This window comes from Ruegeria sp. C11, from assembly GCF_056537725.1.
Genome location: NZ_JBQFSB010000008.1, coordinates 112,132 through 167,649, shown reverse-complemented (window position 1 = coordinate 167,649; position 55,518 = coordinate 112,132). Strand labels below are relative to the sequence as shown.

The 55,518-nt window shown below is 59.6% G+C and carries 59 protein-coding genes (2 of these 59 cut by a window edge); 38 read left to right on the top strand and 21 right to left on the bottom strand.

The features are described 5' to 3' along the window. A protein-coding gene (locus ACR0NA_RS15655) for a hemin-degrading factor (protein ID WP_480730407.1) crosses the window boundary here: on the bottom strand, window positions 1-923 show its 5' portion. Its footprint begins 133 nt before the window's first position; 923 of the gene's 1,056 nt are visible here — the first part of the coding sequence; the start codon lies at window positions 921-923; the stop codon falls past the left edge of the window. Between the two features lie 229 nt (window positions 924-1,152). Between ACR0NA_RS15655 and ACR0NA_RS15650 the strand changes: the two genes are divergently transcribed. From ACR0NA_RS15650 to rarD, 16 genes are all read left to right on the top strand, one after another. Continuing rightward, on the top strand, window positions 1,153-3,165 hold the full coding sequence (locus ACR0NA_RS15650) for a TonB-dependent receptor domain-containing protein (protein ID WP_480730405.1): 2,013 nt from the start codon (window positions 1,153-1,155) through the stop codon (window positions 3,163-3,165). Between the two features lie 20 nt (window positions 3,166-3,185). Further along, the gene (locus ACR0NA_RS15645; protein ID WP_480730403.1) at window positions 3,186-3,632 is read left to right on the top strand and encodes a hypothetical protein; all 447 of its coding nucleotides are present in this window, start codon (window positions 3,186-3,188) and stop codon (window positions 3,630-3,632) included. Between the two features lie 4 nt (window positions 3,633-3,636). Beyond that, window positions 3,637-4,305 carry a MotA/TolQ/ExbB proton channel family protein gene (locus ACR0NA_RS15640; RefSeq protein ID WP_480730401.1) on the top strand — a complete coding sequence of 223 codons (669 nt, stop codon included), beginning with the start codon at window positions 3,637-3,639 and terminating at the stop codon, window positions 4,303-4,305. Then, entirely contained in the window at window positions 4,295-4,666 is a 372-nt protein-coding gene (locus ACR0NA_RS15635) for an ExbD/TolR family protein (protein WP_480730398.1), read from the top strand. The genes ACR0NA_RS15640 and ACR0NA_RS15635 overlap by 11 nt, the downstream gene beginning before the upstream one ends. Beyond that, a complete protein-coding gene (locus tag ACR0NA_RS15630; RefSeq protein ID WP_480730395.1) occupies window positions 4,663-5,058 on the top strand; it encodes an ExbD/TolR family protein in 396 nt (131 codons plus the stop codon). The genes ACR0NA_RS15635 and ACR0NA_RS15630 overlap by 4 nt, the downstream gene beginning before the upstream one ends. After that, complete coding sequence (locus ACR0NA_RS15625; RefSeq protein WP_480730393.1) at window positions 5,055-5,879, top strand: TonB family protein; 825 nt, start codon at window positions 5,055-5,057, stop codon at window positions 5,877-5,879. Before ACR0NA_RS15630 ends, ACR0NA_RS15625 begins: the two co-directional genes overlap by 4 nt. Before the next feature lie 149 nt (window positions 5,880-6,028). Continuing rightward, a complete protein-coding gene (locus ACR0NA_RS15620; RefSeq protein ID WP_480730391.1) occupies window positions 6,029-6,598 on the top strand; it encodes a helix-turn-helix domain-containing protein in 570 nt (189 codons plus the stop codon). Beyond that, complete coding sequence (locus ACR0NA_RS15615) at window positions 6,598-7,221, top strand: LysE family translocator (RefSeq protein WP_480730388.1); 624 nt, start codon at window positions 6,598-6,600, stop codon at window positions 7,219-7,221. Before ACR0NA_RS15620 ends, ACR0NA_RS15615 begins: the two co-directional genes overlap by 1 nt. Before the next feature lie 4 nt (window positions 7,222-7,225). After that, window positions 7,226-7,606 (top strand): GFA family protein, encoded by a 381-nt coding sequence (locus ACR0NA_RS15610; RefSeq protein WP_480730386.1) that lies wholly within the window; start codon window positions 7,226-7,228, stop codon window positions 7,604-7,606. 15 nt (window positions 7,607-7,621) lie between these two features. Then, entirely contained in the window at window positions 7,622-10,069 is a 2,448-nt protein-coding gene (locus ACR0NA_RS15605) for a GcvT family protein (protein WP_480730383.1), read from the top strand. A gap of 19 nt (window positions 10,070-10,088) precedes the next feature. Then, on the top strand, window positions 10,089-10,565 hold the full coding sequence (locus ACR0NA_RS15600) for a cupin domain-containing protein (protein ID WP_480730381.1): 477 nt from the start codon (window positions 10,089-10,091) through the stop codon (window positions 10,563-10,565). A 3-nt stretch (window positions 10,566-10,568) separates the two neighbouring features. Further along, window positions 10,569-11,621: an alcohol dehydrogenase family protein gene (locus ACR0NA_RS15595; RefSeq protein WP_480730379.1), complete on the top strand. Its 1,053-nt coding sequence runs from the start codon at window positions 10,569-10,571 to the stop codon at window positions 11,619-11,621. Between the two features lie 13 nt (window positions 11,622-11,634). Next, window positions 11,635-12,528: a homocysteine S-methyltransferase family protein gene (locus ACR0NA_RS15590; RefSeq protein ID WP_480730377.1), complete on the top strand. Its 894-nt coding sequence runs from the start codon at window positions 11,635-11,637 to the stop codon at window positions 12,526-12,528. Between the two features lie 13 nt (window positions 12,529-12,541). Further along, window positions 12,542-13,498, top strand: a complete 957-nt coding sequence (locus ACR0NA_RS15585) for a helix-turn-helix domain-containing protein (RefSeq protein ID WP_170655963.1) — start codon at window positions 12,542-12,544, stop codon at window positions 13,496-13,498. Window positions 13,499-13,587: 89 nt separating this feature from the next. Then, entirely contained in the window at window positions 13,588-16,041 is a 2,454-nt protein-coding gene (locus tag ACR0NA_RS15580; RefSeq protein WP_480730374.1) for a GcvT family protein, read from the top strand. 257 nt (window positions 16,042-16,298) lie between these two features. Then, entirely contained in the window at window positions 16,299-17,204 is a 906-nt protein-coding gene (rarD, locus tag ACR0NA_RS15575; protein ID WP_480730371.1) for an EamA family transporter RarD, read from the top strand. Here rarD and ACR0NA_RS15570 read toward each other — a convergent pair. Beyond that, window positions 17,195-17,908, bottom strand: a complete 714-nt coding sequence (locus ACR0NA_RS15570; RefSeq protein WP_480730369.1) for an SGNH/GDSL hydrolase family protein — start codon at window positions 17,906-17,908, stop codon at window positions 17,195-17,197. The two genes, rarD and ACR0NA_RS15570, sit on opposite strands and share 10 nt — an antisense overlap. 2 nt (window positions 17,909-17,910) lie before the next feature. Continuing rightward, window positions 17,911-18,321: a nuclear transport factor 2 family protein gene (locus ACR0NA_RS15565; protein WP_480730367.1), complete on the bottom strand. Its 411-nt coding sequence runs from the start codon at window positions 18,319-18,321 to the stop codon at window positions 17,911-17,913. Window positions 18,322-18,417: 96 nt separating this feature from the next. Here ACR0NA_RS15565 and ACR0NA_RS15560 point away from each other — a divergent pair, with 96 nt between their 5' ends. From ACR0NA_RS15560 to ACR0NA_RS15550, 3 genes are all read left to right on the top strand, one after another. Further along, window positions 18,418-19,065, top strand: coding sequence for an RluA family pseudouridine synthase (locus ACR0NA_RS15560; protein ID WP_480730365.1), 648 nt, complete (start codon window positions 18,418-18,420; stop codon window positions 19,063-19,065). Between the two features lie 184 nt (window positions 19,066-19,249). Then, window positions 19,250-19,684, top strand: coding sequence for a glyoxalase superfamily protein (locus ACR0NA_RS15555; protein ID WP_480730363.1), 435 nt, complete (start codon window positions 19,250-19,252; stop codon window positions 19,682-19,684). 227 nt (window positions 19,685-19,911) lie between these two features. Next, window positions 19,912-20,328: a VOC family protein gene (locus ACR0NA_RS15550; protein WP_480730360.1), complete on the top strand. Its 417-nt coding sequence runs from the start codon at window positions 19,912-19,914 to the stop codon at window positions 20,326-20,328. Window positions 20,329-20,367: 39 nt separating this feature from the next. Here ACR0NA_RS15550 and ACR0NA_RS15545 read toward each other — a convergent pair whose 3' ends face one another. Next, a complete protein-coding gene (locus ACR0NA_RS15545; protein ID WP_480730358.1) occupies window positions 20,368-20,823 on the bottom strand; it encodes a GAF domain-containing protein in 456 nt (151 codons plus the stop codon). 97 nt (window positions 20,824-20,920) lie between these two features. After that, complete coding sequence (locus ACR0NA_RS15540) at window positions 20,921-22,093, bottom strand: thiolase family protein (RefSeq protein ID WP_480730355.1); 1,173 nt, start codon at window positions 22,091-22,093, stop codon at window positions 20,921-20,923. A gap of 102 nt (window positions 22,094-22,195) precedes the next feature. Between ACR0NA_RS15540 and ACR0NA_RS15535 the strand changes: the two genes are divergently transcribed. From ACR0NA_RS15535 to ggt, 3 genes are all read left to right on the top strand, one after another. Next, window positions 22,196-22,534, top strand: a complete 339-nt coding sequence (locus ACR0NA_RS15535; RefSeq protein WP_480730351.1) for an STAS domain-containing protein — start codon at window positions 22,196-22,198, stop codon at window positions 22,532-22,534. Window positions 22,535-22,556: 22 nt separating this feature from the next. Next, window positions 22,557-23,018, top strand: coding sequence for an ATP-binding protein (locus ACR0NA_RS15530; RefSeq protein ID WP_480730541.1), 462 nt, complete (start codon window positions 22,557-22,559; stop codon window positions 23,016-23,018). 198 nt (window positions 23,019-23,216) lie between these two features. Then, the gene (gene ggt / locus ACR0NA_RS15525) at window positions 23,217-24,794 is read left to right on the top strand and encodes a gamma-glutamyltransferase (protein WP_480730348.1); all 1,578 of its coding nucleotides are present in this window, start codon (window positions 23,217-23,219) and stop codon (window positions 24,792-24,794) included. Between the two features lie 35 nt (window positions 24,795-24,829). Here the strand turns inward: ggt and hspQ are convergent, their stop codons facing one another. Continuing rightward, window positions 24,830-25,156: a heat shock protein HspQ gene (gene hspQ, locus ACR0NA_RS15520; protein ID WP_170655988.1), complete on the bottom strand. Its 327-nt coding sequence runs from the start codon at window positions 25,154-25,156 to the stop codon at window positions 24,830-24,832. Between the two features lie 80 nt (window positions 25,157-25,236). Between hspQ and ACR0NA_RS15515 the strand changes: the two genes are divergently transcribed. Both ACR0NA_RS15515 and ACR0NA_RS15510 read left to right on the top strand, forming a co-directional pair. Next, window positions 25,237-26,118 (top strand): AEC family transporter, encoded by an 882-nt coding sequence (locus ACR0NA_RS15515; RefSeq protein WP_480730344.1) that lies wholly within the window; start codon window positions 25,237-25,239, stop codon window positions 26,116-26,118. A 63-nt stretch (window positions 26,119-26,181) separates the two neighbouring features. After that, a complete protein-coding gene (locus ACR0NA_RS15510; RefSeq protein WP_170655992.1) occupies window positions 26,182-26,763 on the top strand; it encodes a transglycosylase SLT domain-containing protein in 582 nt (193 codons plus the stop codon). A 15-nt stretch (window positions 26,764-26,778) separates the two neighbouring features. Here ACR0NA_RS15510 and ACR0NA_RS15505 read toward each other — a convergent pair whose 3' ends face one another. From ACR0NA_RS15505 to ACR0NA_RS15490, 4 genes are all read right to left on the bottom strand, one after another. Beyond that, window positions 26,779-27,375, bottom strand: coding sequence for a LolA family protein (locus ACR0NA_RS15505; protein WP_480730339.1), 597 nt, complete (start codon window positions 27,373-27,375; stop codon window positions 26,779-26,781). A gap of 40 nt (window positions 27,376-27,415) precedes the next feature. Further along, complete coding sequence (locus tag ACR0NA_RS15500; protein ID WP_480730336.1) at window positions 27,416-30,346, bottom strand: DNA translocase FtsK; 2,931 nt, start codon at window positions 30,344-30,346, stop codon at window positions 27,416-27,418. 14 nt (window positions 30,347-30,360) lie between these two features. Then, window positions 30,361-31,542, bottom strand: a complete 1,182-nt coding sequence (locus tag ACR0NA_RS15495; RefSeq protein WP_480730334.1) for an aminotransferase class I/II-fold pyridoxal phosphate-dependent enzyme — start codon at window positions 31,540-31,542, stop codon at window positions 30,361-30,363. Window positions 31,543-31,650: 108 nt separating this feature from the next. After that, window positions 31,651-32,979: an amidase gene (locus ACR0NA_RS15490; RefSeq protein WP_480730331.1), complete on the bottom strand. Its 1,329-nt coding sequence runs from the start codon at window positions 32,977-32,979 to the stop codon at window positions 31,651-31,653. Between the two features lie 88 nt (window positions 32,980-33,067). Here ACR0NA_RS15490 and ACR0NA_RS15485 point away from each other — a divergent pair, with 88 nt between their 5' ends. Then, a complete protein-coding gene (locus tag ACR0NA_RS15485; protein ID WP_480730329.1) occupies window positions 33,068-34,294 on the top strand; it encodes an FAD-dependent monooxygenase in 1,227 nt (408 codons plus the stop codon). Here the strand turns inward: ACR0NA_RS15485 and ACR0NA_RS15480 are convergent. The 4 genes from ACR0NA_RS15480 to ACR0NA_RS15465 form a co-directional block, all read right to left on the bottom strand. After that, the gene (locus tag ACR0NA_RS15480; protein WP_480730326.1) at window positions 34,291-34,476 is read right to left on the bottom strand and encodes a Trm112 family protein; all 186 of its coding nucleotides are present in this window, start codon (window positions 34,474-34,476) and stop codon (window positions 34,291-34,293) included. The two genes, ACR0NA_RS15485 and ACR0NA_RS15480, sit on opposite strands and share 4 nt — an antisense overlap. Further along, window positions 34,473-35,114: an LON peptidase substrate-binding domain-containing protein gene (locus tag ACR0NA_RS15475; protein ID WP_480730324.1), complete on the bottom strand. Its 642-nt coding sequence runs from the start codon at window positions 35,112-35,114 to the stop codon at window positions 34,473-34,475. The genes ACR0NA_RS15480 and ACR0NA_RS15475 overlap by 4 nt, the downstream gene beginning before the upstream one ends. A gap of 27 nt (window positions 35,115-35,141) precedes the next feature. Continuing rightward, a complete protein-coding gene (gene trxA / locus ACR0NA_RS15470; RefSeq protein ID WP_480730322.1) occupies window positions 35,142-36,059 on the bottom strand; it encodes a thioredoxin in 918 nt (305 codons plus the stop codon). 86 nt (window positions 36,060-36,145) lie between these two features. Continuing rightward, window positions 36,146-36,934 carry an exodeoxyribonuclease III gene (locus ACR0NA_RS15465; RefSeq protein WP_480730319.1) on the bottom strand — a complete coding sequence of 263 codons (789 nt, stop codon included), beginning with the start codon at window positions 36,932-36,934 and terminating at the stop codon, window positions 36,146-36,148. Between the two features lie 274 nt (window positions 36,935-37,208). Between ACR0NA_RS15465 and ACR0NA_RS15460 the strand changes: the two genes are divergently transcribed. Continuing rightward, window positions 37,209-37,451, top strand: coding sequence for a hypothetical protein (locus ACR0NA_RS15460; protein ID WP_480730315.1), 243 nt, complete (start codon window positions 37,209-37,211; stop codon window positions 37,449-37,451). Between the two features lie 155 nt (window positions 37,452-37,606). Here ACR0NA_RS15460 and ACR0NA_RS15455 read toward each other — a convergent pair whose 3' ends face one another. Beyond that, the gene (locus ACR0NA_RS15455) at window positions 37,607-38,293 is read right to left on the bottom strand and encodes a response regulator transcription factor (RefSeq protein ID WP_170656011.1); all 687 of its coding nucleotides are present in this window, start codon (window positions 38,291-38,293) and stop codon (window positions 37,607-37,609) included. Between the two features lie 161 nt (window positions 38,294-38,454). Here ACR0NA_RS15455 and ribA point away from each other — a divergent pair, with 161 nt between their 5' ends. Together ribA and ACR0NA_RS15445 are read left to right on the top strand one after the other, a co-directional pair. Next, the gene (gene ribA, locus ACR0NA_RS15450) at window positions 38,455-39,549 is read left to right on the top strand and encodes a GTP cyclohydrolase II (RefSeq protein WP_480730312.1); all 1,095 of its coding nucleotides are present in this window, start codon (window positions 38,455-38,457) and stop codon (window positions 39,547-39,549) included. Next, window positions 39,546-40,046: a L,D-transpeptidase family protein gene (locus ACR0NA_RS15445; protein ID WP_480730309.1), complete on the top strand. Its 501-nt coding sequence runs from the start codon at window positions 39,546-39,548 to the stop codon at window positions 40,044-40,046. Before ribA ends, ACR0NA_RS15445 begins: the two co-directional genes overlap by 4 nt. Here ACR0NA_RS15445 and ACR0NA_RS15440 read toward each other — a convergent pair. Continuing rightward, window positions 40,030-40,689 carry a YggS family pyridoxal phosphate-dependent enzyme gene (locus tag ACR0NA_RS15440; protein WP_480730307.1) on the bottom strand — a complete coding sequence of 220 codons (660 nt, stop codon included), beginning with the start codon at window positions 40,687-40,689 and terminating at the stop codon, window positions 40,030-40,032. The genes ACR0NA_RS15445 and ACR0NA_RS15440 overlap by 17 nt on opposite strands. Before the next feature lie 109 nt (window positions 40,690-40,798). Continuing rightward, complete coding sequence (locus ACR0NA_RS15435; RefSeq protein WP_480730305.1) at window positions 40,799-41,824, bottom strand: porin; 1,026 nt, start codon at window positions 41,822-41,824, stop codon at window positions 40,799-40,801. 269 nt (window positions 41,825-42,093) lie between these two features. On the opposite strand from ACR0NA_RS15435, the gene ACR0NA_RS15430 reads away from it, so the two are divergent. The 5 genes from ACR0NA_RS15430 to ACR0NA_RS15410 all read left to right on the top strand — a co-directional run bounded on the left by ACR0NA_RS15430 (window position 42,094) and on the right by ACR0NA_RS15410 (window position 47,394). Further along, window positions 42,094-42,600 carry a DUF3576 domain-containing protein gene (locus tag ACR0NA_RS15430; RefSeq protein WP_170656019.1) on the top strand — a complete coding sequence of 169 codons (507 nt, stop codon included), beginning with the start codon at window positions 42,094-42,096 and terminating at the stop codon, window positions 42,598-42,600. A gap of 72 nt (window positions 42,601-42,672) precedes the next feature. Further along, on the top strand, window positions 42,673-45,213 hold the full coding sequence (leuS, locus tag ACR0NA_RS15425; RefSeq protein ID WP_480730303.1) for a leucine--tRNA ligase: 2,541 nt from the start codon (window positions 42,673-42,675) through the stop codon (window positions 45,211-45,213). After that, window positions 45,200-45,691, top strand: a complete 492-nt coding sequence (gene lptE / locus ACR0NA_RS15420; protein ID WP_170656023.1) for an LPS assembly lipoprotein LptE — start codon at window positions 45,200-45,202, stop codon at window positions 45,689-45,691. Before leuS ends, lptE begins: the two co-directional genes overlap by 14 nt. Beyond that, window positions 45,688-46,716, top strand: a complete 1,029-nt coding sequence (gene holA, locus ACR0NA_RS15415) for a DNA polymerase III subunit delta (RefSeq protein WP_480730301.1) — start codon at window positions 45,688-45,690, stop codon at window positions 46,714-46,716. The genes lptE and holA overlap by 4 nt, the downstream gene beginning before the upstream one ends. Window positions 46,717-46,797: 81 nt before the next feature. Continuing rightward, on the top strand, window positions 46,798-47,394 hold the full coding sequence (locus ACR0NA_RS15410; RefSeq protein ID WP_480730298.1) for a glutathione S-transferase family protein: 597 nt from the start codon (window positions 46,798-46,800) through the stop codon (window positions 47,392-47,394). Here the strand turns inward: ACR0NA_RS15410 and ACR0NA_RS15405 are convergent. After that, a complete protein-coding gene (locus tag ACR0NA_RS15405; protein ID WP_480730296.1) occupies window positions 47,391-48,581 on the bottom strand; it encodes a TIGR03862 family flavoprotein in 1,191 nt (396 codons plus the stop codon). The two genes, ACR0NA_RS15410 and ACR0NA_RS15405, sit on opposite strands and share 4 nt — an antisense overlap. A gap of 46 nt (window positions 48,582-48,627) precedes the next feature. Between ACR0NA_RS15405 and ACR0NA_RS15400 the strand changes: the two genes are divergently transcribed. Beyond that, window positions 48,628-48,924 carry an HNH endonuclease gene (locus ACR0NA_RS15400; protein WP_480730293.1) on the top strand — a complete coding sequence of 99 codons (297 nt, stop codon included), beginning with the start codon at window positions 48,628-48,630 and terminating at the stop codon, window positions 48,922-48,924. Here ACR0NA_RS15400 and ACR0NA_RS15395 read toward each other — a convergent pair whose 3' ends face one another. Genes ACR0NA_RS15395 through ACR0NA_RS15385 form a run of 3 tightly spaced genes read right to left on the bottom strand, consistent with a single transcriptional unit; the run spans window position 48,925 to window position 51,013 of the window. Beyond that, the gene (locus ACR0NA_RS15395) at window positions 48,925-49,662 is read right to left on the bottom strand and encodes a VOC family protein (protein WP_480730291.1); all 738 of its coding nucleotides are present in this window, start codon (window positions 49,660-49,662) and stop codon (window positions 48,925-48,927) included. It lies immediately after the preceding gene. Further along, the gene (locus tag ACR0NA_RS15390; protein ID WP_480730289.1) at window positions 49,659-50,267 is read right to left on the bottom strand and encodes an enoyl-CoA hydratase/isomerase family protein; all 609 of its coding nucleotides are present in this window, start codon (window positions 50,265-50,267) and stop codon (window positions 49,659-49,661) included. The genes ACR0NA_RS15395 and ACR0NA_RS15390 overlap by 4 nt, the downstream gene beginning before the upstream one ends. Beyond that, window positions 50,264-51,013: an SDR family oxidoreductase gene (locus tag ACR0NA_RS15385; RefSeq protein ID WP_480730540.1), complete on the bottom strand. Its 750-nt coding sequence runs from the start codon at window positions 51,011-51,013 to the stop codon at window positions 50,264-50,266. Before ACR0NA_RS15385 ends, ACR0NA_RS15390 begins: the two co-directional genes overlap by 4 nt. Before the next feature lie 133 nt (window positions 51,014-51,146). On the opposite strand from ACR0NA_RS15385, the gene ACR0NA_RS15380 reads away from it, so the two are divergent. The 4 genes from ACR0NA_RS15380 to ACR0NA_RS15365 all read left to right on the top strand — a co-directional run. Then, window positions 51,147-52,670, top strand: coding sequence for a DUF2125 domain-containing protein (locus tag ACR0NA_RS15380; RefSeq protein WP_480730287.1), 1,524 nt, complete (start codon window positions 51,147-51,149; stop codon window positions 52,668-52,670). Window positions 52,671-52,787: 117 nt separating this feature from the next. Beyond that, the gene (locus ACR0NA_RS15375; RefSeq protein WP_480730286.1) at window positions 52,788-54,134 is read left to right on the top strand and encodes a TldD/PmbA family protein; all 1,347 of its coding nucleotides are present in this window, start codon (window positions 52,788-52,790) and stop codon (window positions 54,132-54,134) included. Further along, window positions 54,121-54,921: a 3'(2'),5'-bisphosphate nucleotidase CysQ gene (locus ACR0NA_RS15370; protein WP_480730283.1), complete on the top strand. Its 801-nt coding sequence runs from the start codon at window positions 54,121-54,123 to the stop codon at window positions 54,919-54,921. The genes ACR0NA_RS15375 and ACR0NA_RS15370 overlap by 14 nt, the downstream gene beginning before the upstream one ends. Next, a protein-coding gene (locus tag ACR0NA_RS15365; protein WP_480730281.1) for a 3-deoxy-D-manno-octulosonic acid transferase crosses the window boundary here: on the top strand, window positions 54,918-55,518 show its 5' end (the start). The gene runs 635 nt beyond the window's last position; 601 of the gene's 1,236 nt are visible here — the first part of the coding sequence; it begins with the start codon at window positions 54,918-54,920; its stop codon lies off the right edge, out of view. Before ACR0NA_RS15370 ends, ACR0NA_RS15365 begins: the two co-directional genes overlap by 4 nt.

The following is a 55,518-nucleotide window of genomic DNA, read 5'->3' as shown; positions in this document are numbered from 1 at the left end:
ACCGACACGGCTGGTCCGCGCTGGGTCGGTTTGGTGACGGCCCAGACTTCGGCAATGTGATCCGATCTTAGATGCAGGTTGAAACGGGGATCGAGAACATTGAACCACGGTCCCATCTGTTTGATCGTCCGGACCGGCCCGCCGTGTATCTCGATGCAACCGCGGTTTCCGACAAAGATCATGACCTCAAGTTGCTGAGCCCGCAACTGCTCAAACATCGTCTCAATTGCACTGACCTCCAGCGCGCGCACTAATGGCTCGCCAGCGATCCGATATGCGCCTAGGCGATTCATTTTGAGCTTTGAAGTCAGGCGCAGGAATTGGTGGGTATCGGTCATCTTTGCCCATTCGGTGCGCAGGGCGTCGGCCTTTTCGACGTTGGCCTTTGGCGCTTCGGCCGGTTGGCGGGGCGCGACATTCAGCACCTGCGCCTGATCTTCTGATTTCAGCGCCGAAACAAGGTCGTGCCAATGCCCATGGTTTGAATCGTCACGCAGATGAATCTTGTGCACCGCATCGCCTGCGGCATCAAAAAACTGCAAAGACCGCTTTGTTCCCTTATCGCCTTCACGTTCAACGGCGAAGGCATGGACCCAGTGTTTCGGGAACATGCGCAGATCAATATCTTCGGTCAGAACCATCGAGGCATGCGCGCCGGAATGATAGCTGTCGTATTGCCCTACTTTTTCAATCACACAGGACGGGTTCCGGGTGAGTGCCAAAACCTCACCCAGCCCGTTGAGGCGCGGGAAAATCTCGTCAAGATCTGCCGACAGCCGAGTCGCTTCATGGCCAACAAAAGCGGCAACCAGCTGTGCCTCGGCAAGTCCGAGCGAGTCAGCAAGATCACGGTCACGACGTTCGGGGTTCTCATTGTATGCGGCACGCACCTGTTCCGGTGCCATAAGCGCCTGTTCCATCATGGTTTTCCCATCTTCAAATTTTGGATTGGATCAGCTGGCGCTGCGAGTGCTGATATCAGCCGCATGCTGGCAGGGGTCGTCAGAACGGCCCCGATTTATTGTTGACTAATTTAGTAAGCTTTATTAACGAACACAAGCCGCCAAATGGTGGATTTAAAAAACAACAAAAAAGACCAGCGCCAGCGCCCTGCCAGCCCTTCCGGTCCTTGTACGTATCGAAGGGACAGATATGCGTGCGCAATTACAGATGATGAGGCTGTGGGGAACAGCCTCAGGCCTCAGCCTTATGGCAGCCGCAGCCTGGGGGCAGGAACAGGATGACGGTTTCCTAGGCACCCTTGAACTGGGCGAAAGCAAGCGGGAAATTCAGACGGATACTGCAGTTCCCGTGACCAACATCGATCAGGAAGAGATCAACGACCGGCAGGCCAACACAGTTGCGGAACTGATCGACAGCGTGCCGGGCGTGACCCTGGTGAACGGTTCGACCCCGCAAGGTTCAGGTATCAACATTCGGGGCTTCGGGGCCAACGGCACCTTTGGCACTGACCAGAAAGTGCTTGTCCTTATCGATGGTGCGACGACTGGCGGCGAGGAGCTGTACCGTATCGGCAACCAGTTGTTTACGGACCCGCAGCTGTACAAAAGTGTTTCGGTGATCCGCGGAACCGTGGGGTCGTTCGAATACGGTTCGGGCGTGGTCGGCGGTGTCGTTCAGCTGGAAACCAAGGACGCGTCCGACTTTACCGGAGGCGAGCCGGGATTCCGGTTCCGTCAAACGCTGGAGGGGTATTCGAACGGCAACGGATTTGCCTCGTCGTCGATCCTGGCCTGGCAGCCGACCGAGCAGGCCGAGTTCCTGTTGAACTATACCTATCGCGATCAGGACATTCAGCAGGACGGCAATGGACAGGACATCGGCAACAGCGCTTTCACGCTGCCGTCCTTTCTGGCCAAGGGTAAATACAGTTTTGGCGACAACCTCGAACATTCGCTGACTGCATCCTGGAACCAGTCCCAGTCAGAAGAGCGCGATGTGCCTTATGACTCGTTCGGCACAACATCCGATGCGTTTGGCAACGTGGACCGCGACATCGATACAAAAATTGCCGTCTTGCGTTATCAGTACCGTCCGGCAGGCAATGACCTGATCGATCTGGACGTCAACCTCAGCTATTCGGACCAGACTATCGACAGTTCTTATGTCGAGGGGTCCTCGAGTTTGGAGGGAACGCCCTTTTTCCCGTCAGTTCGGGCTCTGGCCGATGCGGATCATCAATACGAGACGACAAAGCTGACGGTGAAGAACGCGTCGTATTTCCAGACCGGAAACGTATCGCACGACCTGCGCACAGGTATCGAATTCATCAATCGGGACCGGCTTGATGCGGCATCGGCGCCCGGAGGTACCGACCGCCGGATCGCTGTGTTTGCGGTTGACGACATGCAGATCGGTGATCAGCTGACGATCACACCAGCGCTGCGGTACGAGACACAGGATATCAAGGGCAACAGCGACGCGACCCCTCCTGCAAACGCAAGCTATGACAACAGCGCCTTGATGGGCGGCCTGTCAGCGCGATACGAGTTTGCCAGCGGTTTCGCGATTTTCGGCGGCGGCGCATACACCGAAAGCCTGCCGATCATCGACGATCTGGGTACGCCGATATTCATGACGCAACCCGAAAAATCGACGACCTGGGAAGCCGGGTTCTCGTATAATCAGGGCGATATCTTTGCCTCGGGCGACGTCGTGCGCGCCAAGGTTAACCTCTATGACACGACCCTGCGGGACATAACGTCCTATTCAGGCGCAGATGAGGTCAATGCTCAGGGTGTGGAAATCGAAGCGTCCTATGCGGTTGCCAGCGGATTTTACGCCGATTTCAACGCAAACATTGTCAAAGCCACGGAAACCAGTGCTACCGGTGCCGAAACACGGTGGCGCAATGAACCGGCAGATACCGCACGGCTGACAGTCGGCAAACGGTTTGGCCGGACGCTTGATGTCAGCTGGGAAATCCTGGGGTCCAGAGCGGGCTTTGATTCGTCGGGTAATCCAATCGGCGGCTATGGACTGAACACACTGCGTGCCACGTACCTGCCGCAAGAGGGCGCATTCCAAGGTTTCGAGGTTCGCGTTGGCATCGAGAACATCTTTGACAAAGATTACCAGTCCAGCCTTTCGACCCGCAAATCGCCGGGCCGGAACTTTAAGCTGACACTGGCGAAGACCTTCTGAGGCAAGCGAAAGGGCCGGTCATGTCGACACCCCCAAATCCCATTGTTCTAGCGGCCCTGCTGGCCCTGTCCCCTATCGTGGGGACAGGGCCAGTCGCCGCCGAGGAACCTGTCCCCACCGGTGGCGTTTCCCTTGAACTCAGCGCGGCAGAGCTGCGCGGGCAAAGCTGCCTTCTGAGTTTCGTGGCCGAGAACACGACCAATGACGACCTCGCCGAGGTGGTTTTTGAAACGGTTCTGTTTGGCGCCGAGGGACAGGTCGCGCTTTTGACATTGCTGGATTTCAAACAATTGCCGGTTGGGCGTCCAAGGGTCCGGCAGTTTCAGTTCGACGGCCTGAGTTGCGACCAAATCAGTCGCGTTCTGATCAACGGGGCCGAACAATGCCAGACCAATGGCGGCCCGACGGATGCTTGCATGGATGCACTGCGCGTCAAGAGCCGTCTGAACATCGACATGATCGGATAGAGGGATGACAGACATCAAACAATCTCTTCTCAATATTGTCGAACTGGGCGGCCCGGTTGTGGCCGTCCTGATCGCGACATCCGTCGCGACGCTGTCGCTGGTTCTTTACAAGCTCTGGCAATACAGGGCGGCGGGCGTCTCCAGACATCTGGAACTTTCTCAGGCCATCGACGCATGGGACAGGGGCAACAAAGGCGAAGCCTGGACCCATCTGGACAAAAGCCGCAGCTATCTGGCGCCGGTGGTACGGATGGCGTTTTCCGGTGACGGGCAAAACCTGTCGGATCGCGCAGATGCCGAGGCAGAAACCCGGTTTGCGCAGTTAGAACAAGGCCTGAACGTGCTGGACATGGTGGCGCAGCTTGCTCCGCTGCTGGGGTTGTTCGGCACGGTCATCGGTATGATCGACGCATTCCGGACGTTGCAGGGGGCAGGCAGTTCCGTTGACCCGTCGCTGTTGGCCGGGGGTATCTGGGTGGCACTGCTGACGACTGCAGCCGGTTTGGCGGTTGCCATGCCCGCATCCATGATCCTGACCTGGTTCGAGGCCCGGATGAGACGTGAGCGCATTTTTGCAAACCGGGCATTTCGCACGATATTTGCGCCCGGTCATACCCTGTCAGAGCCGGAAGTCGGTTCGCCGCATACCGCGCTGGCAGCTCATGGCGCTTGATGTGCTGAAGAAGCGGCGCAAGCGCCTTTCGATGACATCGCTTATCGATGTCATCTTTTTGCTGTTGCTGTTCTTCATGCTGAGCTCGACCTTTTCCAAACATGGCGAGATCGAGTTGACGTCTTCGACTGGCGGGGGCGCAGATACGGACCGCACGGTTCGGTTCCTGAAACTGAATGCAGAACAAATTCTGCTTGATGGGCAATCTGTATCGCTGCAGCAGGTCACATCAGTGCTGCAATCCGATAAACCTCAGACCGTTGTGATCAGCCTTGGGCAGGAAACCACCTCGCAGCAATTGATTGACCTGATGGCAGTGCTGCGACCGGTACAGCTTCTGCAAACCCGGGTGTTGGGATGATGCGGCTGGGATCTCGGCCCAAAAATGCCAGGGAACCGACGATTGCGTTGATCAACGTTGTTTTCCTGCTGCTGGTCTTTTTCATGATCGCGGGCACGCTGGCGCCGCCGATGAACAGTGATGTGCAGCTTGTGCAAACGCAGGATCTGGAAGGGCGCGAGCCGCCGGATGCTCTGGTGATACGGGCCGACGGCACCATGGAATACCGGGGCGCCGAGCTGACGTCTGCGGCAGCCTATGCTGACCGGGCCTCGATCGATTTGCCTTTGGACGCGATACGGATCGTGCCGGATCGGTCCCTGCCGGCAATCCAGCTGGTCCGGGTCAGTTCGGATCTGCGGGCGCTTGGCGCAAAACAGATATTCGTGGTGACTGAAAGAGCGTTGCAATGATCCCTTCATCGTACCGTGTGGCTGTAATCGCAGTCTTCCTTGCCATTGCAACGCATGGTTTGGCCTTGCAGGATTATTCGACATCAGAACCCGCACAAACCGAGGGCAGCGGGTCAGTCGAGGTCGCCGCCTTCGGGTCATCTTTCAAGGATCTTGTCGCGGGGGCAGCCGCATCTGCCCCACCTCCGTCGCGTCATCAGGCGCAACCGCCGCAACCAACCCAACCCGCCGAAAAACAAACGCTCAGCCCGAACGCAAAAGCTCCTGCCCTGCAGGGAACCACGAGGGTCAGCAAGGTGACGGCGCCACGTGATTCAAACTCTCATTCGTCGACTGTTCGGCAAAAAGCCCTGGCGCCTGCGCAATCGACCAATGTTGTGAGCGCAAAAACATCGAAGACTGAAATTGAGCCTGAAGCAGACCCCAAACCCAAGGGTCAGGTCGCATCGCAACAGGGAAACGCAGGCAAAACCGCCAAAAAGGGCAGCGACGCAGGCCGCAAACGGGACGGTTCCAGCAAGGCCACACAGAACCGGGTCGCGTCGGCCAAGCAGGGCGATGCGGCTGCGGATAATTACAAAGGTCTGGTGTTGCGGAAAATTTCACGGACACGGCGCAAAAGTGTCACCATTCGGGGAACTGCCGTGGTCCGGTTTCAAATAGCCGATAGCGGATCACTTGCGTCATTGTCGATCAGCCGCAGCTCGGGCTCGAAGCGTCTGGATCAGGTGGCATTGGCGCAGATCAGAACTGCTGCCCCGTTTCCGCCACCGCCCGCCGGTGCCCGACGTAACTATACAATCGAGATCGTCGGTCAGTAACATCCGGGTCCTCTGGCAGTCTGGCCAACCTGTGTCGCTGGCTCGATACAGCCGGATTTGGATGCTCCGTGAAAAAACGCTTGGTTTTTTCATCAGATTGCGTCACGGTGAAAAACGAGGAGAAAATTTCACGAGATTCGGAGCGACAGGTGAACGACCAGGCCCCACACAGCGCGACACTTGGTGCCGATATCCGCGCCCTGCGCAAGGCGCGCGGGCTGACGCTTGCCGAAATTGCCGCAAAGCTTGATCGGTCGGTCGGCTGGTTCAGCCAGGTCGAACGCGACATGTCCGAGCCCTCGATCTCTGATCTGCGCCAGATTGCCCAATGTCTGGGTGTGCCCATGTCGATGCTGTTTGCCCATTCCGCGGCACCCGCCGATGAACAGGGATATGTCGTCCGCGCCGGGTCGCGCCGCCCCATGGGATCGGGCGAGGAAGGGCTGATCGAAGAACTGCTCTCACCCGACCTGACCGATGATTTCGAGATGGTGCATTCGACCTTTCAGCCCCATTCCCGCATGCAGACCCCGGCGAACCGGCCCACGCAGGAAGTTGGTTACATGGTCTCCGGTCAGCTTGATCTCAAGATCGGCGGCCGTGCCTACACCGTGGGACCGGGCGACAGTTTCCGGATCAAGCACGAACCCTATCAATGGTCCAACCCCTATGACGAGCCCGCTGTTGCGGTCTGGGTCATCGCCCCGCCGGTGTACTGATGAGTTTCGAGGCCTGGACCATATTCGCGCTGTTCTGGGTGGTTTTCGTTACCACTCCGGGACCGAATGCGGTCAATTGCATCTCGAACGGGATGAGCCTGCCGTTTCCCAAGGCGATGCTGGGTGTGCTGGCCATCCTGACACAGGCCAGTGCCTTTCTGATCCTGTCGGCGCTGGGTGTCACCGCCCTGATCGCGGCATCATCAACCGGGTTCTTTATCGCCAAGCTGATCGGCGCAGGGTTCCTGATCTGGCTGGGCGTGCGGGGCTGGATGAATGCCACAAGGCCAGTCCCGGCCACCGAACGCCCCGCGCGGCACATCTATCTGCACGCGCTGGCCGTCGCCACGATCAACCCCAAAAGCGTTGCCGGATACCTCGCGGCGTTTTCGCAATTCGTGCAGCCGGACGTGCCGATCTGGCAGCAGATGGCGGTGATTATGCCCACGGCTCTGATCATCACGACGCTCAGCTATACCGGGTTCACCCTGCTTGGCGCGCTGATGGGAAAGGCCGCGCTGGGGGCCGTCTTCAACACATGGGTGCGCCGGGTGATGGCGACCTGCTTCATCATCTACGGCGTGTTGCTGGGGGCCAGCACCACGCCCACAGCAAGGGGATAAAGACATGCATTCCGGTTCCTGCCTCTGTGGCGCCGTCGCATTCAATATTGACGGAGACCTGTCGCCACCATCCGCCTGCCATTGCGGCCAGTGCCGCAAGCAATCGGGCCATGTCTGGGCCTCGACCTCGACCCATCAGGACAACCTGAGCTTTACCGCCAGCGACACGCTGAGCTGGTTTCGCGCATCCGACATTGCAAAGCGCGGATTCTGCCGCGCCTGCGGTTCGTTCCTCTTCTGGCAGCACAATGATGAGGACACGATTTCGATTTCCATGGGGGCGCTGGACGCGCCTACCGGACTGAAACTCGCCCGGCACATCTTTGTGGCCGACAAGGGCGATTACTACGACATCACGGACGACCTGCCCCAACGGGCGCAATAACAGGAACTGAAAGACATGAGTGATTTTCCGACAAAAGCCCGCGTGGTTATTATCGGTGGCGGTGTGGTGGGGACCTCCTCGCTCTACCATCTGGCCAAGAAAGGCTGGACCGACTGCGTCCTGCTGGAAAAGAACGAGCTGACCGCAGGCTCGACCTGGCATGCGGCGGGGAACGTGCCGACCTTCTCGACCTCGTGGGCGATCATGAACATGCAGCGGTATTCGACCGAGCTGTATTCCCGTCTGGGGGATGAGGTCGATTATCCGATGAACTACCACCAGACCGGCTCGGTCCGTCTGGCCCACACGAAAGAGCGTGTTCAGGAGTTTGAGCGCGCCTGCGCCATGGGCCGCTATCAGGGCATCGAGATGGAGATGTGGACGCCTGAACAGGCCAAGGAACAGTACCCGTTCCTGGAAACCCACGACCTTGAGGGCGTGCTGTTCGACCCCAGCGACGGTGACATTGACCCGGCGCAGCTGACACAGGCGCTGGCTAAGGGCGCCCGCGACATGGGTGCAAAAATCCTGCGCTTTACCCCTGCAACCGGCGTGACCCAGCACGACGACGGCACTTGGACCGTCAGCACCGAGAAAGGTGACATTGACTGTGACTATGTGGTGAACGCAGCAGGGTACTATGCCCAGCGCGTGGGTGAGTGGTTCAAGCCCTTTGGCGGGCGCACCGTTCCGATGATGGTGATGAGCCACCAGTACCTGCTGACCGAGGAAATCCCCGAGATCGAGGCATGGTCGAAGCAAAGTGGCCAAAAGCTGCCGCTGCTGCGCGACGTGGATGTGTCGTACTACCTGCGTCAGGAAAAGCACGGCTTCAACATCGGCCCGTACGAGCCCAACTGCCGCGCGCATTGGGAAACCGAAGCCGACCCGATGCCGGACGATTTCAGCTTCCAGCTCTGGTCCGATGATCTGGACCGGATCGAGGACATCGTTGCCGACGCGATGGAGCGTGTGCCGTTGTCCGGTGAGGCCGGTATCTCGCGCATCATCAACGGCCCGATCCCCTATGCGCCGGATGGCCTGCCTCTGATCGGCCCGATGCCCGGCGTGAAAAACGCGTTCGAAGCCTGCGTCTTTACCTTTGGCATCGCGCAGGGTGGCGGCGCTGGCAAGGTGCTGGCGGAATGGATCGTCGACGGGTTCACCGAATGGGATATGTGGGCTGTCGATCCGCGTCGCTACACCGATTACACCGATCACGACTACTGCGTGAAAAAAGGCATGGAAGTTTACGGCAACGAATACGCCATGCACTTCCCGCACCACGAATGGCCCGCTGCGCGCGACAAGAAACTGTCGCCGGTGCACGCCAAGGTCAAGGAACTGGGTGGTGTCATGGGCGCCTATAACGGGTGGGAGCGTGCCAACTGGTTCGCACAACCCGGTGACGATGTGACCGAAGAAAGCACACACACATGGGGCCGGTCCGGCCCGTGGGAGCAGCGGATCAAAGAAGAATGCGAGGCCGTGCGAGACCATTGTGGCGTTTTGGATTTGCCAGGCTTCTCGCGCTTCATGGTCAAGGGAGAGGGTGCCGCCGAGGCACTGCGCGGTCTCGCAACCGGCGGTCTGCCCAAGGTTGGCCGGATGAACCTGATCTACGTCTCCGACGATCGTGGCCGTATCCTGACTGAAATGTCCTGCATTCGTCTGGGCGAGGATGAGTTCGTGATGATCACCGCTGCCACCGCGCAGTGGCATGACCGCGACATCCTGCTGAACGCGATGCCCGCTGGTGTCAGTGTCGAGGACGTGACCACCACACGCGACACGCTGATCGTCACCGGCCCGAAATCGCGCGAGATCCTGTCGGCTCTGACCGATGCGGACCTGTCGACCGGATGGCTGACGCACCAGTCCGCAACCGTTGCAGGCCAGCCCGCCTATCTGATCCGCGTATCCTTCGCCGGTGAACTGGGTTGGGAGGTTCATGCCCTGAACGAGCATATGCCTGCCATCTACGGCGCCATCATCGACGCAGGCGCCAAGCCGTTCGGCATGTATGCTCTGAACTCCTTGCGTATCGAAAAGGGCTACCGTGCATGGAAGGGCGATCTGTCGACCGACTTCTCGCTGCTCGAAGGAGGGCTGGGCCGGTTCGTCAAGCTGGACAAGCCGCAGGACTTCCCCGGCAAGGCCGCGATCCAGAACGAAAAGCAGCAGGGCGCGAAAAAGCAGTTCGTTACCCTGCTGGTCGAGGCAAAGGATTGCGACGCGCCTTACATGTCCTGCATCTGGCATGATGGTCAGATCGTCGGTGAAACCACGTCCGGCGCATGGGGCTATCGCATCGATGCCTCGGTCGCGCTGGGCATGGTGCGTCCGGATCTGGCAACCCCGGGTACCGAGCTTGAGGTCGAAATCTACGGCGAAAAGTGCCGCGCTGTGGTACAGGAAGATCAGCCGCTTTGGGACCCAGCGAACGAGCGGCTCCGCGCCTGATCGCGACAAGGAGGCCTCCATGGGCAAGCGCTATGCCAAACTGGGACCCGGTGAGGGTCCCAACTATGACTGGGAAAACGATCATACCTTTGTCAAAGTGTCCGGTCAGGACACCGGCGGTGCCTATACGCTCATGGAGGACAACCTCAAATCCAGCTTTGCGCTGGGTTTGCATCGGCATGACAGCCATGCCGAGACATTCTATTTCCTCGAAGGTCAGGTCGATTTCTATGTCGATGGTGACTGGCATCGCTGCACTCCGGGCACCACGATGCACGTGCCACCCAGAGTGCCACATGCCTGCCGTGTCGCGGGCAACGCACCTGCGAAAATGCTCATGATTTTTCAGCCATCGGGTTTTGATGGGTTTCTGACGGAACTGGCAACGATGGATGAAGCGGACTTTGCAGATGAGGCGAAGATGGCCGATCTAAACGCCCGCTATGACATCGTGCCGATGGGGCCGGTGCCACCGCATCCGTACGACGGGGGTTGAGCGATGAGCATACCCGCAGTCATGTCCGGCGTTTATCTGACCCGCCACGGCGGGCCGGAGACGCTGGAGTGGCGCGACGACATTCCCGTTCCGAGCCCTGACCCCGGGCAGGTGCTGGTCAGGGTCGCGGCAGCCGGGGTCAACAACACCGACATCAACACCCGGGTCGGATGGTATTCGTCCGATGTGACCGGGGCCACCGATACCGTCGATCAGGATGTCGAGGCTGGTGGCTGGGGCGGAGCGCTGGCCTTTCCCCGCATTCAGGGCGGTGATCTCTGTGGCATTGTCGAGGCTGTCGGGGCAGATGTTCCGTTCAATCCCGATCAGCGCGTGACCTGCCCGATCAACCTGCCGCGTCCGCGCCCCGGCAACCCGCACGGGTTCATCGCGCTGGGCTCGGAGATCGATGGCGCATTTGCCCAATATTGCCTCGTCGACGCCGACGACCTGTATGACGTAACCGCTTCTCCGCTTTCCGACGTGGAGATCGCCGCGATCCCCTGCGCATTTGGTACGGCCGAGAACCTGTTGACCCGCGCGGGAGTGACGGCGGGACACAAGGTGCTGATCACCGGTGCATCCGGTGGCGTCGGATTGGCGGCGGTGCAACTGGCCGCCCTGCGCGGAGCCGCCGTCTGGGGCGTGACCAGCCCGGCCAAGGCCGAAGTGGTCAAAGGACAGGGTGCAACGGACACATTCGGCCGCGATACCACCTTGCCGCAAGACATGTTCGATGTTGTCATCGACGTAGTAGGTGGCCCGGCCTGGCCTGGCCTCATCCTTGCGCTCAAACCCGGCGGGCACTACGCCGTGTCCGGTGCCATCGCCGGGCCGATGGTTCAGGCCGATCTGCGCGACATCTACCTGCGTGACATCACCATCCACGGATGCACCCATCAGGCATTCGAGGTCTTTGGCCGGTTGGTCACGCTGATGAACGAAGGCCGGATCAGACCACTGATCTCAAAAACCTACCCTTTACAGGACATTGCCAAGGCGCAGCAGGATTTCCAGTCCAAGGCGCTGCCAGGAAAACTGGTCCTGATCCCATGATGGAGACTGACCCATGGCTGACATAACTCTTCTGGATGGCTCGATCGGGCAGGAACTGGTCAAACGCAGCGGTGACCGCGCAACGCCGCTTTGGTCGACCCGCGTAATGATTGACCATCCCGATCTGGTGGGCGACGTCCATGCCGATTATTTCCGGCGGGGCGCCACCATTGCCACGACCAACACCTACGCCGTTCATCGCTCGCGCCTTGTCCGGGTGGGGATGGAGGATCAGGTTCCGGACCTGATCGACGTTGCGCTATCGCAGGCCGAACGCGCCCGCAAGGGAACCGCCGGTCGTATCGCGGGATCGCTCGGGCCGCTTCTGGCATCCTACCGCCCGGACCTGAACCCCGACCCCGCTGATGCCGCCGAAAAATTCGCGGAACTTGCCACCATGATGGCCCCGCGCGTCGATCTGCTCCTCATCGAAACCGTGTCGTCAGTGCAGGAGGCCGAAGGCGCCTTGCGCGGCACGCAAGGCTGCGGCAAACCGGTCTGGCTGGCGCTGACGGTGATGGATGATGACGGCACCCGACTGCGTTCAGGCGAACCGTTGGACAACATCGCCCCTCTTGTCGAGCAATTTGATCCGCAGGCCGTACTGATCAATTGCTCCCGCCCCGAGGCGATCCCGGCTGCACTGGGGATCATCGCCACGATGGGCCGCCCCTTTGGCGCTTATGCCAATGGCTTTACCCGCATCTCCGAAGGGTTCCTGAAAGACGCCCCAACCGTGGATGCGTTGGAACAAAGAACGGACCTTGGCCCCGGTGCCTATGCCGATCACGCGATGGGCTGGGTCGAGCAGGGCGCCACTATCGTCGGCGGCTGTTGCGAGGTCGGACCCGACCACATCACGGAATTGGCGCAGCGTTTGCGCGCAGCGGGCCACCGGATCGTCTGAACGGGAGGGCACGATGACGACCGAACGGCAATGGCATTTCGACATTATCGTCGCTGACGGGTTCGTCCTAAGCGAACTGGCCGGGATCGTGGATGTGCTGCGCATCGCCAACCGGGTGTGCCCACAGCCGCCCTTTACTTATCACTATCGGTCCCTGACCGGGGGGGCGGTGTGCAGCAGTGCCAAGGCATCAGTGGAAACCGAACCGGTCTCGTCACAGGCCAGTGCCGACTATGTGTTTGTCATCGGAAATTCCGACCCCGACCATCCTGCCCTGTCCCTGACCCGCGTCGTGTCGGATTATACCTATCGCGGCGCGCAGGTGTTTTTGCTGGCCGAGGCCGCAAGCCGCTATATCAAGGACAAGGGCGCGGACGATCACGCGACACATTGGGAAAACGCCTCGTTCCTGCGCGAGCGTGGGGCCGGGTTCGACGCCAAGTTCTCAATCGCAACCGAGCACGGTCAGGTCGTCACCTGCGCCGGCATGGGGGCGACAGTCGACGTGGCGCTGGCGGTCATCGGGCGCCATATCTCTGGCGCGGGCAAGATGACCGTGGCAGATATCATGCTGCACGAGAACATCCGCGACTTCAGCTCGATGCAGCCCTTCTCGGGCGTCAAATCAACCACCACCGGCGACAACAAGCTGGACCAGTGCATCAAAATCATGCAGGCCAACATTGAAGAACCCGTGCCGATCAACGAAATCGTCTCGGCGCTTGGCCTGTCCAACCGCTCGCTGGAACGCAAGTTCAAATCCTATCTGGGCACAACCCCCAACAACTTCTACCGCGAAATGCGGCTGGCCAAGGCCAACAACCTGCTGCTGAACACAACCATGAGCGTGCGCGAGATCGGCTTTGCCTGCGGTTTCCCGAACGGTTTCTCGGCCGTCTACAAAAGTGTTTATGGCATTACGCCATTCACCCTGCGCCGTCAGAGAAGGCGGGTGGATACCGAAGGGTGAAAACCCCAGCCGTTCTGACGCTTTTGATGGATTTCCTGCCGCCTCTACGTGGCAGTATGCGCCAAATCTGAAGATTCGGAGACTTCACAATGGTTGATCTTCCTACCAAGGCCCGCGTGGTCATCATCGGCGGCGGCGTTATCGGATGCTCGGTCGCGTATCACCTGACCAAAAAGGGCTGGAACGATGTTGTGCTGCTGGAGCGTAAGCAACTGACCAGCGGCACCACATGGCACGCGGCCGGTCTGATCGCGCAGCTGCGGGCGACAGCAAACATGACCAAGCTGGCGAAATACAGTCAGGAGCTTTATGGCTCGCTCGAGGAAGAAACCGGTGTGGCCACCGGCTTCAAACGCGTGGGGTCGATCACCGTTGCGCTGACCGAAGAGCGCAAGGAAGAGATTTACCGCCAAGCCGCCATGGCGCGTGCCTTTGGCGTCGAGGTCGAAGAGATTTCGAATGAACGCGTAGCTGAGCTTTATCCGCACCTCAACCTTGAAGGCGTCAAAGGCGCGGTTCATCTGCCGTTGGACGGACAGGGCGATCCGGCGAATATCGCACTAGCGCTGGCCAAAGGCGCACGCCAGCGAGGCGGCATTGTCAAAGAACGCGTGAAAGTCACCGATATTGTCAAGCAGGGCCGCAAGGTCACTGGCGTGGACTGGGTTGCCGACGATGGCAGCGCTTCGGGCCATATCGAATGCGACATGGTGGTGAACTGCGCCGGTATGTGGGGACACGAGGTGGGCCGCATGGCCGGTGTCAACGTACCGCTGCACGCCTGCGAACACTTCTACATCGTCTCCGAGCCGATTGAGGGCCTGACCCCGCTGCCGGTGCTGCGCGTGCCTGACGAATGTGCCTATTACAAGGAAGATGCGGGCAAGATGATGCTGGGCGCGTTCGAACCCAATGCCAAGCCATGGGCGATGGACGGTATTCCCGACAGCTTTGAATTCGATCAACTGCCCGAGGATTTCGACCATTTCGAACCGATCCTCGAAGATGCCTGCAACCGGATGCCCATGCTGGCCGAAGCCGGGATTCACACGTTTTTCAACGGCCCTGAATCCTTTACTCCGGACGACGCCTATCACCTTGGGCTGGCGCCCGAGATGGACAATGTCTGGGTGGCTGCCGGGTTCAACTCGATTGGCATCCAGTCCGCAGGTGGTGCGGGCATGGCGCTGGCCGAGTGGATGGACAGCGGTGAAAAGCCCTTTGATCTGGGCGATGTGGATATCGGCCGGATGCAGCCGTTCCAGGGCAATAAGAAGTACCTGTTTGAACGCTCGAAAGAGACGCTTGGCCTGCTCTATGCAGATCACTACCCCTATCGTCAAAAAGCCACGGCGCGCGGTGTTCGCCGGACGCCTTTCCACCATCACCTGAAAGAACAAGGCGCCGTATTTGGTGAACTTGCCGGCTGGGAACGCGCCAACTGGTTCGCGAATGAGGGGCAAGAGCGCGAATACCAGTACAGCTGGAAGCGCCAGAACTGGTTCGAAAACTCGGCCGCCGAGCACCGTGCCGTGCGGGAGAATGTCGGCATGTACGACATGTCGTCCTTCGGCAAGATCCGGGTCGAAGGTCCGGATGCCGAGGCGTTTATGAACTATATCGGTGGCGGCGATTACTCGGTGCCGAATGGCAAGATCGTCTATACCCAGTTCCTCAACCGCACTGGCGGGATCGAGGCGGATGTGACCGTCACCCGCCTGACCGAAACCTCCTATCTGGTTGTCACCCCGGCGGCGACGCGACTGGCCGATCAGGCGTGGATGCAGCGCCATGTTGGCGATCATCGCGTTGTCATCACCGACGTCACCGTGGGCGAAGGCGTTCTGGCCGTCATGGGCCCGAATGCGCGTGCGCTGTTGGAAAAGGTTTCACCGGCTGATTTCTCGAACGCCACCAACCCGTTCGGCACCGCGCAGGAAATCGAGATCGGCATGGGACTGGCCCGTGCACATCGCGTGACCTACGTGGGTGAACTTGGCTGGGAGGTCTATGTCTCCTCGGACATGGCGGGGCACGTTTTCGAGACCCTGCATGAGGCAGGTCAGGATATGGGGCTGAAACTGTGTGGCATGCACATGATGGACAGCTGCCGGATCGAAAAAGGTTTCCGCCATTTTGGCCACGACATCACCTGCGAGGATCACGTTGTCGATGCCGGCCTCGGCTTTGCAGTCAAGGTCGACAAGGGCAGTGACTTTATCGGGCGCGAAGCGGTGATTGCACGCAAGGAAAGCGGGCCGAAAAACCGTCTGGTCCAGTTCAAACTGACCGATCCCGAACCGCTGCTGTTCCATAATGAGCCGATCATCCGTGACGGCGAATATGTGGGCTATCTGAGCTCGGGCAACTACGGCCATACGCTGGGCGGTGCCATCGGTTTGGGTTATGTGCCCTGCGAAGGTGAAAAGGCCGCTGACGTGCTGGCGTCGAGTTACGAAATCGACGTCTGCGGCGTGAAAGTGAAGGCTGAGGCGTCACTGAAGCCGATGTATGACCCGAAATCGGAGCGTGTGAAGGTCTGATCCGATCATGCAAGGGGGCTCTGCCCCGCCGCGGCAAGCCGCGACTCTCCCGGAGTATTTTCCGGCCAGATGAACAAGGGTTCCTTCATTCATCTGGCCTCAAATACTCCGGAGCGCGAGGCAGCGCCTCGCTATTTCCTTCCCCCTGCATAAAAGGTGACCCATCAAGGTCTGTGATGGGTTGGCCCACAGTTTACGGAGTTTTCAACGCCCCCCCGATTGCCGTAGATACCATTGGTGTCAAACGGAGACGGTAAATGTCGGCAACCAGCAACCCAGTCGAAAACGTGGATTCGCCAAAGGGGCTGGCGTTGGCGATCACTGCTTATGTTCTGTGGGGGTTTCTGCCGCTTTACATGAAGGCTATGGCGCATATTCCGCCTGTCGAAATTGTTGCTCACAGGATCATCTGGTCCGTCCCGGTCGCCGGGTTGTTGCTGATAGCGCTTGGGCGTACACGTGACCTCCAGTCTGCGCTGCGCAACCCGAGGATGCTGGGAATGGCCTGCCTGACGGCAGGGCTGATTTCGGTGAACTGGGCGATTTATGTCTGGGCGATTGCCAATGGCAAGGCGCTGGATGCGGCGCTTGGTTATTACATCAACCCGCTTTTCAGTATTGCTCTTGGTGCGCTTCTGCTACGCGAACCGCTGAGCCGCACGCAAATTGCGGCGGTGGCTCTGGCGGCGGTGGGTGTTGTGGTTCTTGTGCTTGAGGCCGGAAAACTTCCCTGGGCGGCCTTGGGTATGATGATCACATGGGGTTTCTACGCGTTTTTCAAACGGTCCCTTCCAATCGGGCCAAATCAGGGCTTCCTGTTGGAGGTTTTGATCCTGCTGATCCCCGCCCTGGCCTATGTCACTTGGATGGGCGCGCAAGGGGCCGGGAATTTCGGAGTGGCCGCGACGGACACTCTGCTGCTGGCTGGTGCCGGGATTGTCACGGCGGTTCCCCTGCTGGTTTATGCGAACGGTGCCAAACTGGTTCGCCTCTCGACAATGGGTATCCTTCAATACATCGCACCGACGATGATCTTCATTACCGCCATCACCCTGTTCGGAGAGCACATAGACCGGGGCCGCATGATCGCCTTTCCGATGATCTGGGCGGCGCTGATCGTCTATTCAATTCCGATGGTGCGCCAGATGCGGGCTCAGTCCTGACTGCGAATGGTCAATGCCAGTTGCTCGGCCCACAAGGCATAGGCTCTGGGGCTTGGGTGATACCCGTCCGGGGCGGCTAGGGCCGGGTCTTCGGGCAGGTGCAGTGACAGGTGCCGGACCTGCGGAAACTGTTTTGCGACCTGCTGCAATCCCTGATCCAACCGGCCCGCCTGCCGACCCAACACCCAGGCCAAGGGCTGCGGCAAAGCCGGAAACCGGTGCATCTGCGGCACGCCCGAGACCACGACACGGCGCACCCCAAGTGTGCCAGTCAGCAATTTCAGCAACTCGGCCTGTCGCTGCATGAACTGCGCCTTTGTCACGGCACGCGTCACGTCATTCACGCCCAGAGCGGTCACTGCAACATCGAACTCGCCGCCAATGTCGCGCAGCCTTTCAATCGTGTCCGCGGTGGTGTGCCCTGTCGTTGCCTCGAGCCGCCATTCGACCGTGTGGTGCCTGCCCAGCTGGCGGACCAACTGCCCGGCCAATGCCTGTTGTTGCGTTCCCGCCCCAACCCCGGCGGCCGAACTGTCCCCGGCGATCAGCAACCGCAAACGGGGCCCGCGCCCGTCGCGCCCTTCACGCGGGCCTGTTGGTTCGGGCAGCAACTGTGCCTTGCGCCGGACTGACAATCCCTGAACCGCAAGAACCGGCAGCAGCGGTACCCGCAAAATCTGATCGGCGGCAACCGGACCGGGCATTGTCAGGACAGCGCGTCGCGATATTCAAGGAAACGGGGATCGGTCATAACCCGCGCATTCATTGCTTCGCGCAACGCTCCAATAGTCTTGTAAGGGCGCATGACCACTTCGAATTCCTGAATCAGCCCGTCATCGTTCAGCGTGATCAGATCGACGCCGACCGCATCCAAATCTCCGACCCTGCACTGAAACTCCAAGGCCCAGTCCTTGCCGTCGCCCATCACCCGACGGTAGCGAAAATCGGAAAACACCTGCCCGACATGCCCCAACACGGCAGCCACCGGTGCCCGCCCGGTCCATGTCTTATAGTAGGTTGGCGGCAGAAACCGCACATCCTCGGCCAGAATCTCATGGATCAGGTTTTCATCGCCTTTGGCGACCACTTCCTGCATTTTCTCGATTGTGGGATGCATGTCCTCTCCTCTCCGCTACCACAAGATTTGCCCAAGCCCCGCGCGCGGGCAAGGACGACGTTGCGGGAGGTGGCGCGCTGCGATAGGCAGGCGCGCATGAGCGAGACCTACGATCCCCCGAAAACGCCGCTGGATGTGCTGCACGAAGATGCGCAGCTGATCGTGGTGAACAAACCTTCGGGCCTGTTGTCCGTGCCGGGCCGGGGGGCGCATCTGGCCGATTGCCTGCTGACCCGCGTGCAGGCCGCATTTCCGCAGGCGTTGCTGGTGCATCGGCTGGATCGTGACACGTCGGGCGTGATGGTCTTTGCCCAGACGCCTCATGCGCAGCGTGCGCTGGGGATGCAGTTCGAAAAGCGCCAGACCAGAAAAACCTACATCGCCCGTGTCTGGGGTGAGCTGGAGCCGAAAACCGGCACCGTCGATCTGCCGCTGATCGTTGACTGGCCCAACCGCCCGCTGCAGATGGTCTGCCATGATACAGGCAAGCCCGCCGTCACCGACTGGCGCGTGGTGAAAAGCGAAGGAGAGACGAGCCGCGTTCGCCTGTTTCCCAAAACCGGGCGCTCGCACCAATTGCGGGTGCATATGCAGGCGCTTGGCCATCCGATCCTCGGCGATCCATTCTATGCCAGCGGTGCAGCGCGCGAATTCCCCCGCCTGATGCTGCACTCGGAAGAATTGCGGCTGAAACACCCCGAGGGCGGTGTGTCGATGAAGTTCCGCGCTGCACCGGATTTCTGAGCGTCCGTTGACAAATTTCAGGTGTAGTGCGAAGGATGCCTCAGGTTTGGGTCTCCTGCCGCTCGCGGCCTTCGGGCTTTGGTGAAACCCTGTCAATTTTCATCTGTTGCCCCTTTTCCGGCGCGCGGATGGCAATGCGAGCCCCGTCCATTCCAACGCGCCCGTTTCAGGAAACGAGGCAAGAATGACTGTATCTGGAAACATAGCTCCGGTGGAGGAGCTGAAGTCGCAGGCCAGACGCCTGCGGGAAAAACTGCGCGCCAGTGGGGTGGAGGTGTCCCACGGCAAGGCGCTGGAATTGATCGCCCATCAGCACGGTGCGCGCGACTGGAACACGCTGCACGCCATGGCGGGAAATCGCATGATCCTGCGTGTCGGCGACCGGGTCGAAGGCCAATACCTTGGTCAGCCCTTTACAGCAGAAATCAGGGGATTGTCGGTCATGGGCGACGGTTCATATCGCCGGATCACGCTGCACCTTGACGAGGCGGTCGATGTGGTCACATTCGACAGCTTTTCGTCTTTCCGTCAGCGGGTGAACGGTCAGATCGGGTGGGACGGACGCTCGGCCCGGCATACATCCGACGGTCAGCCGCATCTGGTTGTTCGGCCAATCTGATGGCCAGACAGTTGGTCTGGCGACTGCCCGGAACACTCCGGGCAGTCGCCAGAGCGTTAGGGTTTCTTAGTATAAGCCGGTTTTCTTTTAGCCTGATTGGCGTTTGTTCCGGAAAACCGGGGATGCGTCGTTTCGTGTCGCGATCATTGAGGCGCAGGGTGTGTTGGTCTAGCGTAACCCAATACCCTCGTTGCCATAGTCAAACTAACGGAAAGGTAACACGCAGCATGATTGCCTACGTCACCGTTGGTGCCGATGACATCGCGCAAGCAAAGCGGTTTTATTCTGCGTTCCTGCCAGCCCTTGATTACGAACTTGAGGAAGGGCCTGAGGGCCTGAGTTACACGCTGCCGGTCGAACCGGGCCAGTCTCCGGTTCTGCCGGATTTTTATGTGAAACCTCCGTTCGATGGACGTCCGGCCTCGGTTGGGAATGGTGGTATGGTTGCATTTGAGGCGCGCAGTCAAAAGCAGGTTCGTGACCTTCACGCCGCCGCGCTTGCCGCAGGTGGCTTTGATGAAGGCCAGCCGGGGTTCCGTGACTTGTACGGCCCCCAATTCTATGTTGGCTACCTCCGCGATCCTCAAGGCAACAAGATTGCACTGTTTTCCTGCAATCCGAATGAACCCGGACGAGACGGATAGCGCGGGCTTCACAGACGCTACATATTTGATTCCGGCGAATTAACAGCGCCCAAAGACGCTCGACAGGATTTCGCCAAGACTGCTTGCGTCATATTCCGAAAACGCATCCGGCTGGTTGCTGTCGATGTCGAAGACAGCAATGACCTCGCCCGCTGCATTCCGGACCGGCAGCACCAGTTCCGACCGGGTGGAAGAGGCACAGGCGATGTGTCCGGGGAAGGCGTCTACGTCGGGGACCAGCTGCACCGCACCCGTTCTGGCAGCAGCGCCGCAGACGCCCCGGTCGAACGGAATGACAAGACAGCCGTGGCCACCCTGATAGGGTCCGATTTTCAGCAGGCCAGGTTCGGTCACGCGGTAGAAACCGGTCCAGTCGAAACGGTCATCGGAATGATGCACTTCGCAGGTGACGGTCGCCATCAGGGCGACCTCGTCTGTCTCACCTTCAGTCAAGGCGGCGATGGTTTTGGCGAGTGTGTCGTAGTCGGCGGTCATGTCGGTTTTCTTTTTCGTACGAAGGTAAGGGGGCTGTGTGCCCCCTCTTGACCCGGGGGTCAATTCACCCCCGAGGACATTTCTGGCAAGAGGAAGTTCAGAGGCGTTCGATTGCGATGGCGGTACCTTCGCCCCCGCCGATGCAGATGGCGGCGACACCTCGTTTAAGATCGCGTTTTTCCAGCGCGTTCAGAAGTGTGACCATGATACGTGCGCCGGATGCACCGATGGGATGCCCCAGAGCGCAGGCGCCGCCGTTGACGTTCACCTTGTCGCGCGGCAGGTCCATTTCATGCATGAATGCCATCGGAACCACAGCGAAGGCTTCATTGACTTCCCAGAGGTCCACGTCGTCCTTGCTCCAGCCGATACGGTTCAGAAGGTTTTGCGCGGCCGGCACAGGGGCGGTGGTGAAAAGGCCCGGCGCCTGCGCGTGGCTGGCGTGGCCAACGATCCGGGCGCGGATGGTGAGCCCTTGGGCCTCGGCCGCTTCGGCAGAGGCCAAAACAAGTGCTGCGGCGCCATCGGAGATCGAAGATGCGTTGGCCGCTGTCACGGTCCCGTCCTTGCGGAAGGCGGGTTTCAGGGTCGGAATCTTTTCGGGACGGGCCGAACCGGGTTGTTCATCGGAGTCCTGCGATATCTCGCCTTTTCGGGTTTTAACGGTGATGGGCGTGATTTCGCCTTCAAACGCGCCGTTCTTCTGCGCTGCCAGTGCGTTTGATAGGGATTGCAGGGCGTATTCGTCCTGTGCTTCGCGGGTGAACTGATAGGCCTGAGCGCAGTCTTCGGCGAAGGTGCCCATCAGGCGGCCTTTGTCATAGGCGTCTTCGAGACCGTCGAGGAACATGTGATCCACCACCTGACCGTGCCCGATACGGGCGCCACTGCGCATTTTGGGCAGCAGATAGGGGGCATTGGTCATGCTCTCCATCCCGCCGGCGATCATGGTGTCGGCATGGCCCAGAGCGATCTGGTCAAAGGCCATCATCGCCGCCTTCATGCCCGATCCGCACATCTTGTTGAGGGTCGTGGCGGGCACCTCTTCGCCAAGGCCGGCTGCGAATCCGGCCTGTCGCGCCGGGGCCTGCCCCTGACCCGCAGGCAGAACACAACCCATCAGAACCTCGTCAACCGTTTGCGCACCCGCGCCTTCGAGGGCGGCCCGGATGGCAGCTCCTCCAAGATCCGCAGCAGCGACCCCGTCGAACATGCCCTGAAATCCACCCATCGGCGTGCGGGACGCACCGGCGATCACGACCTCTTTCATCTCAACTCCTCCTCTTTCTGAGATGTTGAATACCGAATGGTAAGAATTGCCGTCTAGCGTATTTCTACCAAGAAAACCCATAATCATCGGAGGGCACCGGAAATGAGCCTGACCAGCAGCACGGCCGGCGCAATACAGGTTATCACGGTTCGGGCCGACCGGATCGACGCGGCGATGGCGATTCAGTTCAAGGAAGACATGCGCGCCGAAACCGAAGGCAGGATGGAACGGGTGGTGCTGGATCTGTCAGATGTTGAATTCATCGACTCCAGCGGATTGGGCGCGATCGTGGCGTCGATGAAACAACTCGGCGCGGATCGCACACTGGACCTGGCCGGGCTACATCCGGTGGTGGAAAAGGTGTTTCGCCTGACTCGGATGGACACGGTGTTCCGGCTGTTTCCGTCCCTTAGTGATGCGCTGTCCGCGCGCGCCGAGTGACTTTGAACGGGACGTGATCGACATGGATTGGACCGATGATCAGGACCGTCTGGATTTGTCCTTTCCCGCAACCAGGGATCAGGCCAGCGCAGGAATCGCGAGCCTGAGTAAAGGCCTTGCGGCACAAGGGCTACCCGCCGAAAAAGCCGGGGATGTAAGGATCGCGCTTGCCGAGGCCATCAACAACGTGGTTGAGCACGCATATACGGGCACGGCACCCGCAAACGTTCAGGTGAACTGCCGGTTGCATCGGGATCGGCTGGACATCCTCGTGTCGGATACTGGCAACCCGATGCCCGATTGCCACCCACCGAGCGGGACGCCTGCACAGATAGGTTCCGTTATTCAGGAGCTGCCGGAAGGGGGTTTTGGCTGGTTTCTGATCCGGCAGTTGACCAGTGAGATTCGGTATGAACGCCGCAACGGGTGTAATCATCTATCTTTGCGGTTTGATCTGCCAAAACCCCGAAAGTACAGCAAATAGCCACAATAACGCCCAGATCGAACCATTGTCCCGCCGCAAACCGGGGCAATAAAAACAGGGTAGCTCAGTTAGCTTCCCTCGGCGCCGAGCGTCACAGCCCCCACCCAGTGATCGGCGTCGAGGACCTTACCCCAACAGATGACTGGACAACCGGAACAAGCGTTCTAGTGTCGGATTGTCAAAGGGGAGATCACCCAAATGCGAGATTTGCACAGGCCGGGCCGGTCACAGGTTCTGGCAACTGAGGGCATGTGTGCGACGTCACATCCACTGGCGGCGCAAGCAGCGCTGGACATTCTCAAATCCGGCGGGAATGCGATGGATGCAGCCATTGCCGGGGCCGTATTGCTTGGCATATGCGAACCTCAGATGACCGGCATCGGCGGGGATTGCTTTGTCCTTTACAATCGCGCCGGAGAAAACACGGTTCGCGCGCTGAACGGATCCGGACGTGCACCGGCTGCGGCCCGGGCGGACGTTCTGCGTGACCAAGGGGTACAGAGCATACCACTGGGCAGCCCGGATGCGGTTACCGTGCCTTGCGCCATTGATGCATTTTGTCATTTGTCCGAACGCGAAGGACGTCTGGGGTTGGATGCCGTGCTGCAACCCGCCATTCACTATGCCGAAACGGGGGTTCCCGTTGCGCCGCGCGTGGCGTTTGACTGGGCGACCGGCGCTGCAACACTGAAGGGGGCGGCACGGGATTTCTATCTGATGGGCGGACAGGCCCCTGAAATCGGGCAAATCTTTCGCGCTCCAAAACAGGCCGAGGTTCTGCGCCGAATTGCCAAAAGTGGTCGGGATGCGTTTTACACCGGCGAAATTGCCGACGACATGGTGGCCACGCTGAACGCGCTTGGTGGTGTTCACAGCGCCGAGGATTTTGCCTCTAACACATGCACTGAAACCGAACCTTTGAGCGGCGATTACAAAACCGTCGAACTGGTCGAACATCCACCCAACGGTCAGGGTGCCACGGCCATTTTGCTGCTGAACATACTAAAACATTTCGATCTGGCCGCCATGGATCCGCTGGGGGCCGAGCGCGTGCATATCGAGGCCGAGGCATCAAAACTGGCCTACGATGCGCGCAACAGGTTCATTGCCGATCCCGACCACACCTCGCGAATCGAGCGGTTTCTGGCACCGGAAACCGCAGCGGAACTGGCCGCTCTGATTGATCCTAACAGTGCAATGCCTGCCGCAGCACCACTGACCGAAGCGGTGCACAAGGACACCGTCTATATCACTGTGGTGGATCGGGACCGGATGGCCGTATCTCTGATTTATTCGATCTTTCACAGTTTCGGGTCAGGCATCGCCTCGGAAAAGTTCGGGATATTGCTTCAGAACCGCGGCGCGGGCTTTACGCTGGAGCCGGGTCATCCGAACGAACTGGCGGGTGGGAAAAGACCAATGCACACGATCATTCCCGGGATGCTGCGCGAAGGCGGCAAGGTCACCATGCCGTTCGGTGTCATGGGCGGCGCCTTTCAGCCGACCGGGCATGCGCGATTTGTGTCGAATCTGCTGGATGCTGGGATGGATTTGCAGTCTTCCATAGATGCGCCCCGCGCGTTTGCCGATGCAGGAATTTTAAAAGTCGAAAAAGGCTATTCCAAACAGGTTCTGAGCCAATTATCCGATATAGGCCACACTGTTGAGCAACCGGAAACACCCCTGGGGGGAGCGCAGGCGATCCGGATCACAGAGGATGGCGTATTGGAAGGCGGCAGCGATCCCAGAAAGGACGGCTGTGCGTTGGGGTATTAAAGGCGGGATCGCTAAGGATGTCCGCAGATCCAAATTCAGTTCAGGTTAAAATGCAACGGGTATGCGCCGTCCCGAAATGGGCCGAACATGTCTGGAATATCAGGGTGATCCACCGGTTCACCCGTCCTGTCCTCCACAAGATTTTGTTCGGAAACGTAAGCCACGTAATAGGACTGGTCGTTTTCGGCCAGCAGGTGATAGAACGGCTGCTCCTTGACCGGGCGGCTGTCCTCGGGAATGGCCTGATACCATTCTTCGGTATTGGAGAATTGCGGATCCACGTCAAAGACCACCCCTCGGAAAGGGTGTTTCCTGTGACGAACCACCTGACCCAGATGGTACTTTGCTTGCGTCTTCAACATTGTGTGTGCCCCCACACCATTAATACCTGCAACCAGCCCCCCATGTCCAATATTTGATCAGAAATCCAGGGAAACAGACTGTGAACCTTATCCTGACAGTGTTCGAAATCGTGACGCCTGTATTTCTGCTGGCCGGGATTGGGTTTACCTGGGTGAAGCTTGGTTTCGAGTATCGGATTCAGTTCGTCACGCGTTTTGCCATGACCCTTGCGGTGCCCAGTCTCATCTTTGTGGCGCTGATGCAAACGGATATCCCGGGCGGTGACCTGTCCAGGTTCACACTGGCAACAATTGGCGCAAATCTGGCGCTGACTGTGGTGTTCTGGCTGTTCGTGCGGCTGACCGGACTTGAACAGCGCACCTATCTGTCCCCGCTTGTGTTCGGAAATACCGGGAATCTGGGCTTGCCGTTGTGCATTTTCGCGTTTGGGCAGGCCGGGTTGGGTTATGCGGTGATCTTTCTGTCCGTTACGGCGCTGTGGTCCTTTACCTACGGCATCTATCTGGTGGCCGGGCGCGGTTCGTTTGGGAAAGTGATACGCGAGCCCATGGTCTGGGCCACATTGCTGGGGGCACTGTTTCTGTGGCGGGATTGGGAAACGCCGCTGTTTCTGACCAATACACTGGAATTGCTGGGCCAGATGGCAGTGCCGATGATGCTGATCACGCTGGGCGTGGCCGTCGCGCGCCTGACGACCCGCAAACTGGGCCAGGCTGTGTGGCTGTCGCTGATCAAGGTCGGCATCTGCTTTGCGCTGGGCTGGGCCGTAGCGGATCTGTTCTCTTTGGGAACTATAGCGTTCGGCGTGCTGGTGCTGCAGATGTGCACCCCTGTCGCAGTAACGTCCTATCTGCTGGCCGAACGGTTCGGCGCGGATTCGGATGCGGTGGCAGGCATGGTCATGGTGTCGACGATTATGGCTATTGCGACACTCCCCGCTATTCTTGCTATGGTTTTGTAAGGATTATGATTTTCTATCTGCGTAAATTGCGCTAAACTGCCAAAAAAAACAGGCACGAGACAAATGAGCAGATTTATCTATGCACTCCTTGGGGTGTTGCTTGTGGCATCCTGTGGCGGCGGGTCAAAGACTCCGCCCAGCAACCTCAATGATGCCTGCAGCATCGCCCGCGAGCGGCCCGATTACATGAAAGCGTTCAGAAGCACCGAGCGCAAATGGGGCGTTCCGGTTCATGTTCAGATGGCCACGATCTATCAGGAAAGCCGGTATCGCCATAATGCCCGCACACCGCACAAATATGTGCTGGGTGTCATCCCGATGGGCCGTCAAAGCAGCGCCTATGGATTCAGTCAGGCGCTGGATGGCACGTGGGAACAGTATCAGCGTGAAACCGGCAAACGCCGCGCCAAGCGGGACCGTATCCGGGATGCGTCGGATTTTGTCGGTTGGTACATGAACAAAAGCCATAAGCGAAACGGCATCCATCCCAGCGACACGCGCAACCAGTATCTGGCCTATCACGAGGGCCACACCGGCTTTGCGCGCGGCAGCTATAACAGCAAGTCCTGGCTGTTGCGGGTCGCAAACGATGTCGACAGCCGCGCCCAACTGTATCAGGCGCAACTGGCAAGCTGCAGGTATTAAGACTGTCAGGGTGTCTCAGCGACTGTCCGAGACACCCGGTTCGCCATCCACAAAGAGGTTCTGGTTCAGGCTGTTGCCCTTGGTCAGCGGCCCCAGCAGCACTGTGGTCTGGGACCCAGCGCTGTCATGTACCACCCATTTGCGCAGTTCCACTGGATCGCCGGTGAACATCAGTTCAATCTTGCCATATTCCGGGTTTTTAGGATCCTGCGCGGTCACAACCGTTGCGGTGCCATCAAAGTCGTGTCCGACCACCATATTGGCCTGACCCAGATCCACCGAACGCGCCAGAACGATGGATAGCGGCGTCCGGCTGAGCGGGTATTGTTCAGGCGGCTGGTTGGATTTGGGATCATGGATGATCACCGTTCCACCCTTGGCCACCACCACGGCCTGTTGCGGCGGGTCGTATTCGAACCGCATCCGTCCGGGACGTTGCAGCCACAGTTTTCCCGTGCTGAGCGATCCGTCGTCATTGACCTGCGTGAACGAGGTCTGAACCGTCGACAGGCTGTTCAGGTACGCGGAAATTTCCGAAAGCGGCAGCTTGTCGGCCGCCCATGCGGCGGGCGCTGCCAGAGAAAGGACAAGGGCAAAGGCAATCTGTTTCATGAGAAACCAGATAGGCACTCTGCCCCCGTTTGAAAATGCCTTACTGTTCGGGCACCAGAATTTCGCGCTTGCCGACGTGGTTGGCCGGCGAAACTACGCCTTCGTCTTCCATCTGTTCGACCAGACGCGCTGCCTTGTTATAGCCGATGGCAAGCTTGCGCTGGATGTACGAGGTGGAACACTTGCGGTCCTTGATCACGATGGCCACCGCCTGATCGTAAAGCGCGTCTTCGCCATTGGTGTTGCCGCCGGTATTCAGGCCCAGAACGGCATCGATATTGTCAGCCTTTTCTTCGGCTGGCCCATCGACCACCCCACCCACATAATCTGGCGGGCCGTATTGTTTCAGATGGTTGACGACTTCTTCAACCTCTTCATCCGAGACAAACGGGCCGTGACAACGGGTGATTTTGGCGCCACCCGCCATATAGAGCATGTCACCCTGCCCCAGCAGTTGCTCGGCTCCCATCTCGCCCAGAATGGTGCGGCTGTCGACCTTGGACGTGACCTGGAACGAAATCCGTGTGGGGAAGTTCGCCTTGATCGTGCCGGTGATCACGTCAACCGACGGGCGCTGCGTGGCCATGATCAGGTGAATGCCCGAAGCACGCGCCATCTGCGCCAGACGCTGGATGCAGGCCTCAATCTCTTTGCCCGCGACCATCATCAGGTCCGCCATCTCGTCGACGATAACGACGATATAGGGCATGGCCTTGGGCTCGAACTCATCCGTCTCGAACACCGGTTCTCCGGTTTCATCGTCAAAGCCGGTCTGAACCGTGCGGCTGAACATCTCGCCCTTGGACAGCGCGTCTTTCACCCGGCCGTTGTAACCGGCGATGTTGCGGACGCCCATCTTGGACATCTTGCGATAGCGGTCCTCCATCTCGCCCACGACCCATTTCAGGGCGACGACCGCCTTTTTCGGATCGGTCACAACAGGCGAGAGCAGATGCGGGATGCCGTCATAAACGGAAAGTTCCAGCATCTTGGGGTCGATCATGATCAGGCGGCATTCGTCCGGTGTCAGCTTATAAAGCAGGGACAGGATCATGGTGTTGATCGCCACCGACTTACCCGAACCGGTGGTACCAGCGATCAGAAGGTGGGGCATCTTGGCCAGGTTCGCCACGACCGAGTCGCCGCCGATATCCTTGCCCAGCGCCAACGGCAGCGACTGGTTGCCGTCGCCAAAGTCACGGCTGGCCAGAATCTCGCGCAGCACGACCATTTCACGGTTTTCGTTCGGCAGCTCGATACCGATGACCGAGCGGCCCGGCAGCGTGGAAACCCGTGCCGACAAAGCGGACATCGACCGCGCGATATCATCGGCCAGACCGATCACGCGGCTGGCTTTCAGGCCCGGAGCCGGTTCCAGTTCGTACATGGTGACAACCGGACCGGGGCGCACACTGACAATCTCGCCCTTGACGCCGTAGTCATCCAGCACGTTTTCCAACATACGCGCGTTTTCTTCCAGCGCCTCATCGCTGAGGTGGTGGCGTTGGATGCCTGCCGGGTTGGACAACAGGCCGAGAGGAGGCAGTTCGAAATCGGAATGCTGTTCTTCGAACGACAGTGCCGGCTGCGCCTCTGCCTGCGCGCGTCGCGACGGCAGCACATTCCGGCGAATTGGCTGAGCCACGACAGGTTTGCGCGGTTCGGCGACCGGGATTTTCATAGCCGGTTTTGCTTGCGGCGCAGGCTGTGGTGCGTCTTCGAACACCTCTTCTTCGTCGTAGTCGGCTTCCGGCTGATAAGACTGGGCGTATTCCGGCTGTTCGTCATAGTCAGGCATCGCGGACTCGTACCGGTCCTGCATGGGTTCAGCTGTCAGTACAGGTTCAGGCGGCAATCCGGCAGATGTCAGCGGTGGTTCCGGCGGCAGTTCGTCCGCCCGCGCGGCGTTCAGAATCAGCGGATCCGGCCCCCTGCCCCGCCCCTTGGTCAGCGGACGGTTGGGATCGGGTTCGGGCGCCATCTCGCCCGCGGCCACCTTGCGATTGCGCACAGCCGCCGAAATCTTTGAACGAATACGATCCTCGCCCGGCATTTCGTCATAGCCATGCACGGGTTCGGGATCGACCAGTTCCGGCTCGGGCATCGGTTCCGGGCGGCGGATCAGGGCGGGCATGCGGGCCAGCAGGCCGGTTTTGGGTGCGGGCTCCGGCGTCTCGATCATCGGCTCTTCGAAAACGGGTTCATCGGCATAGGCCAGTTCGTCATCGAATACGGCCTCGGCGGCCTCTGGTCGCATCGCCCTGCGTTCGGCCCATTGCGCGCGACGGTCGCGTGCGGCCTGTGCGGTGGCAGATGCCCCGCGCCCCAGCAGGTTCATCAGCATGTCATAGGACATCACCAGCCCCAGCAGGAAGGCACGGAATCCACGCTGCACGTCGGTTTTGGTGAACCCCAGCACAAACACACCCAGCGCCAGCATGCCCAGAGCCATGGCCAGAGACATCAGTTTGACCATGAAATGCGAGGAAATCGGCAACAGCGTCAGCAGCGCACCCATCACCGTGTCGCCAAACAGACCGCCCAGACCAAAGCTGTGCGTTGCCCGCCACGCGTCACCGGGAACAAGCGTTGCCGCATAGACCGAGACAACGGCGATCCAGATCGGCGCAAAAATCAGGCGGGCAATGGCGCGTTCTTCGCCAAAATGCCCGGCAAAACGTACGCCCCAGCCAATGAGGACCAGCGCGATACCCCAGCTGCCCCAACCCACGATCATGAACAGCGGCGCCGCGATCGAAGCGCCGATCCGGCCCATCCAGTTCTGCACCGGTGCATCGGTCGAAACCATCCAGTTCGGATCGTCTGGCGTGTAGGACCAGATCATCGCCGCAGCAGCAAGACCAAGCAGGATCAGACCGATACCGATTAGTTCCTTGCTACGCCGTTCGATGGCCGCCTGTGTGCTGCTGTCCAGCAAAGGATCGCGGTTGCGCGCGTTCAATGATGCCATTTTGCCCTCGTACCTCACGAATAGATGCAGTCGCGGAGCGTGATCAGCCCGCGCTTCATCTCTGTTTTTGGGGCCACCATGGCGACCCTGATAAATTGTTCGCCCGGGTTTTGCCCCGGATCACCCTGAGAAAGATATGCGCCCGGCAGGACACGGACACCGGTTTCCTGCCAAAGCTTCAACGCGGTTTCCTCGCCGTTATCCACCGGCAGCCACAGGAAAAACCCGGCCTCGGGCGGCATATAGCCCTGAACGCCTGCAAACACCTCATCCGCGATGGTGTATTTTTCCTGATAAAGCGCGCGGTTTTCGGCGACATGTTCTTCGTCAGCCCAGACCCGGGCCGCGGCAGCTTGCAACGGCGCAGGTAGCGGAGCGCCGGAATAGGCCCGAAGCTGTTTGACCCGCCTGATCGTCTCGGGGCCACCGGCAATCAGGCCCGAGCGCAGACCGGCAAGGTTCGACCGTTTCGAAAGCGAATTGAACAGGGTAATCCGTTCGGGATCCGCACCCAATTCCTGCGCGACGGTCAGAACACCTGTGGGGGCCTGGTCGCGGTAAATCTCGGAATAGCACTCATCCGCGAAGATGCGGAAATCGTATTTTTCTGCCAGCCGGATCAGGTCGGCCCAGTATTCACGCGTCGCAACCGCGCCCTGCGGGTTCGCGGGCGAGCAGATATAGGCCACTGCGGTGCGGTTCAGCACATCCTCGGGCAAGTTGGCATAATCGGGCAGGTGCCCCGTTGCGGCAGTGGCCGACACGAAATGCGGCTGCGCCCCGACCGAGATCGAAGCGACCATGTAGACCTGATAAAACGGGTTCGGGCAGAGGATAATCGGCTGCTGGCCGTTTTTCTGTTCAGGGCACAGCGCCATTGCGGCGTTATACAAGCCCTCACGCGTACCGTTCAGAGCCATGACATTGGTTTCGGGGTCCAGCGCGACACCGTATCTGCGCCTGATCCAGTCTGTGATCGCGCCACGTAGATCAGCTGAGCCTTCGTTCGGCGGATATCCCTGAAAATCAGCGGCATTTTCCATGATGACATCCGTCACCCAGCCCGGAAAATCGTGCATGGGTGTCCCAATCGTCATATGCACGACCTCGCCGCCCGGCTGATGGTGATCCAGCAGGGCGCGCAGACGCGGAAATGCATAAGCCGGTAGGTTCGAAAACCGCTCGGGGAAAGTCATAACTACTGCCTCAATACCGGGGTCATTTTCGCCCCGTTTTTTGGCAGATTACAGCCAGCGCCGACTTTCGTCCAGACAAAGAGGTTCCGAATCAGGGGATTGTGGCATTCAGGCCAGTGCTTTTTCTGCAGCCGCCCCGACACGCAACAAGGCCTCTTCGGACCCCGGATAACCCAGCATCATCAGCCCACATCCTGGTGTCGAAGTTGGCAATGTCAGCGCCGCCAGCCCCATCAGGTTGCCGATACGCGTATTGCGCAGCGCCAGCAGATTCTCGGTCACATAGTAGTCGTGATCTGTCATCAGCCGGTCCAGATTCGGTGGCATGATAGGTGCGGTTGGGGCCAGTACCGCGTCAAACCCCGCAGTGGCGGCATCCCACGCGCCACGGCACGCCTGGAGCTTGGACCAAGAGGCCACATAATCAGGGCCGGAAACGTCTTTGCCTGCGCGGAAACGCTCGAGTATCTCGGGATACATCGCGTCGGGGTTGGCCTCGATCACATCACCCCACAATCCGTAGGCTTCGGTCGTGTAAAGCGTGCCTGAAAGCCCCATGGCCTCGTTCAGTTCAGGCACTTCCAGCGGTACGATTTCAGCACCGGCTTCCCGCAAGCGCTGCAAGGCTTCGTCATAGGCCTTACCCGGTGCATCGCGCAGGTCGTCCTTGGCCACGTTCTGCAAATCGGCGAACCGGCGACCTTTCAGCGTTGCACCACGCAGATCAGCGGGGGCGCCGCCCTCCAGCAGTGCCAGCATCTGGGCTGCGTCCTCGACCGATCGGGCCAGTGGACCAACCGTGTCAAACCGCAGGCAGAGGGGTACGACCCCTTCAAGACTTATGCGTCCGGCGGTGGTTTTCAGGCCGACCAGATCGTTCCAAGCCGACGGAATGCGCACTGACCCGCCGGTGTCGGACCCGATGCCGCAGGCCGCCAGCCCCCAAGCCACCGATGCCGCCGCACCCGAGGATGAGCCGCCGGGAACCGCCGCTTCGTCATTGATACAGGGCGGGGTGTTGGTGATGGGGTTCAGGCCCAGCCCGGAAAAGGCCAGTTCGCTCATGTGGGTCTTGCCCAGACAGACGGTGCCCATTTCAGTCGCGTTGCGAACCACCACGGCATCCGCTTCGGGCACGCGGTCCTTCAGCAGGGCCGAACCGGATTCGGTCGCGATACCGGCGGTATCGAACAGGTCTTTCCAGCTGATCGGAACGCCGTCCAGCAGAGAACGGCGCAGGCCCAGCTCGGCCCGCTTTTGTGCGGCACGGGCTTCGGCGCGAGCGCGGTCGTGGGTGACGCGGGCATAAATGCGGTCGCGATGCGGATGCGCGTCAATCGCCGCAAGATAGGTTTCCGTCAGTTCGACCGGATCGATCTGGCCCATACCGATGCCGCGGCCCAGATCGCATGCTGTCATCGTCAACCAGTCCTGCATCACACCCTCCCCCGATTTTGCAGTTTCGGAGACGGTAGCGACAGGACCGCACATGGACAATCCCGAAAGGGCGCGCATATTGCACCCCATGGAAAAGGCATCGGATATTCTGATTGTAGGCGGCGGCCTGAACGGCCCTGCTCTGGCGCTGGCACTGGCCCGGACGGGGCATTCCGTTACGGTGATCGACGCACTCGCCGAACAGGTGCGCAAGGACGCGGCCTTTGACGGGCGCGCCTATGCATTGGCGCTGGCCTCGCAGAGGTTGCTGAAGGCCACAGGCGTCTGGGATGCGGTGGCCGAGAACGCGCAGCCGATGCTCGAGATCAAGGTGACGGACGGCCATGCAGGGGCTGGCCCGTCTCCGTTTTTCATGCATTTCGATCATGCCGAAATCGAAGAAGGGCCGATGGGCTACATGGTCGAGGACCGCCACCTGCGCCGCGCGTTTCTGGAGGCCATGGCCAGCGAACCCGGGATTACGCAGCTCAGCGGCAGGACCGTAGTCGCGCAAGAGGTCGATGTTTCAGGTGTGGTCGTGACGCTGGATGACGGAACCGAATTGCGTGGACAGGTTCTGGTGGGTTGCGATGGCCGCCGCAGCGGCACGGCAACGCGTGCCGGGATCAAGCGGTCCGGCTGGGAGTACGGGCAGACTGCGCTGGTTTGTGCCATTGCGCACGAATTGCCCCATCATGGCATCGCGCATCAGTTCTTTATGCCGCCCGGACCGCTGGCCATCCTACCGCTAACCGGCAATCGCAGCTCCATCGTCTGGAGTGAGCGCACCGAAATGGCGCAGCGTATCAACGCCATGCCCGAGGCAGATTACATGCAGGTTCTGCGGCCGCGTTTTGGCGATTTTCTGGGCGAAATCAATCTTGAAGGCGACCGGTTCACCTATCCGCTGAACCTGACCATCGCCAATTCCTTTGTGTCTGACAGACTGGCTCTGGTCGGGGACGCCGCCCACGGTATGCACCCGATCGCGGGGCAAGGCCTGAACGCAGGTCTGCGGGATGTGGGCGCGCTGGCCGAAGTGCTGACACTGGCAGGCCGGCGCGGTGAGGATATCGGATCAAGCCTGGTGCTTGAGCGGTATCAAGAATGGCGTCGGTTCGACACGGCCTCGCTGGCGATGGCGACGGATGTATTCAACCGGCTGTTTTCCAACGACAATCCGATATTGCGACTTGGCCGGGATATCGGCATGGGTATCGTGGGATCCCTTCCCGGACTGCGGCGCGGCTTTGTGCGCGAGGCGGCGGGCCTGACGGGCGATCTGCCGAAGCTGCTGCAAGGTCGCGAAATTTAGTCCAGTTTCCGCGCCTCATCCACCAGCATGACCGGAATACCATTGCGGATCGGAAAGGCCAGACCGGCGGCTTTCGAGACCAGTTCCTGCTTTTCAGCGTCATAATGGAGGGTCGAATGGGTCTGCGGGCAAATCAGCGCCTCAAGCATGTGACGGTCGAAGGCGGGATTGGGTTCGCTCATTGCAGGGTTTCCTCGTTTGAGCCGCCGCGCAGGGAGAACTCGATCAGGGTGACCAGCGTCTCGCGCCGGGTTCTCAGGCAGGGTGCCTCAAGCAGTGCCTGTTTGTCTTCGGGGTCGAACTCCAGCAGCATGGACAGAGAGTTGACCAGCAATTCGTCATCCGCATCTTTCAGCGTGTCCCAGTCCGTCGAAAGCTGACGGGACGAGAAAAACCGCTCGAGCAGGTGCAAAAAGCGCATCCGGTCAAGGCTATCATCCTCCTCTGCCTTGCCCAGATCGCGATCAAACCCGTCCCAGGACACTGAACAGCGCCGATATGGCGTGAAACTGTCCAGTTCCGAGCGGATGCGGAACCGTGAAATACCGGTCAGCGTGATCAGATATCGGCCGTCTTCGGTTTCAGAAAACTGCGTAACACGTCCCGCACAACCGATCTGATGCAGCTTGTCGTCGCTGCTTTGACAGGGATTGGGCTGAACCATACCGATCAGACGCTCCTGTGTTTTCAGGGCGTCATCCAGCATCTGCAGATATCGCGGTTCGAATATATGCAGCGGCAGGCGTGAACGGGGCAGCAAAAGCGCCCCCGGCAAAGGAAACACGGACACCGTGTCCGGCAAATCAGCGGGATGCATCATATACCCGAGTGTAGCCCCGATCCGGAATTAGGCAAATATCATCGAACTGAGCTTGCGCCGACCGTTCAGAACAATCGGGTCATTGGGCTTGAGCGCGTCAAAGATCGTGAACAGCTGTGTCTTGGCCGCACCATCGTTCCATTCGCGGTCGCGACGGAACAGTTCCAGCAGCTGTGCCACCGCATCCTCGATATTGCCGTTGGCGTGCAGCGCCTGCGCCAGATCGAAACGGGCCTGATGGTTGTCAGGGTCGGCCTCGACCGCTGCCGAAAGCTCGGCTACCGGGCCAGCATCAGCGGCCTGTTTGGCCAGTTCCAACTGCGCATGAGCCGCCTCAACCTCGGCTGATGTCGAAATTTCCGTCGGTGCACCGTTCAGAATCGCTTCGGCCTGATCCAGATCGCCTAGCGCGATATGAGCCCGTACCAGACCGCCATAAGCGGCCGCATGGTTCGGGTCTTCGCCCAGAATGGCCGCAAAGGTCTGGGCCGCGTCCACGGCGGCACCCTCGGACAGCATTTCCTCGGCTGCCTGAACGGCATCGTCCAGTTGACCACCCGGGCTTTCGCCGCCTGCGGCCTCGATCACTCGATCCACGAACGCCTTGATTTCGGAACCGGGCAGTGCGCCCTGAAATCCGTCTACTGGCTGACCCTTGTGGAATGCATAGACGGTCGGAATCGACTGTACCCGCATTTGCGAGGCGATCATCTGTGCCTCGTCGACATTGATCTTGACCATCTTCACCGCGCCTTTGGCGGCGATAACGGCCTCTTCCAACAATGGACCCAGCGTTTTGCACGGACCACACCACGGTGCCCAGAAATCCACGATCACCGGAGTGTCCTGCGATGCCTCGACCACATCGGCCATGAAGGTGGCCTCGGATGAGTCCTTGATCAGGTCGGCGGCGTCGGGGCTGGCTGCACCGTTCAGAAGGTCCATGGCATATATTCTCCGGTTCGAACTAGCGCCCTATATGCAACTGCTTGATCAGGAAACCAAGAGCAGAGTTTGGGCTGGCGATTTGATCAAAGATCGAAGGTTGCAAAAACGGGGGCGTGGTCACTGGGCTTTTCCCAACCGCGTGCGTCCCGCATGATCCGGCTGGAATGGCCCGCGTTCGAGATGTCGGGCGTGGCCCAGACATGATCCAGCCGCCGCCCCTTGTCCGCCGCGTCCCAATCGCGCGCGCGATAGGACCACCAGCTGTAAAGCTGCCCTTCAGGAATGTCCTGCCGCGTGATGTCGACCCAACCGCCCGCATCCTGTGTCTCGCCCAGATGTTCAACCTCGATCGGGGTGTGCGACACGATCTTGAGCAACTGCTTGTGCGACCAGACGTCATCTTCGCGTGGGGCGATGTTCAGATCGCCAACCAGAATGGATTTTTTGGGCTTTTCAGCATGAAACCAGTCGCGCATGTCGGTGAGGTAGTCGAGTTTCTGGCCGAACTTCTCATTCACTTCACGATCCGGCACATCCCCGCCTGCCGGGACGTAGAAGTTCTGGATGGTCACGCCGTTTTCCAGCCGACCTGCAACGTGGCGGGCGTGGCCGAGGCCCGCGAAATCCTTGTCACCCACATCCTCGATGGGCAGTCGAGACAGGATAGCGACGCCATTGTAGCCCTTTTGCCCCCGCGCGATCATGTGGGTATAGCCCAGCGCCGCAAATGCTTCGGTCGGGATTTTTTCGACCGGGGATTTGCATTCCTGCAGACACAGGACATCCGGCGCCTCTTCCTGCAACAGTTTCAATACGATGGGCTCACGCAAACGGACCGAATTGATGTTCCAGGTGGCAAGGGTAAAGGGCATGGCGGATTTCCTTTGTCGCGGTTGGCGCAACCTAGCGCGGGCAGAGACAGCGTGCCACGAGAAAAAGACGACCCAGACAGTTTGGCTTAATCCGCATTCGGTAAAGCGATTTTCCAGATTGAGCGGGTCGAAAGGGAACCGAACAATCTGGGGGACACTTTTGCCCGCCTCCGTTTTTTTACAGAGATCGCCAATCTCTTGTGACTTCCTGCCAACGGGCTTGTCCGCTGAGTTCCCGACCCCAAGTGTGCCGGGAACAGAAAGAGGTCACCCCATGAATGATGACAAACCTCTGCCAGCGGCTTACTACGATCAGGAAAACATCTGGACCCCGGTTCCAACGGTCGTTGACAATCTGGTATGCGATATCTTCGCCTCGGGCGTGGCCGACCTTTTACAGGTGTTGGACGACAGCAAGCCCAAGTTGTCTCGGGACGTTTATGCCCGGCTGTTTGCATCGCTTCGGGATATGTCCCGTTTGCTGGGAGAGTACGAAGATCGCTGGAATGGCACCTGACAGACGTCGACAGCGCGGTCTGGCAAAAAAAGGCCGGGCCAATGGCCCGGCAGTCCAACAGGGAGGTGCATGTCATTGCCCGGACATGCACGGGTTGGGAGTAACCTAAATATACCTACAGAGTATCACTTTGATCCAAGTCAATCCACATCCAGTTACGACACCAGCCTATATCCACCCGATTCTGTGACCAAAAGGCGCGCATTCGAGGGGTCGGGCTCGATTTTCTGCCGCAAACGGTAGATGTGGGTTTCCAGCGTGTGGGTCGTGACACCGGCGTTGTAGCCCCACACCTCATGCAGCAGCACATCGCGGGCGACCACACCATCGGTTGATCGGTACAGGAACTTGAGGATGTTGGTTTCCTTTTCGGTCAGGCGAATCTTGCGGTCATCTTCGGTGATCAGCATCTTCATCGCCGGCTTGAACGTGTACGGACCAAGCGCAAAGACAGCATCTTCGGATTGTTCGTGCTGACGCAGCTGGGCGCGAATGCGGGCCAGCAGGACCGGAAACTTGAAGGGTTTGCTGACATAATCATTTGCACCCGCATCCAGACCCAGAATCGTATCGGCGTCGGTGTCATGGCCGGTCAGCATCAGGATCGGGCTTTTTACCCCCTGCTTGCGCATCAGGCGACACAGTTCGCGCCCGTCGGTATCGGGCAGGCCCACATCCAGGATGACCAGGTCATATATCGCCTCGCGAGCACGCTCCATCGCGCTTTGACCATCCGACGCTTCGAACACGTCGAAATCCTCGGTCATCACAAGTTGCTCGCTTAGCGCTTCGCGCAGATCCTCGTCGTCGTCCACCAACAGGATTTTCTTGAGTTGAGCCATGTCCCGGTCCTCCAAAGCTTTTTCCTCACTTGAGCGCGCTACACGCATTCGGCAAGTTTTACTGCAATGCTCTCACGCCCTCGTGTCCGATGCGGAGGAAATGTTTCACATTTGCATCGCAAAGGATTAGGAAAGTCGCCGAACGTTACAGGATAACATACATGAGTCTTTTCCCGGATATCACCGAACTGCTGGCCCGCGCGCGGGCTGATCTGCGCATGGGCGTACCGGTCGTGCTGACCGATGACAGCGGTTCCGGGGTTTTGGCGCTGTCCGCCGAAACCCTGAGCGCGCAGCGACTCGCTGATCTGCGCGCGGTTGGTGATGAACTGGTGGTGGCAATCACCGGGCGCCGGGCGGAAACGCTGAAAGCCCGCGCCTATGACGGCGATCTGGCCCGGGTGATGGTTCCGGCGGATGCGGACATGGCGTGGGTTCAGGCAGTTGCCGACCCGTCAGACGATCTGAACGCGCCCATGAAGGGCCCGTTGATGACCGAGCGCAATGGCAGTGCCAGCCTGCACCGCATGGCGATCCGGGTGGCCAAATCGGCCCGTTTGCTGCCAGCCGCACTGGTGCTGGCCGTGAAAGACGCTCCGACATTTGCTGCCCAACACGGGCTGACATGCATCAGTCATTCTCAGGCCGCGCCACATCTGGCCGACCGCAGCCCGCTGCACCCGGTCGTCGCCGCGCGCCTGCCGATGGAGGTGTCAGAAGCCGGGCGGCTGCATGTGTTCCGACCCGAAGATGGCGGGGAAGAACACTATGCCGTCGAAATCGGTCGTCCGGATCGTGACAAGCCGGTTCTGGCGCGTCTGCACTCGGCCTGCTTTACGGGCGACCTGATGGGCAGCCTGAAATGCGATTGCGGCCCGCAATTACGGGGAGCATTAGCACAGATGGGGACAGAAGGTGCTGGGGTGCTGTTGTACCTCAATCAGGAAGGACGCGGCATCGGGCTGGCCAACAAGATGCGGGCCTATTTCCTGCAAGATCAGGGATTTGACACGGTCGAAGCCAACCATCGCCTTGGCTTTGAAGATGACGAAAGAGATTTCCGGCTGGGGTCGGACATTCTGAAATCGCTCGGTTTCAAGTCGGTGCGGTTGCTGACGAACAACCCCGCCAAGATCGCGATGATGGAACGTACCGGCATTGCCGTAACCGAACGTGTACCCCTGAAGGTTGGAGAAACCGCACATAATCAAGGGTATTTGGCGACCAAAGCCGCCAAGTCGGGCCATTTGTTGTGACGCCAGAGGATCTGGTTCTGACACCCCTCGGAGTGCGGTTTCGGGGCCGGGTTTTCCCCTGCTCAATCGGCAAGGGCGGATTGAGCAACGACAAGCGCGAGGGGGATGGGGCGACTCCAACCGGTACGCACCGAATCGTGGGGATGCTGTATCGACCTGATCGGATCGCCCCGCCCGCATCCTGGGCATGCCCTGTCGGCCCCTCAGATCTGTGGTCGGATGACATGGCGGATGATGGCTATAACCATCTGGTTCGTGCGCCCTATGCCTTCAGCCACGAAAAGTTACGTCGGGCGGATCCACTGTATGATCTGGTGCTGATTACCGACTGGAACTGGCCAAACGCCGTGCCCGGACGGGGGTCGGCGATTTTTGTGCATCAGTGGCGGCGGCCCGGCTATCCAACCGAAGGGTGTGTAGCGTTTCGCCGCGATCATCTGCACTGGATCGCCGCGCGGATCGGTCAGGGGACGAGATTGATCATTCCTGCGGCCTGACCCGCTCGCCAAAAATGGCCGATCCGACGCGCACATGGGTTGCGCCAAGCGCAATGGCTGATTCAAAATCACCGCTCATTCCCATGGACAGGCCGTCCAAACCGTTGCGCGCGGCGATCTTTCCCAGCAGAGCGAAATGAAGTGATGGCTCTTCTTCCACCGGAGGAATGCACATCAGGCCGCGAATAGGCAAATCCATCCCGCGACATTCTGCGACGAAGGCGTCTGCATCTGCGGGCGTGACACCGGCCTTCTGCTCTTCTTCACCGGTATTGACCTGAATGAAAAGTTCCGGACAGTTGCCGATCTCTTGCGCCAGACGCGCAAGGGTTTTTGCCAATTTCGGGCGATCCAGCGAGTGAATGGCATTGCACAGTTCCATCGCCTGTCGCGCCTTGTTGGTCTGCAAGGGACCGATGAGGTGCAAATCGATGCCATCAAAGCGCTCCATGAAGGCTGGCCATTTTCCAACCGCCTCCTGCACGCGGTTTTCGCCGAAACAACGGTGCCCCTGTTCCAGAACCGCCTCGACCCGTTCATTGGGTTGAACTTTGGACACCGCTATCAGTTTAACCGATCCGGTGGGGCGGTTAGCCGCTTTTTCAGCGGCGGCTATGCGGGCGGTGATGTCTTGCAGCGGCATCTGGTTCCTCGGCTTGCATTGTCAGCGCAGGAAAACACCAACCGGACGAAAAAGAAAAGGGCAGGTCCGAAGACCTGCCCCAATTTGATACCGTCAAGCGGTGTACAGCTTAGAAGCTGAAGTACACACCAGCCTGGAAGGTGTCGTTGTCGTTCGACGCGCGGCGGTAGCCGGTTTCGAACGATGCGCCGCCACCCAGGTCGTACGAGTAGTGGATACCGTACGAGGTGCCTTCGGTGCCGATGCCGGTTGCGTCGGTGTTGTCGGTACGACCAGCTGCAACGTCGGTTGCCGAAACTGCGTCTTCGTCGGTGACGAACAGCAGCAGGTTCGAAGCTGCGCCGATGTCAACGTTGCCGTACAGGCCCCATTTGCCGATGCCGTCGTTGTCGGCATAAGCAACGCGTGCACCCCAGTTGCCCGAGTCATAAGCAACTGCCAGTACGCCTTTGTCTTCCCAAAGGTTGCCGCTGTCCTGGTAAGCACCCGAGAAGGTGAAGCCTTCCCAGGAGTAGGTCAGCATGATGGCTGCGCGGTCTTCGCCAGGAATGACGGTGCCACCGGGGGTCAGGATGTCGTTGTCGGTCGAGTACGAAATGTGACCAACAAAGCCGCCTGCCGAGTACAGTGCTTCAACGCCGTTGGCGCCAACACCTGCCGACGAGTATGCGTCCCAGTTGAACGATTCGTCGCTGACGTTAGCAACAACCGATACGAAGCCAGCGCCGTCGATGCCGATACCGGCGGTGCGGGTTTCGAGGTACAGACCGGGCATGTTTTCAACAGCACCGATGATGTTGCCAACGTTCAGGCGGAAGCCTTCGTATACAACGCCAAAGCGTGCGCCGTTGAAGGTTGCGCCACCCGGGTTGTTGTCACGGCTTTCAGCCTGTGCACGGAAACGAGCGTCAAACGCAACACCCGAGTCGGTTTCTGCCGACATGTCGAACTGCAGACGCAGACGGCTGGTGATGTTGGTTTCGCTGATGCCGTTGAAGTTCGGATCAGTAACGTCGCTGGAGTTGCCGTCGTTGTAATCCAGACCGAAGCGGCCGTAACCGCTGAGGCGAACGTCTGCGGCTGCGACGCTTGCGGTCGCGATCAGCGCAGTCGTTGCGAAGAGAACTTTTTTCATTTTGCTTCCCTCGGTTTCTATTCACATGCCCAAACCGGATCATCCGGCGTGGGTATGGACAGGGGTTTCGCTTTTTCACCCCTGATTTGGCAAGCGTCAGACGCAGCTGTGGCGCAAAGTCGTGCAGGATGGTGCAGCTTTGCCACACTGGCAAGTCACCGCCGATCATCGATCCCGGTCTTTTGAAACATCCTTTGCAGGATACGGACTTGCCCATATCAGCACGCTTTTGTAGGACTTCTGCACGCACAGCACGGCGGGAGCCACGAATGAACATTCAAAAGACCCTAATCGTCACATTGTTCCTGACCATGGGACTTGGCCTTACCGCCTGCGGCAATCGCGGCGCCGGAATCAGTGTTGCGGACGCTCCACCAACTAATGACGGTATTGTCTCAAACAACCGCGAATCTGCCGCGCAAGACTATGAGAAGTCATCGATTTGGGATGTATTCGGCCCGGACAGGTCCGAACAAACCGGCAATGTGAACCGTTACCTTTGGGCGGCCTCGCTGGATGTTCTCAGCTTTTTGCCCGTACAAGAGGTCGATCCGTTTACCGGTGTGATCGTAACAGGTTACGGCAGACCGCCGGGTGGCGGACGGTCTTATCGAGCCACCGTTCATATAAGGGACCCCGCCCTAGAGGCGCGGTCACTGAACGTTTCGCTGCAAACCAGCGGTGGTGCGCCCGTGAGTGCAGCAACTGCCCGCGCAGTCGAGGATGCGATTCTGTCCCGCGCACGCCAGCTGCGCGTTCAGGACGACAAACTCTAGCAACCCGCGCCAATTCGAATTATCACCACGCCGGGCCACTGCCCGGCGTTTTCATTCACGAAGGACCGTAAGATGTCTCGCTATTCCGCCAACGAAATCGAAGCAAAATGGCAGGAGGCCTGGGACAAGGCCGGAATCTTCACCGCCACCCGGCAAGCGGATAAGCCGAAATACTATGTGCTCGAGATGTTCCCCTATCCTTCCGGGCGCATCCATATGGGGCATGTGCGCAACTATACGATGGGTGACGTGATCGCACGGTACAAGCTGGCCACAGGCCACAACGTGCTGCACCCGATGGGATGGGATGCGTTCGGGATGCCCGCGGAAAACGCGGCCATGGCCATCGGCGGCCATCCAAAGGAGTGGACTTACGGCAATATCGCCGACATGCGCGGGCAGATGAAGCCGCTGGGCCTGTCGATCGACTGGTCCCGCGAATTCGCCACCTGTGATCCGGAATATTACGGTCAACAGCAGGCCTTGTTCCTGGATATGCTCGATGCCGGGCTGGTTTACCGCAAAAACGCCGTCGTGAACTGGGACCCGGTCGACATGACCGTTCTGGCCAACGAACAGGTCGAAAACGGTCGCGGCTGGCGGTCGGGCGCGCTGGTGGAGCGTCGGGAACTGACGCAGTGGTTCTTTAACATTTCCTCGATGTCAGAAGAGTTGCTCTCGGCATTGGACACGCTCGAGAACTGGCCCGCCAAGGTGCGCCTGATGCAGGAGAACTGGATCGGCAAGTCACGCGGACTGCAATTCTCGTTCCAACGCACCGATGGCGGTGAGCCGATCACTGTTTATACGACACGCCCCGATACGTTGTTGGGTGCGTCATTTGTAGGTATCTCGCCAGATCATCCGATTGCCAAGCAGCTTGAAGCCGAAAACCCCGAAGTTGCCAGTTTCGTCGCGGAATGCCGCAAGGGTGGCACCACTGAAGAAGCCATCGAGACCGCTGAAAAGCTGGGCTATGACACTGGTATCAGGGTCAAGCACCCGCTGGACCCCAGTTGGGAGCTGCCGGTCTGGATCGCGAACTTCATCCTGATGGATTACGGAACAGGCGCGATCTTCGCATGCCCGGCGCATGACCAGCGCGACCTGGATTTCTGCCGCAAGTATGGACTGCCGGTAGTCGACACCTTCTTTGCCTTGGATGACGAAACGCCAGTGGACAAGATCGCCTTTGTACCGCCCAAGGAACAAAAGGTGCGCTGGGTGAACCATTTTGCCGGCCTCACCGAAACCACGGGTGACGAAGCCATCAACGCAACCGTGGAATTCGCCGAAAAGGCGGGCTGGGGTGAAGGTGTCACCAAATATCGCCTGCGCGACTGGGGCTTGTCCCGCCAGCGCTATTGGGGCTGCCCGATTCCCGTGGTGCATTGCGAAAGCTGCGGTGTGGTGCCTGAGAAAAAGGAAAATCTGCCGGTTCGTCTGCCTGATGACGTCAGTTTCGACAAACCCGGCAATCCGCTGGACCGTCATCCGACCTGGCGCGATTGTGCCTGCCCGTCCTGCGGCGCACCGGCCAGACGCGAGACCGATACGATGGACACGTTCGTCGATTCGTCGTGGTACTTCGCCCGCTTCACCGCTCCGCATGCCGCAACGCCGACCGATCTGGCCGAAGCTGAATACTGGATGAATGTCGACCAGTATATCGGCGGGATCGAGCATGCGATCCTACATCTGCTTTATTCTCGCTTCTTCGCACGGGCGATGAACATCACCGGCCACCTGCCGAAAAAGGCCATCGAGCCCTTCGATGCGCTGTTCACGCAGGGCATGGTGACCCACGAGATTTATCAGACGCGCGATGAAAAGGGGCGTCCGGTCTATCACCTGCCCGAAGACGTCGAAGATGGTAAACTCAAGGCCACCGGCGAAGCGGTCGAGATCATCCCGTCGGCCAAAATGTCAAAGTCCAAGAAGAACGTGGTCGATCCCGTCTCGATCATCTCGGCCTTTGGTGCCGACACCGCACGATGGTTCGTGCTGTCCGATTCGCCCCCTGAACGGGATGTGGAATGGACGGCCGCCGGAGCCGAAGCGGCATACAAACACCTGAACCGGGTTTGGAACCTCTGCGACAAGATTGGCGCAATGGACACCGATGCGAAAGGCGAAGGGGATGAGGATCTGCTGCGCGAGATGCACAAGACCATCCGTGATGTGACACTTGGGGTCGACAGCTTTGGCTTCAACGCTGCCATCGCCAAGCTTTATGCGTTTACGAACACGCTGGCAAAATCGAAAGCGGGTGCTGCGTCGCAAAAACAGGCGATTAAGACTCTGGCTCAGCTGATGTCACCGATGACACCCCATCTGGCCGAAGATATCTGGGCACATCAGGGTGGCGAAGGACTTGTGGCCGTTGCCCCCTGGCCCGTGGCGGATGAGGCCATGCTGGTCGATGACACCGTAACTCTGCCAATCCAGATCAACGGCAAGCGCCGCGCGGAAATCAGCGTTGCGAAAGATCTGGCAAAGGCAGAGGTTGAAAAAATCGCGCTCAGCACCGAAGCTGTGCAGCGTGCGCTGGATGGCGCCGCACCGAAGAAAGTGATCGTAGTACCGGGCCGGATCGTGAATGTCGTCGTTTGATCGCAGAACCTTGCTGATGCTCCCGCTGGCGCTGGCCGCCTGCGGGTTTCAGCCGGTCTATGCGCCGGGTGGCGCAGGATCGGCCCTGTATGGCAACGTCGCGGTGTCCGCGCCGAAAGATGTGGAAAGCTATCTTTTGGTCCAGAATCTGGAACAACGATTGGGACGCAGTGCAGGTTCCGGCGGGGATTACGATCTGAATGTGCGGGTTGCGACCGTAACCCGGGCCGCCGCGATCACCACGTCGAACGAAACAAACCGGTACTCAATCACCGGAAACGCAAACTTCACTTTGAAGAATGCAGCGTCAGGTGACGTCGTGGCTAAGGGGTTGGTGACGGATTTCGTTGGCTATTCCGCGTCTGGATCGACCGTGGACACATTGGCGGATGAGCGTGATGCGCGCGGACGTCTGATGGAGATTCTGGCAGATCACATCATAACGCGCCTTTATTCCACGGTGGGCCAGCCCGAATGAAGCTGAGCCCACGCGACGCCGAAGGCTATTTCGCAAAGCCGGACGCGGACAAGGCCGGGCTATTGATTTATGGCGCGGACGCCATGCGTGTTGCGTTGAAACGGCAGCAGGTCATCCCAGCTCTTCTTGGTGCCAATGCCGAAGAGGAAATGCGGCTGACCCGCATGCCCGGTGCTGACCTGCGCGGTGATCCGGCTCGGTTGCTGGACGCAATCAAGGCTGTTGGGTTTTTTCCCGGACCGCGAGCGGCCTTTGTCGAAGATGCCGGTGAAGCTGCGGCTCAGGCGATCCTGAACGCGCTGGAAGAATGGGCACCGGGTGATGCCCAGATCATTGTTACGGCGGGGCAACTGAAACCCACGTCCAAGATTCGCAAGGCGTTTGAGGCACATCCAAACGCTTATGCCGTCGGGATTTACGACGACCCGCCCTCGCGCGCCGAGATCGAGCGGACATTGTCAGCGGCCGGATTGCAGAGCATCCCGCGCGATGCGATGTCGGCATTGAGCGATCTGGCCGGGGAATTGAGCCCGGGTGATTTTGCGCAAACGGTTGAAAAGCTGGCGCTGTACAAGCGCGGCGATACATCCGAGCTGACGATCGACGATATCGACGCCTGCGCGCCACGCTCCAACGAGGCAGCGCTTGACGACGTTCTGAATGTGGTGGCCGAGGGTCAGGCCGGGGAAATCGGCCCGCTGATCCGGCGGCTGCAGGCACAGGGCACAAACGCCGTCAGCTTGTGCATTGGTGCGACCCGTCATTTTCGTACGCTTTACGCCTGTGCCTCGGATCCGGGCGGAGCGGCGCAGGGGATCGGCAAGCTGCGCCCCCCTGTTTATGGCAAGCGGCGCGATCGCATCCTTCGACAGGCGCAGGGCTGGGGCGCGCACAAGCTGGAAACCGCCCTGACTGTTCTGACCGATACCGACCTGTCGCTGAGGTCCGCGGGGCAGACCGCACCCGCCATGGCACTAGTCGAACGTGCGATGATTCGTCTGGCCATGCTGGCACGGTCACGGTGAAGTGATCTGACGACGCGTTTTGCTTGACCCGTTCGCGCGGGGCTTCACATTGGCAGCGTATCGGAGAGATTGGAGCGCATAATGTACAAGGTCTATGGACGCATTCAAAGCCGCGCCTCGCGCGTTTTGTGGCTGCTGGAAGAGTTGGGGCAGGAGTACGAGTTCATAAATGTCGGGCCGCATGATCCGCAGGTGCTGGCGCTGAACCCGTCCGGCAAAATCCCGGTTCTTGTGGACGGGGAAACCGTTATAACCGATAGCTCAGCGATCATGACCTATCTGGCGGACAAACATGGCGATTTCACCTACACCGCCGGAACAAAGGAGCGTGCGGCGCAGGATTCGTTGTTCAATACCCTGCTGGATGAATTCGACGCGGTGCTTTGGGTCGCTGCACGCCACAGCTTTGCGCTGCCCGAAGACAAGCGCGTTCCGCAGATCGCCGATGCCGCAAAGTGGGAGTTTGATCGGAATTTCCAGCGGATGGGCGAACGTTTCAAAGGCCCCTTTCTGCAGGGCGACAAGATGACCATTGCAGACATTCTGTGCATCCACTGCATGAGCTGGGCAAAAAGCGCCGGGTTCCCGATGAACTCGGATAGTCTCAAGGCTTACGGCAAGGAGCTCCGCAATCGCCCCGCCTTTCTGCGTATGGGTGCATTGGCGAAGGCTGCCTAGCCCTTACCGGTCTGCCGCAACCATTCGGCGGCGGATCGGCCTGCCCATCTGCCGGTGGCAAGGCAGGCTGTCAGCAAATAGCCGCCTGTCGGGGCTTCCCAATCCAGCATTTCACCAGCGCAGAACACCCCCGGCAGCGCATTCAGCATCAAACCTTCATCCACGGCGGATTGGCGAACACCACCGGCCGTCGAGATCGCCTCATCCATCGGGCGTAGACCTGCGTGTTTGACCGGCAGAGATTTGATCAGGTTGGACAAGGCGCCGGGTTCGTTTGGCAGGGGGCGCCCGAACTCCATCAACAATGCTGTTCTGACCGGCCCAAGACTCAGTACCTTGCGAAGGTGATTGGACAGGCTGTTTTTGCCGCGCGGTTTACTCAGTCTGCCGAGCAGGTCCTCGCAGGACAAATCCGGAATCAGGTCGATCGTTAAAGCGGCCCCTTCCCGAACCGCCTTGCAGATGCTGTAAATGCCCCCGCCTTCCAATCCACGGGCCGAGATGACGGCCTCTCCGCGGGTGCGTTTCGTTCCGGCCTGCAGGGCCACGCCCTTGATCGGTTCACCAAAGAGCGGTCGCATATGTTCGGACCAATCCACCAGAAGGCCAGCATTTGCCGGGGCGAAATCGGCAAGGGATACGCCCTTGTTCATCAACAAGCGCGCCCATGCGCCATCCGAACCCAACCGCGTCCAGCTTGCACCACCCAGCGCCAGAACCACAGCGTCCGGGTTCAGCGATTTTTGACCATCGGGTGTGTCAAACGTCAGCGCATCGTCCCGCCATCCGGTCCAACGCCAGCGCGTCTGGATGACAACCCCGGCCTGCCCCAACCGCGCCAGCCATTCCCGCAACAGGGGTGAGGCTTTCATGACCGTGGGAAAGACCCGACCAGTCGAGCCGGTGAACAACTCCTGCCCCAGACCGCGCGCCCAGCCCTGCACCGCCTGTGCGTCGAACTCGGTGATCATCGGGCCCAGCCAGTTGGCGGCAGCGTCATAGGCACTTATGAACTCTCTGAACGGTTCATCCTTGGTCAGGTTCAGACCGGACTTACCCGCCATGAGGAATTTGCGCGCGACTGACGGCTTGGCCTCGGCCACCAGCACCGCGTGACCCGCGCGGGCAAGTTCCTGCGCTGCCATCAGTCCTGCCGGTCCCGCTCCGATCACGACTGCCTGCGCCATCATCTTCCCCTTGCCCCGTGCACCCTTTGGCGCGACCCTGTTTGCCATGACGAACAGCGATCCCGTCTGCCCGCTTTGCGACCGGCCGATCCCCGAAGGGAGCGGCAGCCTGCACCATCTGATCCCAAAACTCAAAGGTGGCAAGGGCGGGCCGACAGTTCTGCTGCATCAGATCTGCCACAAAGAGGTGCATGCAACGCTGACCGAGGCGGAACTGGCACGGGAGTATTACACAGTGGAAGCGTTGCGAGGTCACCCAAGGCTGGAAAAATTTCTGCTATGGGTTCGAAAGCGTCCGCCCGGATTTCGCTCAAAAGTACCGGGCAGACGACGCAAGCGATGATCAGCCCGGCAGCAGCGGGCCACCATGCGCGTCTTTGTCAGCCCTTGCCAGCCCCTGTATCTCAAGGCCCTGATAATCCGGGACCGAAGCGAAGCGCGCACCCGGAATGTGCTGAAATTCCAATGTCGTATAAGGGCGCTTCCACAACCACTCCCGGTTTTCAACGGCCCACAGGTCCGGATTGGGCAGGGTATCATCGGTAAAGGCATAGAAATGCAGGTCAAACCCGTAGGGCTCGACATCTTGAACAGACAGTAACCGCATACCCAGCGCCGTACAGGCTGTGTCCTCGGCTGTGATATCGCCCGTGCGCAGTGTGACCTGACCGATACGGGCATCAGAAAACGGAGCCTCAGGGTCAGCCGCACCATCCGGACGATTTCCTTCGAAATCATGCTGGAGCAGTTCGATGACAAAACCTTCGGGATCGCTCAGGTGACACATATAGCCGATGTCGAGGAACTGGCGCGGAGCACTGACCGGGACACCCATTGCACGCAAATGCGCAGCAGCGAGGTCCACATCCGGCAGAGTGACGCCGATCTTCCAGTACCTTTGTCCCTGATCATGTGCATATCCGCCACCGCCGGGGTTCAACAGCAGGTCGGCATCCTGACCCGCATATCCAACGCGCCAGTTTTGCCCCTCGGGCCGGGCCGTCATACCCAGCGCTTCGCAATAGAACATGGCCAGTTTTTGCGGATCGGCCACACGAAGGTGAAGTGCGGAGAGCCTCATCTGCACATCCCGGCAATTCCGGCGGCGATGTCCGGGCGGGCGGCAACACTGTCGGCCACAAGGTCCCGTGCGGTCGACATCAGTGCATCCGATTCGACCACCCTGTCCACAAGACCAAAGGCAAACGCCTCATCGGCCGTGATTTTTTGCCCCGCCATGAGGATCAGTTTGGTTCTTGCCGGGCCGATCAGCGCAGCCATGCGTTTCGTGTCGGAAGGCTGCGGCAGAAAGCCAAGCTTCATAACCGGGTAGAAAAATTTGGCCGCAGGCACCGCGATGCGCAAGTCGCAGGCCAGAGCCATACCATTTGCGCCGCCTGCCAGCGTGCCATTCAGCGCGGCAACGGTCAGACAGGGCAACGCAGCGATTGCGCCGGACAGGCGTTCCCACACGTCCGAGGTGGCAAGACCCGCCCGCGCCTCGTCCAGATCGGCCCCGGCGCTGAAGACCTTGCCGGTTCCGGTCAGGATCAATGCCCGGGCTTCAGTCGCAGCTCCAGCAATTCCGGCCAGTTCCTCCAGCATTGCGCCGGTCAGGGAATTGGCCTTGTCCGGACGGTTGATGGTGACGATCCACAATCCGTCCTCTTTGGTCAGATCGATCATATCAGACCGGCCCGCTTACGGATGTCTTCGCTGCGCAATGAAATCTCGGCCCCCAGAAACTCATCCGCGTCTTCGGAACACATCCACAACAGTGCCCGCGCAGGCCAATCCGCGGGGATATGATCGTCCCAGTCCAGCTGGCTGACCGGGTTGATACCGCTGGTTTTAATTGCCCGCTGCATATCGGTGGCGACCGTTCCCGGTGACAGCCCCATGGCGCGGATGCCGTTATGCGCCTCTTCCAGATGCAGGCATTCGGTCAGCATCTTTGCACCGGCTTTGGACGCGCAATAGTGGCTCCAGGCCTCGATCGGGTTCGACGCGGCCCCTGACGAGATGGTCAGGATGCTGCCGCCGCCTGCGGCCCTCATGATCGGCAGAGCCGCGCGCATTCCATAGAAAACGCCTTTGAGGTTGATGTCGATGGCCTGCCCCCACCCTGCAGGATCGGCATTGGACAAATGAAAGATCGGCTCGATCACACCAGCGTTTCCGATCAGTACGTCCAGCCCGCCAAACCGCGCCACACAATCCGCGACGGCCTGCTCGACCTGAGCGAAATCGCTGACGTCACAGCCAAGGGCGATTGCGTTGTCACCCAGTGCGGCAGCCAAAGCCCCGATCTGATCTTTGCTGCGAGCGAGCAGGGCCACATTGGCCCCGGCTGCGGCAAAAACGCGCCCGGCCTCGGCGCCGATACCCCGGCTTGCACCCGTTATCAGTACGGTTTTTCCCCGCATCTCCATATTCTCACCCTTTCGAAACTGCATTTACCCCAAGTCGTACTGTGCAATGGGGGAAAGGGTCCAGCCCTTGCCCCTTGACGCCCGTCGCCACAGGCACGACGATGCGCGCAAAATTGATCAGGAAGGGTTCCTTATGTCTTTGTTCCTTCGCCGCAGCGCTGGTGCTGTTATTGCTTATGCCGTTGCTACCCAGGGTGCCTGGGCCGATCTAACCGCCGAAGATGTGTGGGCGGACTGGCAGGCCTATCTGGGCGGGATGGGCTACGAAGTGACGGGCGACAAAAGCAGCTCGGGTGATGTCACGACGATTGCCAACATGGCCATGGCGATGGCCATTCCCGAGACCGATGACCGATTCAAAATGACCATCCCGGAAATGACGTTGACGGAAAACGGTGACGGAACCGTTACCATCGGCTTTCCGACCTCTTTCCCGATGGTCATTTCCGGCGAAGGCGAAGGTGAGGAGTTCAACGCAGTTCTGACCTACAGCCACGACGCTCTGAATATGGTCGTTTCGGGTTCAACCGACGACATGACCTATACCTATTCCGCGAACAGTCTTGGCATTGCGCTAACCTCGATCGAGGCCGATGGTGAAACCGTGCCTGCCGATGCGCTGAAGGTGAATATGGACATGGCTGATGTCAACGGAACCTCAGTTATGAAAATCGGCGAAGGCCGCGACATTGATCAAAGCTTCACCGCCGGAAGCCTGACCTATGACCTTGCCTTCGATGATCCCGAAAGTGGCGATTCCGGCAAAATCAAAGGGAAATTGGATGCCCTTGCGTTCGAGGGCACCGGTACCATCCCGACTGATTTCAGCGCCAACGACTATCAAAGCATGATCGATGCCGGGTTCGGCTTTACCGGCGCGTTCTCATACGGATCGGGTGCAACTGAAATCGCCGGTACGGGTGAAGGTGAAGATTTCACCATGAACAGCTCATCCGAAGGCGGTCGTTTTGCGGTTAGCATGGACCAGGATCACATCGGCTATGATGTTGTTCAAAATGGCGTAAATCTGGGTGTTACAACGGCGGAACTGCCCTTCCCTATCGAAATGGCCATGGCCAAGGCCGGGTTCAAATTCGACCTTCCGGTTCAGGCATCCGATGCCGAACAGCCGTTCGGCTTTGCGATGAACCTGACCGATTTCACAATGTCGGATATTCTGTGGGGCATGTTTGACCCGGCAGGTGCGCTGCCGCGCGATCCGGCCACCATCGCGCTGGACACAACGGGTACAGCGAAGGTGAAAGTGAATTTCCTTGATCCAGCTGTGGCCGAGACGCTGGAGGCCACTCAGACACCGCCGGGCGAGCTGCATTCGCTGAAGATCAACGAATTGCTGGTGTCGATGGTTGGCGCAAAGCTAACTGGCGACGGCGAGTTCAAGTTCGACAATTCGAACGTAAGCGAGTTCGACGGAATGCCCGCGCCGTCCGGTGTGGCGAACCTGCATCTGACCGGCGCAAACGCCCTGATCGACAAGTTGATCGGCATGGGCTTGATGTCTGACAGTGACGCCATGGGCGCACGGATGATGATGGGGATGCTGGCCGTACCCGGCGATGCACCGGACTCGTTGAAGTCGACAATCGAAGTCAAAGAGGATGGCCAGATTCTGGCCAACGGTCAGCGGATCAAGTAGTCCGCTGTCAATCTTTTACCAAGGGCCGCCCGTCGCGCGGCCCTTTTTTGTTATCGGTTCGGGTCTTGCGGGACGGGCAGAGCAAGGCTAGGTCCATTGCTATTGAACGGAGGCCTTATGACGCGAACACCCGAAGAACTCAGCCATAATTTGCTGGATGCCGCCCGCAAGGCCGGGGCAGAGGCAGCGGATGCCATCGTAATCGACGGATCCTCGGTTTCCGTTGAGGTGCGCAATGGCGCATTGGAACATGCCGAACGGTCCGAGGGAACGGATCTGGGGTTGCGGGTTCTGATCGGCAAACGGCAGGCCATCGTCTCAAGCTCGGACAGCCGACCGGAAACGCTGGCAGCCATGGCCGAGCGTGCGGTGGCCATGGCCCGCGAAGCACCGGAAGATCCGTTTGCCGGTCTCGCCGCGCCGGACCAGTTGGCACAGAACTGGGACATTGAGGCGCTGGAGCTGTTCGATCCAATGGCCGAGCCGTCGGCAGACGCACTGATGCAGGACGCCCTTTCCACTGAAGCTGCCGCGATGGCGGTCAAAGGTGTGTCGCAGGTTTCCGACGCCGCGGCGAGCTATGGCACCCACAACATCCATCTTGCTGCCACCAACGGCTTCTCAGGCGGATATGCCCGGTCCAGCCGGTCAGTTTCCTGCGTCGCCATTTCTGGCGAGGGCACAGGGATGGAGCGTGACTATGACGGTGATAGCCGAACGTTTCAGGCCGATTTGCGAAACCCGATCGAGATCGGGCGCACCGCAGGCGAACGCGCGGTGCAATCGGTTGGTGCGCGTCAGCCATCGACCGGAACCTATCCAGTGCTGTTCGACGAGCGCATTTCATCCTCGCTGATCGGGCATCTTCTGGCGGCCAGCAACGGGTCCGCCATCGCGCGCGGCGCGTCCTGGCTGAAGGACAGTCTGGGTGATCAGGTCCTACCCGAACACATTTCACTCATTGAAGAACCGCACAGGCCGCGCATTTCGGGATCGCGCCCGTTTGACGCCGAAGGTTTGCCCACGCGTCGACGGTCGATTGTCGAGAATGGTGTCCTGAGCGGCTGGACATTGGATTTGTCCAGCGCGCGGAAGCTGGAGATGACATCGACAGGCAACGCGGCACGGGGTGTGTCCGGCCCACCCTCGCCCAGCAACTGGAACCTGAGCCTGACGCAAGGTCAAAAAAGCCGCAAAGATCTGCTGCAGGATATGGGAACCGGCCTGTTGGTCACCTCGATGATCGGATCGACGATCAATCCGAACACAGGGGATTATTCGCGCGGCGCATCCGGTTTCTGGGTGGAAAACGGTGAAATCGCTTTTCCTGTCAACGAATGCACCATTGCGGGCAATCTGCGCGACATGCTGATGCGGATCATCCCGGCAAATGACGCGCGCACCTACCTGTCGCGCGTGGTTCCATCGCTTTTGATCGAAGGGATGACACTTGCCGGCAACTGACCTGTCATTGCTGATTGACGCCGCACTTGAGGCCGGAAAGATTGCCACGCGCTATTCCGGTCACACGGCCCAGCGCTGGGACAAACCCGAAGGCGCAGGGCCGGTGACCGAAGCGGATCTGGCGGTCAATGCCATGCTGGAACAGCGGCTGCCTGCAGCGCGGCCCGGTTATGGCTGGCTGAGTGAGGAAACCGAGGATTCCGCGGACCGGCTGGAACGCGACCGTGTGTTCATCATCGACCCCATTGACGGCACACGCAGCTTTGCCGAAGGGTCGCGCACTTGGGCGCATTCTCTGGCGGTCTCGGAAAACGGGGTGATCACCGCCGCGGTGGTCTATCTGCCAAGGCGTGACCTGTTGTACACCGCCGCGCAGGGTGCTGGGGCAACATTGAACGGTGAGCCCATCCACACCTCACGCGCTTCGGTATTGACCGAGGCCGAAATTCTGGCCGCGCGCCCCAATCTGGAACCGCGCCACTGGCATGCAGGTCAGCCGCCCGAGTTCAAACGCGCGTACCGACCGTCGCTGGCCTATCGCATGGCTCTTGTGGGTCAGGGCCGGTTCGACGGCATGCTGACATTGCGGCCAAGCTGGGAATGGGACATAGCTGCCGGAGATCTGATCCTGCGCGAAGCTCTAGGAACCTGTACGGACCGTCAAGGTCAGCCCCTGCGATTCAACAACGCGCATCCGCGCCTGAACGGTGTGGTTGCAGCGGGCACACAGGTACACCAGCTTTTGTGCGCGCAACTCGATCCGAAAGGAACGGGAATCGAAGCATGAGCAAACCCCGCTCTCTCAGCCTTGCCGCCTATCGCGTGTTGTCGTGGGGCGGTCAGAACGGAAACCGTGACGCCGCCCGCCCCCGCCCCGATGGCGAGTTGTTATGGGTTCATGTCAGCGAGCGCGCCCGGCTGCGTGCGGTGGACGATTTTTGCCGCAGATTGCTGCCAACTCGCGCGGGGCTTTCGGTTTTTCTGACCGCACCAACGGATGCGCCTCTGGCGGCCTGGGACGGGTGCGTGGAACCCGTGGTGAACCTGCCGCATGACCAATCCGGCGCGACGCGCGGGTTTCTGGAACACTGGCAGCCCGACATGGGGCTTTGGGTGGGTGGCGGCCTGATGCCCAATCTTATCACCAGGGCGGAAGAGCACGGAATCCCTCTGGTGTTGCTGGAGGCGACCGCAGACGTGAACATTCAGCGAGGGGGCAGGTGGCTGCCGGATATCAGCCGGTATACCTTAGACTGCTTTCAGACAATTCTTACCACAAACGAGGAAAATGCGCGCCAGATCAGGCGGCTGGGCGTCCCCTCCTCGAAGGTTACAGTTAGCCCTGCTTTGGGTTTCAGCCCCAATCCGCGCCCATGGCCCGAAG

Bases quoted from the DNA above. Each gene is read 5' to 3' on its own strand.
- ACR0NA_RS15650 (WP_480730405.1), top strand. From the start codon at position 1,153: ATGCGTGCGCAATTACAGATGATGAGGCTGTGGGGAACAGCCTCAGGC.
- ACR0NA_RS15645 (WP_480730403.1), top strand. From the start codon at position 3,186: ATGTCGACACCCCCAAATCCCATTGTTCTAGCGGCCCTGCTGGCCCTG.
- ACR0NA_RS15640 (WP_480730401.1), top strand. From the start codon at position 3,637: ATGACAGACATCAAACAATCTCTTCTCAATATTGTCGAACTGGGCGGC.
- ACR0NA_RS15635 (WP_480730398.1), top strand. From the start codon at position 4,295: ATGGCGCTTGATGTGCTGAAGAAGCGGCGCAAGCGCCTTTCGATGACA.
- ACR0NA_RS15630 (WP_480730395.1), top strand. From the start codon at position 4,663: ATGATGCGGCTGGGATCTCGGCCCAAAAATGCCAGGGAACCGACGATT.
- ACR0NA_RS15625 (WP_480730393.1), top strand. From the start codon at position 5,055: ATGATCCCTTCATCGTACCGTGTGGCTGTAATCGCAGTCTTCCTTGCC.
- ACR0NA_RS15615 (WP_480730388.1), top strand. From the start codon at position 6,598: ATGAGTTTCGAGGCCTGGACCATATTCGCGCTGTTCTGGGTGGTTTTC.
- ACR0NA_RS15610 (WP_480730386.1), top strand. From the start codon at position 7,226: ATGCATTCCGGTTCCTGCCTCTGTGGCGCCGTCGCATTCAATATTGAC.
- ACR0NA_RS15605 (WP_480730383.1), top strand. From the start codon at position 7,622: ATGAGTGATTTTCCGACAAAAGCCCGCGTGGTTATTATCGGTGGCGGT.
- ACR0NA_RS15600 (WP_480730381.1), top strand. From the start codon at position 10,089: ATGGGCAAGCGCTATGCCAAACTGGGACCCGGTGAGGGTCCCAACTAT.
- ACR0NA_RS15595 (WP_480730379.1), top strand. From the start codon at position 10,569: ATGAGCATACCCGCAGTCATGTCCGGCGTTTATCTGACCCGCCACGGC.
- ACR0NA_RS15590 (WP_480730377.1), top strand. From the start codon at position 11,635: ATGGCTGACATAACTCTTCTGGATGGCTCGATCGGGCAGGAACTGGTC.
- ACR0NA_RS15585 (WP_170655963.1), top strand. From the start codon at position 12,542: ATGACGACCGAACGGCAATGGCATTTCGACATTATCGTCGCTGACGGG.
- ACR0NA_RS15580 (WP_480730374.1), top strand. From the start codon at position 13,588: ATGGTTGATCTTCCTACCAAGGCCCGCGTGGTCATCATCGGCGGCGGC.
- rarD (WP_480730371.1), top strand. From the start codon at position 16,299: ATGTCGGCAACCAGCAACCCAGTCGAAAACGTGGATTCGCCAAAGGGG.
- ACR0NA_RS15570 (WP_480730369.1), bottom strand. From the start codon at position 17,908: ATGCCCGGTCCGGTTGCCGCCGATCAGATTTTGCGGGTACCGCTGCTG.
- ACR0NA_RS15565 (WP_480730367.1), bottom strand. From the start codon at position 18,321: ATGCATCCCACAATCGAGAAAATGCAGGAAGTGGTCGCCAAAGGCGAT.
- ACR0NA_RS15560 (WP_480730365.1), top strand. From the start codon at position 18,418: ATGAGCGAGACCTACGATCCCCCGAAAACGCCGCTGGATGTGCTGCAC.
- ACR0NA_RS15555 (WP_480730363.1), top strand. From the start codon at position 19,250: ATGACTGTATCTGGAAACATAGCTCCGGTGGAGGAGCTGAAGTCGCAG.
- ACR0NA_RS15550 (WP_480730360.1), top strand. From the start codon at position 19,912: ATGATTGCCTACGTCACCGTTGGTGCCGATGACATCGCGCAAGCAAAG.
- ACR0NA_RS15545 (WP_480730358.1), bottom strand. From the start codon at position 20,823: ATGACCGCCGACTACGACACACTCGCCAAAACCATCGCCGCCTTGACT.
- ACR0NA_RS15540 (WP_480730355.1), bottom strand. From the start codon at position 22,093: ATGAAAGAGGTCGTGATCGCCGGTGCGTCCCGCACGCCGATGGGTGGA.
- ACR0NA_RS15535 (WP_480730351.1), top strand. From the start codon at position 22,196: ATGAGCCTGACCAGCAGCACGGCCGGCGCAATACAGGTTATCACGGTT.
- ACR0NA_RS15530 (WP_480730541.1), top strand. From the start codon at position 22,557: ATGGATTGGACCGATGATCAGGACCGTCTGGATTTGTCCTTTCCCGCA.
- ggt (WP_480730348.1), top strand. From the start codon at position 23,217: ATGCGAGATTTGCACAGGCCGGGCCGGTCACAGGTTCTGGCAACTGAG.
- hspQ (WP_170655988.1), bottom strand. From the start codon at position 25,156: ATGTTGAAGACGCAAGCAAAGTACCATCTGGGTCAGGTGGTTCGTCAC.
- ACR0NA_RS15510 (WP_170655992.1), top strand. From the start codon at position 26,182: ATGAGCAGATTTATCTATGCACTCCTTGGGGTGTTGCTTGTGGCATCC.
- ACR0NA_RS15505 (WP_480730339.1), bottom strand. From the start codon at position 27,375: ATGAAACAGATTGCCTTTGCCCTTGTCCTTTCTCTGGCAGCGCCCGCC.
- ACR0NA_RS15500 (WP_480730336.1), bottom strand. From the start codon at position 30,346: ATGGCATCATTGAACGCGCGCAACCGCGATCCTTTGCTGGACAGCAGC.
- ACR0NA_RS15495 (WP_480730334.1), bottom strand. From the start codon at position 31,542: ATGACTTTCCCCGAGCGGTTTTCGAACCTACCGGCTTATGCATTTCCG.
- ACR0NA_RS15490 (WP_480730331.1), bottom strand. From the start codon at position 32,979: ATGCAGGACTGGTTGACGATGACAGCATGCGATCTGGGCCGCGGCATC.
- ACR0NA_RS15485 (WP_480730329.1), top strand. From the start codon at position 33,068: ATGGAAAAGGCATCGGATATTCTGATTGTAGGCGGCGGCCTGAACGGC.
- ACR0NA_RS15480 (WP_480730326.1), bottom strand. From the start codon at position 34,476: ATGAGCGAACCCAATCCCGCCTTCGACCGTCACATGCTTGAGGCGCTG.
- ACR0NA_RS15475 (WP_480730324.1), bottom strand. From the start codon at position 35,114: ATGATGCATCCCGCTGATTTGCCGGACACGGTGTCCGTGTTTCCTTTG.
- trxA (WP_480730322.1), bottom strand. From the start codon at position 36,059: ATGGACCTTCTGAACGGTGCAGCCAGCCCCGACGCCGCCGACCTGATC.
- ACR0NA_RS15465 (WP_480730319.1), bottom strand. From the start codon at position 36,934: ATGCCCTTTACCCTTGCCACCTGGAACATCAATTCGGTCCGTTTGCGT.
- ACR0NA_RS15460 (WP_480730315.1), top strand. From the start codon at position 37,209: ATGAATGATGACAAACCTCTGCCAGCGGCTTACTACGATCAGGAAAAC.
- ACR0NA_RS15455 (WP_170656011.1), bottom strand. From the start codon at position 38,293: ATGGCTCAACTCAAGAAAATCCTGTTGGTGGACGACGACGAGGATCTG.
- ribA (WP_480730312.1), top strand. From the start codon at position 38,455: ATGAGTCTTTTCCCGGATATCACCGAACTGCTGGCCCGCGCGCGGGCT.
- ACR0NA_RS15440 (WP_480730307.1), bottom strand. From the start codon at position 40,689: ATGCCGCTGCAAGACATCACCGCCCGCATAGCCGCCGCTGAAAAAGCG.
- ACR0NA_RS15435 (WP_480730305.1), bottom strand. From the start codon at position 41,824: ATGAAAAAAGTTCTCTTCGCAACGACTGCGCTGATCGCGACCGCAAGC.
- ACR0NA_RS15430 (WP_170656019.1), top strand. From the start codon at position 42,094: ATGAACATTCAAAAGACCCTAATCGTCACATTGTTCCTGACCATGGGA.
- leuS (WP_480730303.1), top strand. From the start codon at position 42,673: ATGTCTCGCTATTCCGCCAACGAAATCGAAGCAAAATGGCAGGAGGCC.
- lptE (WP_170656023.1), top strand. From the start codon at position 45,200: ATGTCGTCGTTTGATCGCAGAACCTTGCTGATGCTCCCGCTGGCGCTG.
- holA (WP_480730301.1), top strand. From the start codon at position 45,688: ATGAAGCTGAGCCCACGCGACGCCGAAGGCTATTTCGCAAAGCCGGAC.
- ACR0NA_RS15410 (WP_480730298.1), top strand. From the start codon at position 46,798: ATGTACAAGGTCTATGGACGCATTCAAAGCCGCGCCTCGCGCGTTTTG.
- ACR0NA_RS15405 (WP_480730296.1), bottom strand. From the start codon at position 48,581: ATGGCGCAGGCAGTCGTGATCGGAGCGGGACCGGCAGGACTGATGGCA.
- ACR0NA_RS15400 (WP_480730293.1), top strand. From the start codon at position 48,628: ATGACGAACAGCGATCCCGTCTGCCCGCTTTGCGACCGGCCGATCCCC.
- ACR0NA_RS15395 (WP_480730291.1), bottom strand. From the start codon at position 49,662: ATGAGGCTCTCCGCACTTCACCTTCGTGTGGCCGATCCGCAAAAACTG.
- ACR0NA_RS15390 (WP_480730289.1), bottom strand. From the start codon at position 50,267: ATGATCGATCTGACCAAAGAGGACGGATTGTGGATCGTCACCATCAAC.
- ACR0NA_RS15385 (WP_480730540.1), bottom strand. From the start codon at position 51,013: ATGGAGATGCGGGGAAAAACCGTACTGATAACGGGTGCAAGCCGGGGT.
- ACR0NA_RS15380 (WP_480730287.1), top strand. From the start codon at position 51,147: ATGTCTTTGTTCCTTCGCCGCAGCGCTGGTGCTGTTATTGCTTATGCC.
- ACR0NA_RS15375 (WP_480730286.1), top strand. From the start codon at position 52,788: ATGACGCGAACACCCGAAGAACTCAGCCATAATTTGCTGGATGCCGCC.